51 protein-coding genes (2 of these 51 cut by a window edge) are annotated in these 57038 nt (G+C 56.1%); 23 read left to right on the top strand and 28 right to left on the bottom strand.

What is annotated here, in order from left to right:
• Positions 1-843 carry the 3' portion of a glyoxylate/hydroxypyruvate reductase GhrB gene (ghrB, locus tag ACSVHP_RS12045; protein WP_447552031.1) on the top strand. 132 nt of this gene lie to the left of the window's left edge, so the window shows 843 of its 975 coding nt (coding positions 133-975); its start codon lies off the left edge, out of view; its stop codon occupies positions 841-843.
• A 58-nt stretch (positions 844-901) separates the two neighbouring features.
• Here the strand turns inward: ghrB and cspE are convergent, their stop codons facing one another.
• The gene (gene cspE, locus ACSVHP_RS12040; RefSeq protein WP_032615822.1) at positions 902-1114 is read right to left on the bottom strand and encodes a transcription antiterminator/RNA stability regulator CspE; all 213 of its coding nucleotides are present in this window, start codon (positions 1112-1114) and stop codon (positions 902-904) included.
• 242 nt (positions 1115-1356) lie between these two features.
• Complete coding sequence (locus ACSVHP_RS12035; protein WP_234674023.1) at positions 1357-2067, bottom strand: DUF3053 domain-containing protein; 711 nt, start codon at positions 2065-2067, stop codon at positions 1357-1359.
• A 329-nt stretch (positions 2068-2396) separates the two neighbouring features.
• Between ACSVHP_RS12035 and ACSVHP_RS12030 the strand changes: the two genes are divergently transcribed.
• Positions 2397-2684 carry an HTH-type transcriptional regulator gene (locus ACSVHP_RS12030; RefSeq protein ID WP_234674022.1) on the top strand — a complete coding sequence of 96 codons (288 nt, stop codon included), beginning with the start codon at positions 2397-2399 and terminating at the stop codon, positions 2682-2684.
• 39 nt (positions 2685-2723) lie between these two features.
• On the opposite strand, the gene ACSVHP_RS12025 is transcribed toward ACSVHP_RS12030, so the two are convergent.
• From ACSVHP_RS12025 to ACSVHP_RS12010, 4 genes are all read right to left on the bottom strand, one after another.
• Positions 2724-4343: an ABC-F family ATP-binding cassette domain-containing protein gene (locus tag ACSVHP_RS12025; protein ID WP_447552030.1), complete on the bottom strand. Its 1620-nt coding sequence runs from the start codon at positions 4341-4343 to the stop codon at positions 2724-2726.
• 222 nt (positions 4344-4565) lie between these two features.
• Positions 4566-6635, bottom strand: coding sequence for a glycine--tRNA ligase subunit beta (glyS, locus tag ACSVHP_RS12020; protein ID WP_447552029.1), 2070 nt, complete (start codon positions 6633-6635; stop codon positions 4566-4568).
• A 9-nt stretch (positions 6636-6644) separates the two neighbouring features.
• A complete protein-coding gene (glyQ, locus tag ACSVHP_RS12015) occupies positions 6645-7556 on the bottom strand; it encodes a glycine--tRNA ligase subunit alpha (protein ID WP_003860141.1) in 912 nt (303 codons plus the stop codon).
• A gap of 160 nt (positions 7557-7716) precedes the next feature.
• Complete coding sequence (locus ACSVHP_RS12010; protein ID WP_234674019.1) at positions 7717-8022, bottom strand: YsaB family lipoprotein; 306 nt, start codon at positions 8020-8022, stop codon at positions 7717-7719.
• A 184-nt stretch (positions 8023-8206) separates the two neighbouring features.
• Between ACSVHP_RS12010 and ACSVHP_RS12005 the strand changes: the two genes are divergently transcribed.
• A complete protein-coding gene (locus tag ACSVHP_RS12005) occupies positions 8207-9202 on the top strand; it encodes an acyltransferase (RefSeq protein ID WP_447552028.1) in 996 nt (331 codons plus the stop codon).
• Positions 9203-9274: 72 nt separating this feature from the next.
• Here ACSVHP_RS12005 and xylB read toward each other — a convergent pair whose 3' ends face one another.
• Positions 9275-10729 carry a xylulokinase gene (gene xylB / locus ACSVHP_RS12000; RefSeq protein WP_447552027.1) on the bottom strand — a complete coding sequence of 485 codons (1455 nt, stop codon included), beginning with the start codon at positions 10727-10729 and terminating at the stop codon, positions 9275-9277.
• 60 nt (positions 10730-10789) lie between these two features.
• A complete protein-coding gene (gene xylA / locus ACSVHP_RS11995; RefSeq protein WP_417314508.1) occupies positions 10790-12112 on the bottom strand; it encodes a xylose isomerase in 1323 nt (440 codons plus the stop codon).
• A gap of 371 nt (positions 12113-12483) precedes the next feature.
• Between xylA and xylF the strand changes: the two genes are divergently transcribed.
• From xylF to xylR, 4 genes are all read left to right on the top strand, one after another.
• A complete protein-coding gene (gene xylF / locus ACSVHP_RS11990) occupies positions 12484-13476 on the top strand; it encodes a D-xylose ABC transporter substrate-binding protein (protein WP_447552026.1) in 993 nt (330 codons plus the stop codon).
• 72 nt (positions 13477-13548) lie between these two features.
• A complete protein-coding gene (locus ACSVHP_RS11985) occupies positions 13549-15090 on the top strand; it encodes a xylose ABC transporter ATP-binding protein (RefSeq protein WP_417314511.1) in 1542 nt (513 codons plus the stop codon).
• Complete coding sequence (xylH, locus tag ACSVHP_RS11980) at positions 15068-16249, top strand: xylose ABC transporter permease XylH (protein ID WP_234674013.1); 1182 nt, start codon at positions 15068-15070, stop codon at positions 16247-16249. Before ACSVHP_RS11985 ends, xylH begins: the two co-directional genes overlap by 23 nt.
• 34 nt (positions 16250-16283) lie before the next feature.
• A complete protein-coding gene (xylR, locus tag ACSVHP_RS11975; protein ID WP_417314512.1) occupies positions 16284-17462 on the top strand; it encodes a D-xylose utilization transcriptional activator XylR in 1179 nt (392 codons plus the stop codon).
• A 49-nt stretch (positions 17463-17511) separates the two neighbouring features.
• On the opposite strand, the gene ACSVHP_RS11970 is transcribed toward xylR, so the two are convergent.
• A complete protein-coding gene (locus ACSVHP_RS11970; protein ID WP_417314514.1) occupies positions 17512-18339 on the bottom strand; it encodes a protein bax in 828 nt (275 codons plus the stop codon).
• Between the two features lie 313 nt (positions 18340-18652).
• Here ACSVHP_RS11970 and ACSVHP_RS11965 point away from each other — a divergent pair, with 313 nt between their 5' ends.
• The gene (locus ACSVHP_RS11965) at positions 18653-20683 is read left to right on the top strand and encodes an alpha-amylase (RefSeq protein WP_447552025.1); all 2031 of its coding nucleotides are present in this window, start codon (positions 18653-18655) and stop codon (positions 20681-20683) included.
• Positions 20684-20875: 192 nt separating this feature from the next.
• Complete coding sequence (gene avtA, locus ACSVHP_RS11960) at positions 20876-22129, top strand: valine--pyruvate transaminase (RefSeq protein ID WP_447552024.1); 1254 nt, start codon at positions 20876-20878, stop codon at positions 22127-22129.
• A 7-nt stretch (positions 22130-22136) separates the two neighbouring features.
• Here the strand turns inward: avtA and ACSVHP_RS11955 are convergent, their stop codons facing one another.
• On the bottom strand, positions 22137-22595 hold the full coding sequence (locus ACSVHP_RS11955; RefSeq protein ID WP_447552023.1) for a 4Fe-4S dicluster domain-containing protein: 459 nt from the start codon (positions 22593-22595) through the stop codon (positions 22137-22139).
• Between the two features lie 245 nt (positions 22596-22840).
• Positions 22841-23581 (bottom strand): MipA/OmpV family protein, encoded by a 741-nt coding sequence (locus ACSVHP_RS11950; RefSeq protein WP_447552022.1) that lies wholly within the window; start codon positions 23579-23581, stop codon positions 22841-22843.
• A gap of 117 nt (positions 23582-23698) precedes the next feature.
• Between ACSVHP_RS11950 and ACSVHP_RS11945 the strand changes: the two genes are divergently transcribed.
• The gene (locus tag ACSVHP_RS11945; RefSeq protein WP_447552021.1) at positions 23699-24664 is read left to right on the top strand and encodes a LysR family transcriptional regulator; all 966 of its coding nucleotides are present in this window, start codon (positions 23699-23701) and stop codon (positions 24662-24664) included.
• Here ACSVHP_RS11945 and exaC read toward each other — a convergent pair.
• The gene (gene exaC / locus ACSVHP_RS11940) at positions 24661-26199 is read right to left on the bottom strand and encodes an acetaldehyde dehydrogenase ExaC (protein WP_417316502.1); all 1539 of its coding nucleotides are present in this window, start codon (positions 26197-26199) and stop codon (positions 24661-24663) included. The genes ACSVHP_RS11945 and exaC overlap by 4 nt on opposite strands.
• Positions 26200-26364: 165 nt before the next feature.
• Between exaC and ACSVHP_RS11935 the strand changes: the two genes are divergently transcribed.
• Positions 26365-27249 carry an ROK family protein gene (locus ACSVHP_RS11935; RefSeq protein ID WP_447552020.1) on the top strand — a complete coding sequence of 295 codons (885 nt, stop codon included), beginning with the start codon at positions 26365-26367 and terminating at the stop codon, positions 27247-27249.
• A gap of 3 nt (positions 27250-27252) precedes the next feature.
• On the opposite strand, the gene selB is transcribed toward ACSVHP_RS11935, so the two are convergent.
• From selB to ACSVHP_RS11910, 5 genes are all read right to left on the bottom strand, one after another.
• Positions 27253-29091: a selenocysteine-specific translation elongation factor gene (selB, locus tag ACSVHP_RS11930; protein ID WP_447552019.1), complete on the bottom strand. Its 1839-nt coding sequence runs from the start codon at positions 29089-29091 to the stop codon at positions 27253-27255.
• Complete coding sequence (selA, locus tag ACSVHP_RS11925) at positions 29088-30473, bottom strand: L-seryl-tRNA(Sec) selenium transferase (RefSeq protein ID WP_447552018.1); 1386 nt, start codon at positions 30471-30473, stop codon at positions 29088-29090. Before selA ends, selB begins: the two co-directional genes overlap by 4 nt.
• A 103-nt stretch (positions 30474-30576) precedes the next feature.
• Positions 30577-31185 carry a glutathione S-transferase gene (locus ACSVHP_RS11920; RefSeq protein ID WP_447552017.1) on the bottom strand — a complete coding sequence of 203 codons (609 nt, stop codon included), beginning with the start codon at positions 31183-31185 and terminating at the stop codon, positions 30577-30579.
• Between the two features lie 90 nt (positions 31186-31275).
• On the bottom strand, positions 31276-32412 hold the full coding sequence (locus tag ACSVHP_RS11915) for an HlyD family secretion protein (RefSeq protein ID WP_234674000.1): 1137 nt from the start codon (positions 32410-32412) through the stop codon (positions 31276-31278).
• Positions 32413-32414: 2 nt separating this feature from the next.
• Positions 32415-32771: a DUF3302 domain-containing protein gene (locus ACSVHP_RS11910; RefSeq protein ID WP_447552016.1), complete on the bottom strand. Its 357-nt coding sequence runs from the start codon at positions 32769-32771 to the stop codon at positions 32415-32417.
• Positions 32772-33428: 657 nt separating this feature from the next.
• Between ACSVHP_RS11910 and ACSVHP_RS11905 the strand changes: the two genes are divergently transcribed.
• The 8 genes from ACSVHP_RS11905 to trmL all read left to right on the top strand — a co-directional run bounded on the left by ACSVHP_RS11905 (position 33429) and on the right by trmL (position 42296).
• Entirely contained in the window at positions 33429-35339 is a 1911-nt protein-coding gene (locus ACSVHP_RS11905; RefSeq protein ID WP_234673998.1) for a PTS mannitol transporter subunit IICBA, read from the top strand.
• A gap of 108 nt (positions 35340-35447) precedes the next feature.
• On the top strand, positions 35448-36596 hold the full coding sequence (mtlD, locus tag ACSVHP_RS11900) for a mannitol-1-phosphate 5-dehydrogenase (protein WP_234673997.1): 1149 nt from the start codon (positions 35448-35450) through the stop codon (positions 36594-36596).
• On the top strand, positions 36593-37183 hold the full coding sequence (mtlR, locus tag ACSVHP_RS11895; protein ID WP_234673996.1) for a mannitol operon repressor MtlR: 591 nt from the start codon (positions 36593-36595) through the stop codon (positions 37181-37183). The genes mtlD and mtlR overlap by 4 nt, the downstream gene beginning before the upstream one ends.
• Positions 37184-37241: 58 nt before the next feature.
• Positions 37242-37604 (top strand): YibL family ribosome-associated protein, encoded by a 363-nt coding sequence (locus ACSVHP_RS11890; RefSeq protein WP_417313598.1) that lies wholly within the window; start codon positions 37242-37244, stop codon positions 37602-37604.
• A 379-nt stretch (positions 37605-37983) separates the two neighbouring features.
• Complete coding sequence (gene lldP / locus ACSVHP_RS11885) at positions 37984-39639, top strand: L-lactate permease (RefSeq protein ID WP_417313599.1); 1656 nt, start codon at positions 37984-37986, stop codon at positions 39637-39639.
• Positions 39636-40409: a transcriptional regulator LldR gene (lldR, locus tag ACSVHP_RS11880; RefSeq protein WP_447552015.1), complete on the top strand. Its 774-nt coding sequence runs from the start codon at positions 39636-39638 to the stop codon at positions 40407-40409. The genes lldP and lldR overlap by 4 nt, the downstream gene beginning before the upstream one ends.
• Positions 40406-41593, top strand: coding sequence for an FMN-dependent L-lactate dehydrogenase LldD (lldD, locus tag ACSVHP_RS11875; protein WP_447552014.1), 1188 nt, complete (start codon positions 40406-40408; stop codon positions 41591-41593). The genes lldR and lldD overlap by 4 nt, the downstream gene beginning before the upstream one ends.
• A gap of 229 nt (positions 41594-41822) precedes the next feature.
• Positions 41823-42296: a tRNA (uridine(34)/cytosine(34)/5-carboxymethylaminomethyluridine(34)-2'-O)-methyltransferase TrmL gene (gene trmL, locus ACSVHP_RS11870; protein WP_417313600.1), complete on the top strand. Its 474-nt coding sequence runs from the start codon at positions 41823-41825 to the stop codon at positions 42294-42296.
• On the opposite strand, the gene cysE is transcribed toward trmL, so the two are convergent.
• The 5 genes from cysE to ACSVHP_RS11845 all read right to left on the bottom strand — a co-directional run bounded on the left by cysE (position 42293) and on the right by ACSVHP_RS11845 (position 45404).
• Positions 42293-43114 (bottom strand): serine O-acetyltransferase, encoded by an 822-nt coding sequence (gene cysE, locus ACSVHP_RS11865; protein WP_008502718.1) that lies wholly within the window; start codon positions 43112-43114, stop codon positions 42293-42295. The genes trmL and cysE overlap by 4 nt on opposite strands.
• A gap of 76 nt (positions 43115-43190) precedes the next feature.
• The gene (gpsA, locus tag ACSVHP_RS11860; protein WP_234674172.1) at positions 43191-44210 is read right to left on the bottom strand and encodes an NAD(P)H-dependent glycerol-3-phosphate dehydrogenase; all 1020 of its coding nucleotides are present in this window, start codon (positions 44208-44210) and stop codon (positions 43191-43193) included.
• The gene (gene secB, locus ACSVHP_RS11855) at positions 44210-44677 is read right to left on the bottom strand and encodes a protein-export chaperone SecB (protein WP_003860835.1); all 468 of its coding nucleotides are present in this window, start codon (positions 44675-44677) and stop codon (positions 44210-44212) included. Before secB ends, gpsA begins: the two co-directional genes overlap by 1 nt.
• 32 nt (positions 44678-44709) lie before the next feature.
• Positions 44710-44961 carry a glutaredoxin 3 gene (gene grxC / locus ACSVHP_RS11850; RefSeq protein ID WP_014068373.1) on the bottom strand — a complete coding sequence of 84 codons (252 nt, stop codon included), beginning with the start codon at positions 44959-44961 and terminating at the stop codon, positions 44710-44712.
• 11 nt (positions 44962-44972) lie between these two features.
• Positions 44973-45404: a rhodanese-like domain-containing protein gene (locus tag ACSVHP_RS11845; RefSeq protein WP_112011913.1), complete on the bottom strand. Its 432-nt coding sequence runs from the start codon at positions 45402-45404 to the stop codon at positions 44973-44975.
• Positions 45405-45651: 247 nt separating this feature from the next.
• On the opposite strand from ACSVHP_RS11845, the gene gpmM reads away from it, so the two are divergent.
• Genes gpmM through ACSVHP_RS11830 form a run of 3 tightly spaced genes read left to right on the top strand, consistent with a single transcriptional unit; the run spans position 45652 to position 49425 of the window.
• Positions 45652-47196: a 2,3-bisphosphoglycerate-independent phosphoglycerate mutase gene (gpmM, locus tag ACSVHP_RS11840; protein WP_447552013.1), complete on the top strand. Its 1545-nt coding sequence runs from the start codon at positions 45652-45654 to the stop codon at positions 47194-47196.
• Positions 47197-47229: 33 nt separating this feature from the next.
• Positions 47230-48489, top strand: a complete 1260-nt coding sequence (envC, locus tag ACSVHP_RS11835) for a murein hydrolase activator EnvC (protein ID WP_234674177.1) — start codon at positions 47230-47232, stop codon at positions 48487-48489.
• A 3-nt stretch (positions 48490-48492) separates the two neighbouring features.
• Positions 48493-49425 carry a divergent polysaccharide deacetylase family protein gene (locus ACSVHP_RS11830; protein WP_447552012.1) on the top strand — a complete coding sequence of 311 codons (933 nt, stop codon included), beginning with the start codon at positions 48493-48495 and terminating at the stop codon, positions 49423-49425.
• 34 nt (positions 49426-49459) lie between these two features.
• Here ACSVHP_RS11830 and ACSVHP_RS11825 read toward each other — a convergent pair whose 3' ends face one another.
• From ACSVHP_RS11825 to kbl, 6 genes are all read right to left on the bottom strand, one after another.
• Positions 49460-50374: a capsular polysaccharide synthesis protein gene (locus ACSVHP_RS11825; RefSeq protein WP_447552011.1), complete on the bottom strand. Its 915-nt coding sequence runs from the start codon at positions 50372-50374 to the stop codon at positions 49460-49462.
• 14 nt (positions 50375-50388) lie between these two features.
• Positions 50389-51237 (bottom strand): glycosyltransferase, encoded by an 849-nt coding sequence (locus ACSVHP_RS11820; protein WP_447552010.1) that lies wholly within the window; start codon positions 51235-51237, stop codon positions 50389-50391.
• Positions 51238-51307: 70 nt separating this feature from the next.
• Entirely contained in the window at positions 51308-52567 is a 1260-nt protein-coding gene (locus ACSVHP_RS11815; protein ID WP_234674167.1) for an O-antigen ligase family protein, read from the bottom strand.
• Between the two features lie 68 nt (positions 52568-52635).
• Positions 52636-54216 carry a sulfatase-like hydrolase/transferase gene (locus tag ACSVHP_RS11810; RefSeq protein ID WP_447552009.1) on the bottom strand — a complete coding sequence of 527 codons (1581 nt, stop codon included), beginning with the start codon at positions 54214-54216 and terminating at the stop codon, positions 52636-52638.
• A gap of 176 nt (positions 54217-54392) precedes the next feature.
• Positions 54393-55418, bottom strand: a complete 1026-nt coding sequence (gene tdh / locus ACSVHP_RS11805; RefSeq protein WP_234674165.1) for an L-threonine 3-dehydrogenase — start codon at positions 55416-55418, stop codon at positions 54393-54395.
• A 9-nt stretch (positions 55419-55427) separates the two neighbouring features.
• Positions 55428-56624 carry a glycine C-acetyltransferase gene (gene kbl / locus ACSVHP_RS11800; protein WP_182946169.1) on the bottom strand — a complete coding sequence of 399 codons (1197 nt, stop codon included), beginning with the start codon at positions 56622-56624 and terminating at the stop codon, positions 55428-55430.
• A gap of 215 nt (positions 56625-56839) precedes the next feature.
• Between kbl and rfaD the strand changes: the two genes are divergently transcribed.
• Positions 56840-57038: the start of an ADP-glyceromanno-heptose 6-epimerase gene (gene rfaD / locus ACSVHP_RS11795; protein WP_234674164.1), read on the top strand. Its footprint extends 734 nt past the window's final position; only the first 199 of its 933 coding nucleotides appear in the window; the start codon lies at positions 56840-56842; the stop codon falls past the right edge of the window.

Here is a 57038-nt window from a genome sequence, read left to right as displayed (position 1 = left end):
AGCGCCGAAGGGCTGCTGGGTTCAAGCGAGAAAGTGGATGCCACACTGCTGGAGAAAATGCCGAAGCTTCGCGCGACTTCTACTATCTCCGTGGGTTATGACAACTTCGACGTCGAAGCCCTGAACGCGCGCCACGTTCTGCTGATGCATACGCCGTATGCCCTGACGGAGACCGTGGCCGATACGCTGATGGCGCTGGTGCTCAGCACCGCGCGTCGGGTAGTGGAAGTGGCCGAGCGCGTGAAAGCGGGCGAATGGACGAAGAGCATCGGCCCGGACTGGTTTGGTGTCGACGTTCACGGCAAAACGCTGGGGATTGTCGGGATGGGCCGTATCGGGCTGGCGCTGGCGCAGCGCGCGCACTTCGGCTTCAACATGCCGATCCTCTACAACGCGCGTCGCCATCACACTGAAGCGGAAGAGCGCTTTAACGCGCGCTACTGCGAACTGGATACGCTGCTTCAGGAAGCCGATTACGTCTGTCTGATCCTGCCGTTAACGGATGAAACCCATCACCTGATAGGCAAAGCGGAATTTGCGAAGATGAAGAAATCGGCCATTTTCATCAATGCTGGTCGTGGCCCGGTGGTGGATGAACAGGCGCTGATTGACGCATTGCAAAACGGTGAGATTCACGCCGCCGGTCTGGACGTGTTTGAGCAAGAGCCGCTGCCGACCAGCTCGCCGCTGCTGACAATGCCTAACGTAGTTGCCCTGCCGCACATCGGTTCGGCAACGCATGAAACCCGCTACAACATGGCGGCCACCGCCGTGGATAACCTGATTGCTGCGCTCAGCGGAAAGGTGGAGAAGAACTGCGTGAATCCGCAGATCCAAAAGTAGAAACGAAAAAACCCGCCAGAAGGCGGGTTTTTGAATTTTGTGCTACTGGGTTGGAAGCTTACAGGCTTACAACGTTACCAGCTGCTGGGCCTTTAGCGCCGCTTTCGATGGTGAAGGAAACTTTCTGACCTTCATCCAGAGATTTGTAGCCATCGTTCTGGATAGCAGAGAAGTGTACGAACACGTCTTTTGAGCCATCGTCAGGAGTGATGAAGCCGAAACCTTTATCAGCGTTGAACCATTTTACCAGACCAGTCATTTTACCAGACATAGAAATTACCTTATTAACAAATATAGTGTGCCTTCCGGCGCAGATGGGTTGCGTTACAGAATTAAGCGATGAAGGAAGGGTCACAACGAAGGGTATCTATGGATAACAATCTGGACTGCTTTACTAAACTGCTTTAGGTCTGTGTAACAAACCGACGAGATAGTTATACCTATGTGGTAGATGAATGACAAGCGTTATTTTCATTACTTATAAAAAACCCCGCATCGAGCGGGGCTGTTTTCTTACTCGGTCGCGGCGACTGCCGCACTCCACGCCTGGCTAAACGCCTGGTGCTGCGAAGCGAGCGGACCAATCAACGCGTTATACTGGCTGGCCTGCTGTGACGTCGGGAACTGGATACCGTTAGAGACAAAGCTCACCTGCGTACCCTGCTGCGTAATGTATTCACCCACCTGCACCAGCTGCTGCGTGAAAATCTGCGCTGCCGGGATCAGCGGCTGCAAGGCATCAGCGGGTTTGGTCACCACTTTCTCATACGCCTTGTCGAACACAGGTTTCAGATCGTCGCCCTGCTTCAGCGCGGAGCGAGAAGCATCAGCCTGCATTTTAGCGTTCTGCAACTGCTGGCTCAGCACGCCCAACGCACCGTTAGACTGGCGCAGCGGTTCGCTCTGCGTCATGTAATCCTGAGGTACGCGGATGGCGTTAACGCTATCCAAAACAGGACGCAGACCGGAGTCCATCGCCTGACTTACCTGCTGTGAATAACCATACAGAATGGCGTAATCAGAAACGAAAGGACCAAACTGTTTTTTCTGATCCGCAGTCAGGGTTGGCAAACGTTCGCCACTGCGCATCACCGTATTCTGAAGAAAATCGATAAACGCTTTGCGCTGATCGCCTTCTTTATCGAAACACCCACTCAGGCTAAAAATCACCAATAACGCCGCAATAGGCGCAAACCAGCGAGAGCAGGACTTTCCTGTCGCCATTTTATTACTCCTTTCACCCAAAAAAGCGCACACCGGCACACGCGTGCCCGACGGTGACAAGGATAGTCCAGGTCAGGCTTGCAAGATACTCTTTTCATGCAAAACGGCTATTGCCGTTTTATTTCTGACTTTTTACAAAAAAATACGTAGCGAAGCCGATATATGGTTAATCAGCGCATTAGCATAACTATCCATATTGCTGAAACGCGTAAAGCGATCGTTACCGCACAATTAGTTACATCCGTGACGATCCTGAGTTTGCATTAAAGACTATTCTTAAGTGGCTCTAAGAGGTTCTTGATCCCTGTGTGATTTAAGAGGAGTTCTCAATGGAATATAAAGATCCTGAGTTTGAGCTGCTGAGCAGCCTGGAACAGATTATTTTTAAAGATGTACCCCAGACGGTTATGTTGTCGCAAAAGTCCAATCCCTTTACAGAATTTGAGCAATTGCGCAAAGGGTCGGGATTGAAAAATGATGAATTCGCCAGAGCAATGGGTGTCAGCGTGGCAATGGTGCTGGAGTGGGAATCTAAACGCGAAAAACCCACGCCCGCCGAGCTAAAGCTGATGCGCCTGATTCAGGCCAACCCGGCACTCAGCAAGCAGATTGCCTGATAGTAGTAGACCGCCCCCGCCCTTGCGGGGGCTTGTGTTTTAAAGGGGCTTACAGCACCACCCCGCTTCCTGCCACACCAGCTCATGCGTCAGTTTTAACCCGTCGAGAAATGCCTCATCGTGCGACACCACCAGCAGCGCGCCGGGAAAATCCGCCATCGCCGCTTCAATCGCCTGAACGGATGCCAGATCGAGATGGTTCGTGGGTTCATCCAAAAGCAGCAGCTGCGCCGCCTCTTCGCGCCAAAGCACGCAGGCCAGTGCCGCCTTCAGCCGCTCGCCGCCGCTCAACTCCCCTAACGGCAACGTCACTTTATCCGCGCCCAGCTGGAGCTGCGCCAGCCGGGTACGCAGCACTCCCTCATCCAGCGGCGTGTTGCCGAGGTTAAGGTGCGCCATCACCGATAACGACAGATCGAGCCGGGACACGTGCTGATCGAGATAGGCACATCTCACCGACAGGCGGCAGGTTCCAGAAACGGGCGTAACGACGCCGAGGATCGCTTTTAACAATGTCGATTTCCCGCAGCCGTTTGGCCCGCGCAGCGCCACCCGCATCGGCCCGTCCATTCGCCAGCTCATTGGCGAAATATCCAGATGTGGTAGCCGCAGCGCTTCCAGCACCAGCACCTGTTTGCCTTCGGCGATCTGGCTTCCCGGCAGGGTAAACATCACCGGATTATCCTCTTCAACCCGCTCGCGGGCCCTGCTGACCGCGGCATTCAGGGCATCGTTTTGATCGCTGTGCTGCTTGCGCCAGGAGCCAATGCGCTCTTTGGCCGCACCTTTGTATTTGACGCGCTCAAACGAGGCGATATTAAGACTATCCACGGTGCGCAGCGTTTGTGCCGAACGCCGCTGGCTGTCGTCATGCTCTTTTTTGATGCGCGCGCGGGTGCGTTTCCGCTCGGTGGCGGCGTGCTCAAGCGCGGCGCGGGCGGCTTGCTGCTCGGCATCGCGCTGTCGCTGATAGTCCGCGTAATTGCCGCCGTAAACGCGCAGGCCAGAAGGGTTGAGTTCTAAAATGCGCGGCACCTGCGCCAGTAATTCCCGGTCATGGGAGGCGACCAGCACGCCGCCGCTAAAGCGCGCCAGCTCGGCGTAAAACCACGCCCGCCCCTCCCTGTCGAGGTGGTTAGTCGGCTCGTCCAGCAGCAGGAAGTCCGCGCCTGCGCTAAATGCGCCGCACAGCAGGGCGCGAACGCGCTCGCCGCCGCTGAGCGTCGATGCAGGCCTGTCGGGATCAAACGCCGGGAGATGCGCATGGATAAACGCATCGCCCAGCCGCTCGGCGAGATCCCAGTAACCGTCGAGAAGCTCAATATCCTCAGGCCGGTAATCACCGCTGTCGATGCGCCTGCGCGCGGCAAAGAGGGCGTCATAGCCCAGCAGTTCAGCCAGCGTGGTGTGCGGAGAAATATCCTGCTGCTGCGCGACGTAGACCCGTGTTCCGAAACGTTCAATATGCCCGCTTGCCGGTTCATCCAGCCCTGCCAGCAGGCGCAGCAGACGCGTCTTGCCGCTGCCGTTGCGACCCACAAGGGCGGACAGTGAGGATTCAATCGAGAGATCCAGCGGACCAAAAAGGGTATCGCCCGTCGCAAACTGACAGGTGACCTGATGCAAAATAAAAGAAGGGGGCTGCGCAAAATGAGCCATAAGCACTCCTGAATGAAATCAAAACATCCCCTGCTGACGCGATAGCGTTTAGCAAGGATCGAAATTCATCAGTCGTGTTTGTTCATTTCGGGTATGCGCTCCAGAGAGGAAGATTTAACGGGGGTCAGGATAACGGTAATTTATTGACCATTTCAAGGTTAATTTTTCGGCTCACGGCTATAAAAAAACCCGCCGAAGCGGGTTTTTAACGCAAAACAGTCGTTACTGAAGCAGCGAAATATCCGCCACGCGCAGGAACAGCTCGCGCAGTTTTTCGAGCATAGACAGACGGTTAACACGCAGCTCTTTGTCTTCCACGTTGACCATCACTTTCTCGAAGAAGGCGTCGATCACGTCGCGCAGTTCAGCCAGCTCCACCAGCGCTTCCTGGTAGCGGCCTTCCGCGAAATATGGCTCCAGCTTGTCGCGCAGCACCACAACCTGCATCGCCAGCGCAATCTCTTCTGGCTCTTTCAGGGTCGCAGCGTTTACGCGCTCGTTCAGGTTTTCGTCGGACTTCGCCAGGATGTTGGAAACACGCTTGTTGGCCGCAGCCAGGGCAGATGCCGCTTCCAGCGTACGGAAGTGGGACACGGCCTTCATGCGCGCATCAAAATCAGCCGGACGGGTCGGACGACGCGCCAGTACCGCCTGGATGGTGTCGACGGTGTAACCTTCGTCCTGATACCAGGCGCGGAAGCGGCCAAGCATGAAGTCGATAACGTCGTCTACGACTTTCGCGTTGGTCAGCTTGTCGCCGTACAGACGCACCGCTTCTTCGGTCAGGGTTTGCAGATCGAGGTTCAGGTTCTTCTCAACGATGATACGCAACACGCCGAGCGCGGCACGACGCAGCGCAAACGGGTCTTTGTCGCCTTTCGGATGCTGACCGATGCCGAAGATACCCGCCAGGGTGTCCATTTTGTCCGCAATCGCAACTGCACAAGCAACCGGGTTAGACGGCAGATCGTCACCGGCAAAGCGTGGCTGATACTGCTCGTTCAGGGCAACGGCTACATCTTCCGCTTCGCCATCGTGACGCGCGTAGTGCATGCCCATGACGCCCTGGGTGTCGGTAAATTCAAACACCATGTTGGTCATCAGGTCGCATTTTGACAGCAGGCCCGCGCGGGTCGCGTGGTTCACGTCTGCACCGATTTCGCGGGCGATCCATCCGGACAGCTCAGCGATACGGTCGGTTTTGTCGCGCAGCGTACCCAGCTGCTGCTGGAACAGCACGGTTTGCAGGCGCGGCAGGTTATCTTCCAGACGCTTTTTACGGTCGGTATTAAAGAAGAACTCAGCATCCGCCAGACGTGGACGAACCACTTTCTCGTTACCGGAGATAATCTGGATCGGATCTTTGGATTCAATGTTCGCCACGAAGATGAAGTTTGGCAGCAGTTTGCCGTCGTTAGCGTAGACCGGGAAGTACTTCTGGTCACCCTTCATGGTGTGAACCAGCGCTTCAGCCGGAACAGCCAGGAACTTCTCTTCGAACTTCGCGGTCAGCACAACCGGCCATTCCACCAGCGACGTAACCTCTTCCAGCAGGCTTTCGCTCAGGTCAGCGTTACCGCCAATCTGACGCGCGGCTTCTTCGGCATCGGCTTTGATTTTCGCTTTACGCTGTTCGTAATCGGCAATGACTTTACCGCGCTCCAGCAGGATCTGCGGATACTGATCGGCATTGTCGATGGTGAACTCTGGCTCGCCCATAAAGCGGTGGCCGCGGATCACGCGATCGGACGCTACGCCCAGAATGGTGGCAGGAATAACGGTATCGCCCAACAGCAGGGTCACGGTATGAACCGGACGCACGAAGTGAACGTCAGACGCGCCCCAGCGCATCAGTTTTGGAATTGGCAGCTTAGCCAGCGAGGTCGCAATCATGTTTGGCAGCAGCGCTTCTGCGCTTTCGCCTTTCACATGGGCGCGATACAGCAGCCACTCGCCTTTATCGGTGGTCAGACGCTCGGCCTGGTCAACGGTGATACCGCAGCCACGCGCCCAGCCTTCTGCCGCTTTGCTTGGTTTGCCTTCGGCGTCGAACGCCTGGGCAATAGCAGGACCACGCTTTTCAACTTCGCGATCCGGCTGAGCGGACGCCAGGCTTGCCACTTTCAGCGCCAGACGACGCGGAGCCGCAAACCATTCAATTTTACCATGCGCCAGGCCAGCGTTATCCAGCTCGGCGGTCACGTTCGCAGCAAAAGATTCAGCCAGGCTGCGCAGGGCTTTTGGTGGCAGCTCTTCGGTGCCAATTTCCACCAGGAAAGTTTTCTCAGACATGGCCGCCTCTTATTTGTTTCGGTTGCACATCGGGAAGCCAAGGGCTTCACGGGACGCGTAGTATGCTTCTGCAACGGCTTTGGTCAGGGTGCGAATACGCAGGATGTAGCGCTGACGTTCAGTCACGGAGATAGCTTTGCGGGCGTCCAGCAGGTTGAAGCTGTGGGCGGCCTTCAGAATACGCTCATAGGCAGGCAGCGGCAGCGGAGTTTCCAGCGCCAGCAGCTGCTGCGCTTCTTTCTCGTACTGCTCGAAGCAGGTGAACAGGAAGTCCACGTCCGCGTATTCGAAGTTATAGGTGGATTGCTCCACTTCGTTCTGATGGAACACGTCGCCGTAGGTGGTTTTACCCAGCGGGCCGTCGCTCCAGACCAGGTCGTAAACGCTGTCTACGCCCTGAATGTACATAGCCAGACGTTCCAGACCGTAGGTGATTTCACCCGTGATCGGCTTACATTCCAGACCGCCAACCTGCTGGAAGTAGGTGAACTGCGTCACTTCCATGCCGTTCAGCCACACTTCCCAGCCCAGACCCCAGGCACCCAGCGTTGGGTTTTCCCAGTTATCTTCCACGAAACGAATGTCGTGAATGGTCGGATCCATACCCAGCTCTTTCAGTGACCCGAGGTACAGCTCCTGAATGTTGTCCGGGGAAGGCTTAATGACCACCTGGAACTGATAGTAGTGCTGCAAACGGTTCGGGTTTTCGCCGTAACGGCCATCGGTAGGACGGCGGGAAGGCTGCACATATGCGGTTGCCATTGGCTCTGGGCCTAATGCGCGCAGGCTGGTCATCGGGTGTGAGGTGCCTGCGCCAACTTCCATGTCCAAAGGTTGAACAATGGTGCAGCCCTGGCGAGCCCAGTAATCCTGTAAGGTCAGGATCAGGCCCTGGAAGGTCTTGGTATCAAACTTTTGCATAGTATTTCGTGCTGGATACGTGTGGTTTTAATGGAAGCGATCAGTATACCCGCTGGCTGCAAGATATACAGTACGAAACGGGGTTGTTTAGGGAAAATTGGGGAAATAAGCCGTTAAGCCAGAACGCGTTGGCGCTATGGCTGATGAATATCCGCGCAGATCAGCGCATGGAGAGGTGTAAAAACTGGCCGTCCGCATCAAAAGAGCAGACAAAGCCCTCTTTACGCGACGTATGCCCCCGCAGCTCGTAGCTTCCCTGGAAGCGCTCGAAGTCGGTGACGTCGATTTTTTTCGCGCCCGTGTTATAGCGGTAGGCCGCTTTATCCTTGCACTGCTGCTCCATATTCAGGGAGCGTTCCGGGCTCACTTTCCCGGTCTGCGCTTTCTGCACAGGGACATCTTGTGATTGACTGCATCCTGCAAGCACCATCAGCAGAAACAGTGACGCCACGCGCTTCATCATCATTTTTATTACCGGCCTGGTCTGTGGCTGTTATTTTTAGTATCAACACTTTTATAGATTAAGGTTAAGCATTCTGCGAATCTCGCGCCCCGCGTACAAGCCTGGGGTATAAAAGTCAGAATTTTCCAAGGGAAGGCTTAGGCATTCTGAAAGTCACACTCTTTTTGCAAGGAATAAAGAGGAACTGATGCAGTCAAAAATTAGCTGGATTGATAATCTGCGAGGCATAGCGTGTCTGATGGTGGTGATGATCCACACGACCACCTGGTATGTCACCAATGCCCACAGCATCAGCCAGGTTAACTGGGATATCGCCAATATTTTGAATTCCGCGTCGCGGGTGAGCGTGCCGTTATTCTTTATGATTTCCGGCTTTCTCTTTTTTGGCGAACGCAGCGCCCAGCCCAGACATTTCGCTCGTATTGCATCATGCCTGCTTTTTTATAGCGCCGTGGCGCTGCTCTATATCACGCTGTTCACCTCTATTAACGCCGGGCTTTCGCTGAAAAACGTGCTGCAAAAGCCGGTCTTTTATCATCTGTGGTTCTTCTTCGCCATTATCGTTATCTATCTGGTTTCACCGCTGATCCAGGTAAAACAGGTCGGCTGGAAAATGCTGCTGGCGCTGATGGTGGTGATTGGCATCGTGGCAAACCCCAATACCCTGTCGCAGAAAATTGACGGAGTTGAGTGGCTGCCCGTCAACCTCTACATCAACGGCGATACCTTTTACTACGTGCTGTACGGCATGTTGGGACGTGCGCTGGGGATGATGGACACGCAAAAGCGCGGGCTGAGCTGGCTGTGCGGGGGGATCTTCATTCTGAGCGTGGTGATTATTTCGCGCGGCACGCTGTATGAGCTGCAATGGCGCGGCAACTTTGCCGATACCTGGTATCTCTACTGCGGCCCGATGGTCTTTATCTGCGCGGTTTCCCTGCTGACGCTCGCGAAAAACACGCTTAATGCGCGCCCTCTCCCGGTTCTGGGTTTAATCTCACGGCATTCGCTCGGGATCTACGGCTTTCACGCGCTGATTATCCACGCCCTTCGCACGCGCGGCGTGGAGCTAAGAAGCTGGCCGCTGCTGGATATCATCTGGATCTTTTCCGCGACCCTGCTGGCGAGTTTGCTGTTATCCATGCTGCTGCAAAAAATCGATACGCGCAGATTCGTCAGTTAAGTGCTTGCCGGTGTGCAAATAAAGCCATCAGTCCGTAGGCCGGGTAAGGCGAAGCCGCCACCCGGCGCAGTTTCAGGACATCAAAGGTAAAAGCTGCTGATAAATTTTACGGAACACATCACGACGTTCGGCATAACGCGCGTGTTTTTTCGCATCCGGAATGTGCTGCTGTTCAAGCGGCAGCTGGGGCAAAAGTTGCGCCAGCGGTTTACCCGGATTCATTGCAATCTGCGCCAGACGCGCCGCACCCAGCGCTGGCCCGACGTCTCCGCCCGTGCGGTAATCAAGCTGTAGCCCGCTGATATCCGCAAGCATCTGCCGCCAGTAGCCGCTGCGCGCCCCGCCGCCGATCAGGGTTATGCTGGTCGGCTTCAGGCCGCAGTCGTGAACCACGTCCATGCCGTCCGCCAGCGCATAACCGACGCCCTCCAGCACCGCGCGAGCCAGCTCCGCCGGGCCATGCTGATGCGTTAAGCCAAAAAAGACGCCTTTGGCTTCGGGGTTGTTATGCGGCGTACGTTCACCGGACAGATAGGGCAAGAACCAGACTGCCCCGGCGTTGTCATCCGCCTGCTGCGCGGCGGCGATCAGCGCCGGAACATCGCTCATACCCGTCAGTTTTGCCGCCCAGTCCAGACACGATGCGGCACTGAGCATCACGGACATCAGGTGCCATTTCCCCGGCAACGCGTGACAGAAGCTGTGAACCGCATTTTCCGGGTTGCTGCGATAACCATCGCTAACGGCAAAATAGACGCCAGAGGTGCCCAGCGAGAGCATCGCCTGCCCTGCATCCACCATGCCCACGCCGACCGCGCCAGCCGCGTTATCGCCACCGCCCGCCACCACCGGTACGGCAGGCATATTCCAGCTTTCCGCTACCGACGCCTTAAGCGAGCCGGTGATGTCACTGCCTTCAAACAGGTCAGGCATATGACCGCGCGTCAGCTGACAGGCATCGAGCATCGCCTCGCTCCAGTCACGCTTCGCCACGTCGAGCCACATGGTCCCCGCGGCGTCTGACATATCGCTGGCAAACTCGCCCGTCATGCGAAAACGCAGGTAATCTTTCGGCAGCAGCACCTTCGCCACCTGGCGGAACACCTCGGGTTCGTGGCGCTGTACCCATAACAGTTTGGGCGCGGTAAACCCGGGCATCATCAGGTTGCCGGTGATTTCGCGGGAGGTGGGTACGCGTTCTTCAAGGATGGCGCACTCTTCACCGCAGCGGCCGTCGTTCCAGAGGATAGCCGGACGCAAAACGCGATGCTCGCTGTCGAGCAGCGTTGCGCCGTGCATTTGCCCGGCAATGCCGAGCGCTTTGACGTCCCGCAGGCTGTGCTGTTGCCCGAGGGCTTTGATTGCGCGGTCCGTCGCCTGCCACCACTGCTCCGGGTCCTGTTCTGACCACAGGGGATGCGGGCGTGAAACCTGCAACTTTTCAGTCTGTGTCGCCAGCACCTCGCCCTGCTCGCTCAGCAGAATGGCTTTCACACCCGATGTGCCAAGATCGATCCCGATATACATATAGTGGATTCCTTAACTGAACATGCCCGGTCGCGCGCAGCGAGCCGGGCCTACAGGCTGTTATTTATCGAACAGATAGTGATTCACGAGGTTTTCCAGCAGCTCCTGATGACCGCTCTGATGCTGCGGTGCCAGACTGTGTTGTTCAGCGTACTTCGCGATGTCGGCGAGCGACAGCTGCCCTTTCAAAATCTGCTGACCCAGCTCGCTGTTCCAGCCGCCGTAACGCTTCGCCACGCGCTTATCCAGCTCACCGTCTTCAATCATACGAGCCGCCACCTTCAGCGCCAGCGCCATGGTGTCCATCGCGCCGATATGGCCGTAGAACAGGTCATATTTATCGGTGCTCTGACGGCGTACTTTGGCGTCAAAGTTCAGGCCACCGGTAGTAAAGCCGCCCGCTTTGATGATTTCGTACATCACCAGCGCATTCTCTTCAACGCTGATTGGGAACTGGTCGGTATCCCATCCCAGCTGCGGATCGCCACGGTTGGCATCCACAGAGCCGAAGATGCCGAGCGCAATCGCTGAGGCAATTTCGTGGTGGAACGAGTGTCCCGCCAGGGTCGCGTGGTTCGCTTCGATGTTCACTTTGATCTCTTTTTCCAGACCAAACTGCTTCAGGAAGCCGTAAACGGTCGCGACGTCATAATCGTACTGATGTTTGGTTGGCTCCTGCGGTTTTGGCTCAATCAGCAGCGTGCCACGGAAACCGATTTTGTGCTTATGGTCGACGACCATCTGCATGAAGCGGCCAATCTGTTCACGCTCCTGGCGCAGATCGGTATTCAGCAGGGTTTCGTAACCTTCACGACCGCCCCACAGCACGTAGTTTTCGCCCCCAAGCTGGTGCGTGGCGTTCATGGCGGTAACCACCTGCGTGGCGGCCCAGCTAAAGACTTCCGGATCCGGGTTGGTTGCCGCCCCTGCGCCGTAGCGCGGGTTGGTAAAGCAGTTCGCGGTGCCCCACAGCAGCTTCACGCCGCTCTGCTGCTGTTTTTCTGCCAGCACGTCGACCATTTGCGCGAAGTTGTTCAGATACTCTTTCAGCGACGCGCCTTCCGGAGACACGTCAACGTCATGGAAGCAGTAATACGGCACATTCAGCTTGTGGAAGAATTCAAACGCCACATCGGCTTTGCGCTTCGCCAGCTCAAGGGCCTCGCCAGGCTGCTGCCACGGGCGATCGAACGAGCCAACGCCGAACATATCGGCACCATTCCAGCAGAAGGTGTGCCAGTAACAGGCAGCGAAGCGCAGATGATCTTCCATGCGCTTACCCAGCACCAGCTCATCCGGGTTGTAGTGACGAAATGCTAAAGGATTGGTGGATTTCGGGCCTTCGTAACGAACACGATCGAGTTGGTCGAAATAAGCTTGCATATTGAGCTCCATAATCAAGGGATGCGGCGAGTAGTCGATACTGGAGTAATAGTGAATACACATTCGCAGTTGCTCAATTACGTTATTTCACACTGCTATTGAGAGAATGCACAACTGTGCGCTGGCTCGCAAAATAATGCGCACGCAAACTATTTTTCGGCGTGCATTCCAGATTTCCGTGTAATTAATAAGTTACGCATTTTAAAATCCGATCGCGGTCATAAATTCAGAAATAAACCAAATATCGTAATGAGAAGATAAAAATCTGTAATTGCCAGCCAGCCATTCCACGTTAAAAATTTGCTACGTCTACAGCAGTGAATGTTTCTTTTATCTCGGCAACACATCACCTACAACAAGGCCTCATCATTATGAAGATAAAGAATCTGTCCCTTACTCTCTGCACTACTCTCCTGCTTGCCAGCTTTGCCGGACACGCGAAAGAGGTCAAAATCGGCATGGCCATTGACGATTTGCGTCTGGAGCGCTGGCAAAAAGATCGCGATATTTTTGTGAAAAAAGCGGAATCACTCGGCGCTCAGGTGTTTGTTCAGTCGGCTAACGGCAACGAAGAAACGCAAATGTCGCAAATCGAGAATATGATCAACCGTGGCGTTGATGTGCTGGTCATTATCCCTTACAACGGGCAGGTGTTAAGTAACGTTGTTAAAGAAGCGAAACAAGAGGGAATAAAAGTATTAGCCTATGACCGCATGATAAATAATGCGGATATCGATTTTTATATTTCTTTCGATAATGAAAAAGTAGGCGAATTACAGGCTAAAAGCCTGGTCGACAAAGTGCCTCAGGGGAATTATTTCCTGATGGGCGGTTCGCCGGTGGATAACAACGCCAAACTGTTCCGCGAAGGACAAATGAAAGTCCTTAAGCCGTATATTGATAGCGGCAAAATTAAAGTCGTTGGCGATCAGTGGGCCGATGGCTGGCTTCCTGAAAATGCGCTGAAAATTATGGAAAACGCCTTAACCGCCAATAACAACAAAATTGACGCCGTTGTGGCTTCCAACGATGCCACCGCAGGCGGCGCGATTCAGGCACTCAGCGCACAGGGTTTGGCCGGGAAAGTGGCGATTTCTGGTCAGGACGCCGATCTCGCGGGCGTGAAACGCATTATTGCGGGCACCCAAACCATGACCGTTTATAAACCGATTACCGAGCTGGCCAATACGGCGGCGGAAATTGCCGTTGAGCTGGGTAATGGTCAGCAACCTAAAGCCGACACTAGCCTGAATAACGGGCTGAAAGATGTGCCGTCCCGCCTGCTTACGCCTATCGAAGTCAATAAAGAGAATATTGACGCCACCGTAGTTAAAGACGGTTTCCACAAAAAGAGCGAACTGTAATCCCGCGCTGCCCCTGCTTAGCGGGGGCGCATCGATTTGTACTGTTCTGACTTCGGGTTACGTGGAGCAGTTATGCCTTATTTACTAGAAATGAAAAGCATCACCAAAGCCTTTGGCGCGGTGAAAGCCGTCGATAACGTCAGCCTGCGCCTGAACGCGGGGGAAGTTGTCTCGCTGTGCGGCGAGAACGGCTCGGGGAAATCAACGCTGATGAAAGTGCTGTGCGGGATCTACCCTCACGGCAGCTACGACGGCGAAATTGTCTTTGCCGGAGAGGTGATTGAGGCCACGCATATTCGCGATACCGAACGCAAAGGCATCGCCATTATCCACCAGGAGCTGGCGCTGGTTAAGCATCTTACCGTGCTGGAAAACATCTTTCTCGGGGCGGAAATCTCACGCCACGGCGTGCTGGACTACGACACCATGACCCTGCGCTGTGAAAAGCTGCTGGCGCAGGTGAGCCTCGCCATTTCACCGGATACGCGCGTCGGGGACTTAGGGCTGGGCCAGCAGCAGCTGGTGGAGATTGCCAAAGCGCTGAACAAACAGGTGCGGCTGTTGATCCTCGATGAACCGACGGCGTCGCTCACCGAGCAGGAAACTGCGGTACTGCTCAATATCATCCGCGACCTGCAAAACCACGGCATTGCCTGCATCTATATCTCGCACAAGCTCAACGAGGTGAAGGCCATTTCAGACACCATCTGCGTGATCCGCGACGGGCAACACATCGGCACCCGCGACGCGCAGGGAATGAGCGAAGACGACATCATCACCATGATGGTCGGTCGCGAGCTGACGGCGCTCTACCCGAACGAGCCCCACGCGATTGGCGATGAGGTGCTGCGCGTTGAAAACCTTACCGCCTGGCACCCTGTTAACCGCCACATCAAGCGGGTGAATAACGTTTCCTTCTCGCTGCATCGCGGGGAGATCCTCGGTATTGCGGGGCTGGTCGGTGCCGGGCGTACCGAGGCCGTACAGTGCCTGTTTGGCGTCTGGCCCGGACGCTGGGAAGGGAAGATTTATATCGACGGGCAGCAGGTACAGATCGATAACTGTCAGCAGGCCATTGCGCAGGGTATTGCGATGGTCCCCGAAGATCGTAAAAAAGACGGCATCGTGCCGGTGATGGCGGTGGGTAAAAACATTACGCTCGCCGCGCTTAACCAGTTTTCAGGCCCGCTTAGCAGCCTGGACGATGCCGCCGAGCAGCAGTGCATCCTCCAGTCGCTTGCCCGCCTGAAGGTCAAAACGTCCTCCCCGGAGCTGGCGATTGGGCGTCTGAGCGGCGGGAATCAGCAAAAGGCGATTCTGGCACGCTGCCTGCTGCTTAATCCACGCATCCTGATCCTGGACGAACCCACGCGCGGGATCGATATCGGCGCGAAATACGAAATCTACAAGCTGATTAATCAGCTTGTGCAGCAGGGGATTGCCGTCATTGTCATCTCATCTGAATTACCCGAAGTGCTGGGGCTGAGCGACCGCGTGCTGGTTATGCATGAAGGAAAACTGAAAGCCAATCTGATGAACCAGAGCCTGACGCAGGAGCAGGTGATGGAAGCCGCATTAAGGAGCGAACGCCATGTCGAAAACCAATCCGTCTGATCTCAAAGTCGCCGTTCCGACGCCAGGCGCGTTCGCGGGGCTGAAAGCGTTAAATCTGCAAGTGTTTGTCATGATCGCCGCCATCATCGTCATCATGCTCTTTTTCACCTGGATGACCGACGGCTCCTATCTGAGCGCGCGAAACGTTTCCAACCTGCTGCGTCAGACGGCGATCACCGGCATCCTGGCCGTGGGCATGGTGTTTGTCATTATCTCTGCGGAAATCGACCTGTCCGTTGGCTCGATGATGGGCCTGCTTGGCGGCGTGGCGGCCATTTTCGACGTCTGGCTTGGCTGGCCGCTGCCGCTCACCGTGGCGGTTACATTGGTGCTGGGGCTGGTGCTGGGTGCCTGGAACGGATGGTGGGTCGCCTATCGCAAGGTGCCGTCGTTTATCGTGACGCTCGCCGGGATGCTGGCCTTCCGCGGCATTTTGATTGGCATCACCAACGGTACTACCGTGTCGCCCACCAGCGCGTCCATGTCGCAGATTGGGCAAAGCTACCTCTCAGATGGCTTAGGCTTTACGTTTGGCGTTATCGGCCTGATGGCGTTTATTGGCTGGCAGTGGCGCGGGCGGATGCGTCGTCAGGCGCTGGGGCTGGCCTCTGCGCCGTCGACCTCGGTGGTGGGGCGTCAGTCCCTGACGGCGGTGATCGTGCTGGGGGCCATCTGGCTGCTGAACGATTACCGTGGCGTTCCGACTCCCGTCCTGCTGTTAGCGCTTCTGCTACTGGCAGGGATGTTTATGGCCACGCGCACCGCGTTTGGTCGTCGCATTTATGCGATCGGCGGCAATCTGGAGGCGGCGCGCTTATCCGGGATCAACGTGGAGCGCACCAAGCTCGCCGTGTTCGCCATCAACGGCCTGATGGTCGCTATTGCCGGGCTTATCCTCAGCTCGCGCTTAGGAGCGGGTTCACCGTCTGCCGGTAACATCGCCGAGCTGGACGCTATCGCGGCCTGTGTAATCGGTGGAACCAGCCTCGCCGGCGGCGTGGGCAGCGTCGCGGGCGCAGTAATGGGCGCATTTATTATGGCTTCGCTGGATAACGGGATGAGTATGATGGACGTCCCGACCTTTTGGCAGTATATCGTCAAGGGGGCCATTCTGCTGCTGGCAGTCTGGATGGACTCCGCAACCAAGCGACGAGCCTGATAACTGCACTGTGACTGATTTGGGAAAGTAAGCCATGTTTGAGAAGCGTCACCGCATTACGTTGTTATTCAATGCCAATAAAGCCTATGACCGCCAGGTGGTCGAAGGCGTGGGTGAATATTTGCAGGCGTCGCAATCGGAGTGGGACATCTTCATCGAAGAGGATTTTCGCGCCCGGATTGAAAATATCAAAGACTGGCTGGGCGATGGGGTGATCGCTGACTACGATGACCCCATCATCGAGAAATTGCTGACCGACGTCGACGTCCCGATTGTGGGCGTCGGCGGCTCTTACCATGCACCGGAGAACTATCCGCCGGTTCACTACATCGCGACCGATAACCACGCGCTGGTTGAAAGCGCCTTTTTGCATTTAAAAGAGAAAGGCGTGCACCGCTTCGCCTATTACGGCCTGCCCGCCAGCAGCGGTAAACGCTGGGCGGTGGAGCGTGAATACGCGTTTTGCCAGCTGGTCGCGCAGGAGAAGTATCGCGGCGTGGTGTATCAGGGGCTGGAAACCGCGCCGGAGAACTGGCAACACGCGCAAAACCGCCTGGCGGACTGGCTGCAAACGCTGCCGCCCCAGACCGGGATTATCGCCGTCACGGACGCGCGTGCCCGCCACGTCTTGCAGGTTTGCGAGCATTTGCATATTCCCGTTCCGGAGAAGCTGTGCGTCATCGGCATTGATAACGAAGAGCTGACTCGCTACCTCTCCCGCGTGGCGCTGTCATCCGTGGCTCAGGGAACGCGTCAGATGGGCTATCAGGCCGCGAAGCTTCTGCATCGACTGCTGGATAACGAAGCCCTGCCGCTCCAGCGTCTGCTGGTCCCTCCGGTTCGCGTGGTGGAGCGTCGCTCTACCGACTACCGCTCGCTTAACGACCCGGCGGTGATCCAGGCGATGCACTACATCCGCAATCACGCCTGCAAGGGGATTAAGGTCGATCAGGTGCTGGATTCGGTGGGGATTTCTCGCTCCAATCTGGAGAAACGCTTCAAGGAAGAGGTGGGCGAGACTATTCATGCGGTCATTCACGCAGAAAAGCTGGAGAAGGCGCGAAGCCTGCTGGTTTCGACGTCGCTGTCGATCAATGAAATTTCACAGATGTGCGGCTACCCGTCACTGCAATATTTCTATTCGGTATTCAAGAAAGAGTATGACACCACGCCGAAAGAGTATCGGGAGCGTCACAGCGAAGTGCTGATGTAACCGGCGTCAGAAAAGAAAACGCCTTCCAGTGGAAGGCGTTTTTTGAAGATTACATATGGGCGGCGATTAAGCGCTGGTTATCCTGATACATCGCGAACAGATAGTTGTTATAGCTCTGTCCCAGCGTGGAATACCCTTTCAGCTTGTGGATCATCGTACTTGCCGTCACTTCCTGATCCGCTTTACGCAGCTGCGCGCGTGATTTACGGAACGATTTGTAAGCCGGGTGCGTATTCAGATTCACCACGTAGGCGTTCACGGAATCTTTAACAGATTCAAACTGCGAGTAGCCTTTCACCTTGCCAGGCGCGTTGGTGCAACGACCTTTGGCACACTTCATACCAAAAAGATTGTTATTGTTGCGCGCCAGTTTCGACGTGCCCCAGCCGCTTTCGGCTGCGGCCATGGTCGCTACCATGCTGCCCGGAATAATATCCACGCGTTCAAGCAGCGAATTCCACGGCACACGACGGGTGTTGCCGTTCCAGCTGACTTTGTAGCGTTTTGCGATATCTTTCAGGCGCGTACGTTCAGATGGCGACCAGCGGCTGTCGTACTGCTTTGAAATAAGCCAGTTACGATCCGCAGTAATCGCTGAATTTTGACTTGTAATATAAGGCATTACCGTCCGGAGAAACGCTTTTTTCCTTGGTGTCCCGGAAGGGTATTTTCGCAAATCAGGAAGTGAACTGCTCTTTGCACTATTGCGAGAATACTCTTGTTTACTGCTAACCTTACTTTTACTTGCCGTCTTTATAACGTGGGCTTTGTGACTCGATGTATCTGTGTGCGTTTTTGCAAGCAGCTCACCTGAAAACGACACGGTGAGTAACATGAGTATCGTAGCCCCAACTCGTCGTATGGGAGTCGATATCATTAGGTCTCCTGGTCGGATTTAAACATTCCAACACCTTATTTTTTGAAAAATTTGAGAGCGGAATCTCAAATCATATCAAAAATAGACTTTCTGAGCACGTAAAGAAATAGTCCATTTCCGAAACTATGTCACCTGAAAGTTGCTCACTAAAGCATCATTTCTGAAAATTTGTGTGCGTTCTCGCAGATAACTCCTTAATTTTGAGCGGGATCACTCATCCTTTCGCATCAGCCCTGAAGAACGCGTCGGAGGAGGAGTTTCTTGTCTCCACCCGGTGGCAAACTGGTTAAAAATGCCGCGACAGGAAGATGGAATGAAACGTACCGCATTAGCTTTACTGGCGTTGCCTGCACTGGCGCACGCAGGCTGGTCATCACCGGGTTTTAACGCGTTTACCGCCGAAGGCACCGGGGTCTTCATCAGCCAGGCAAAGCTTGCGAAGGGTACTCGTCCCCTCACGTTAAGTTTTGACAACGCGTGCTGGCAGCCGACGGGCGCGATCAAACTTAACGAAATGCTGTCGCTGAAGCCTTGCGAAGGCACGCCGCCGCAGTGGCGTCTGTTCCGCGAGGGCGATTACCAGATGCGTATCGATACGCGCTCCGGCACGCCCACCCTGATGCTGTCGGTGCAAAGCGCGGCAGACAAACCGGTCGCGAACGTTGTTCGTCAGTGCCCGACATGGGACGGAAAACCGCTCACCCTTGATGTCAGCAGTACCTTCCCGGAAGGCAGCGTGGTGCGCGATTTCTACAGCAAACAGACCGCCACCGTGCAGCAGGGCAAAATCACCCTTCAGCCTGCCGCCAACAGCAACGGCCTGCTGCTGCTGGAACGCGCCGAAACCGACAAACCCGCCCCGTTCAGCTGGCAAAACGCCACGGTCTACTTCGTATTAACCGATCGCTACGTGAATGGCGATCCGACCAACGACAACAGCTATGGCCGTCATAAAGACGGGATGCAGGAGATTGGCACCTTCCACGGCGGCGATCTCAAAGGGCTGACCGGCAAGCTCGATTATCTTCAGCAGCTGGGCGTTAACGCGCTGTGGATAAGCTCGCCGCTGGAGCAGATCCACGGCTGGGTAGGCGGTGGGACGAAGGGGGATTTCCCTCACTACGCCTATCACGGCTATTACACGCAGGACTGGACAACGCTTGATGCCAACATGGGCACCGAGGACGATTTACGCCAGCTGGTTGATGAGGCCCACAAGCGCGGCATTCGCATCCTGTTTGACGTGGTCATGAATCACGTGGGTTACGCCACGCTCGCGGATATGCAGGAATTCCAGTTCGGCGCCTTATACCTTAAGGGCGACGAGCTGAAAAAGACGCTCGGCGAGCGCTGGACCGACTGGAAGCCGGGCGCGGGCCAGAGCTGGCATAGCTTTAACGACTACATTAACTTCAGCGATAAAGCGGCCTGGGACAAATGGTGGGGCAAGAACTGGATCCGCACCGACATCGGTGATTACGACAATCCCGGCTTTGACGATTTGACCATGTCGCTGGCGTTTTTACCGGATCTGAAAACGGAGTCCACCGTGGCGTCTGGCCTGCCCAATTTTTACCAGCACAAGCCGGACACCCGCGCCAAAGCGACGTCAGGCTATACGCCTCGCGACTATCTGACGCACTGGCTGAGCCAGTGGGTGCGTGATTACGGCATCGACGGTTTTCGGGTTGATACCGCTAAACACGTCGAACTTCCCGCGTGGCAGCAGTTAAAAGAGCAGGCGACCGCGGCGCTCAGCGCGTGGAAAGCGGCAAACCCCGATAAAAAGCTCGATGACGCGCCGTTCTGGATGACCGGCGAATCCTGGGGTCACGGCGTGATGCAAAGCGATTATTATCGCCACGGCTTTGATGCGATGATCAACTTTGACTATCAGGAACAGGCGGCAAAAGCGATAGATTGTCTGGCGGATATGGATTTGACCTGGCAGCAGATGGCGGAAAAACTGCAAAGCTTCAACGTCCTGAGCTATCTCTCGTCGCACGATACGCGCCTGTTCCGTGAAGGCGGGCAGCGCGCCGCCGAGTTGCTGCTGCTGGCTCCGGGCAGCGTGCAGATCTATTACGGCGATGAATCAGCGCGCCCGTTTGGCCCGACCGGCTCAGACCCGCTTCAGGGGACGCGCTCGGACATGAACTGGCAGGACGTGACGGGCAAACAGGCAATGACCGTCGCCCACTGGCAGGTCCTCGGGCAGTTCCGCGCCCGACACCCTGCAATTGGCGAAGGCAAGCAAACCACGCTCTCGCTGAAAGAGGGATACGGGTTTGTGCGCGAGCATAAGGGCGATAAGGCAATGGTGGTGTGGGCGGGGAATCAATAGCCCCCCTCACCCTACCCCTCTCCCCAGGGGAGAGGGGATTGCACGGCGCGGTCTTTCACCAGAATAATCCACTACCTAATCAAAATCCCACCGCATAAAACAACAAACCCATCCGCATCTCTCGATTTGCACCAGCACGATGCTAGCGTTATGGTTAGCCACTTTCAAAATAAGCTCAATAGATCACCTGCTATGACGTTTTCACTTTTCGGCGACAAATTTACCCGCCATTCAGGCATCACACGCCTGATGGAAGATCTTAACGACGGGCTGCGCACACCGGGCGCTATCATGCTTGGCGGCGGAAATCCGGCGCAAATTCCTCAGATGAATACGTATTTCCAGACGCTGCTGGCGGACATGCTGGAAAACGGTAAAGCCACCGATGCGCTTTGCAACTACGATGGCCCTCAGGGGAAAACCGAGCTGCTGTCGCTGCTGGCAAACATGCTGCGTGATGAGCTGGGTTGGGATATCGAACCACAGAATATTGCGCTGACAAACGGCAGCCAGAGCGCATTTTTCTACTTGTTTAACCTCTTTGCAGGACGCCGTGCCGACGGCAGCACCAAAAAAGTGCTGTTCCCGCTGGCGCCGGAGTACATTGGCTATGCCGATTCCGGCCTCGAAGAAGACCTGTTTGTCTCGGCGCGCCCGAACATCGAGCTGCTGCCGGAAGGCCAGTTCAAGTATCACGTCGATTTTGAACATCTGCACATTGGCGAAGAGACCGGCATGATCTGCGTGTCGCGCCCGACCAACCCGACCGGAAACGTTATCACCGACGATGAGCTGATGAAGCTGGATGCGCTGGCAAACCAGCATGATATCCCGCTGGTGATCGATAATGCCTACGGCGTGCCCTTCCCGGGCATTATCTTCAGCGAGGCCCGCCCGCTGTGGAACCCGAACATCGTGCTGTGCATGAGCCTTTCCAAGCTGGGCCTGCCGGGTAGCCGCTGCGGCATTATCGTCGCAAATGAAAAAATCATCCGCGCCATCACCAATATGAACGGTATTATCAGCCTCTCCCCTGGCGGGATCGGCCCGGCGATGATGTGCGAAATGATTAAACGCAACGACCTGCTGCGTCTGTCTAATAATGTGATCAAGCCGTTCTACTACCAGCGCGTTCAGGACACGATTGCGATCATTCGCCGCTATTTACCGGAAGAACGCTGCCTGATCCACAAACCCGAAGGGGCGATTTTCCTCTGGCTGTGGTTTAAAGATCTGCCGATTACCACCGAACTGCTCTACCAGCGCCTGAAAAAACGCGGCGTCCTGATGGTGCCGGGGGATTACTTCTTCCCGGGCCTCGACAAGCCGTGGCCGCACACGCACCAGTGTATGCGCATGAACTACGTGCCCGATCCGGAAAAAATCGAAGCCGGTGTGAAAATTCTGGCCGAGGAGATTGAACTGGCCTGGCGCGAAGAGGGTTAAGCGGGCACTACGCCAGATTTCGCAGACGTTCGCTGCGTAATCTGGCGGGATCGACACAGCTCAGCGCATGAGTCGGGCAGGCGGCAACGCAGGCCGGCCCCTCATCGCGGTGCGAGCATAAATCACATTTCAGCGCCTGCGCGCGCTGCGCAACCATCGTCACCTGCATCGCCCCAAACGGGCACGCCACCATACAGCTTTTACAGCCGATACAGCGCGCCTGCTCCACCCGCCAGACGCCAGACTGCTGACGAATGGCCTGCGTGGGACAGATATTCGCGCAGGGCGCATCTTCACACTGGTGGCAGGCTACCGCCGTAGTATATGCCCCGCCTTTCATCACCTTGATGCGCGATGAAAACCCGCCGGTACGGTCCTGAGTTTCCTGATGCGACACCGCGCAGGCCACTTCGCAGGTACGACAGCCAATACACTTCGCCGAATCAGCAATAATAAATCGGTTCATCCCTTCACCCCGCCCGCGTGTTGAAAAAGGCAGAGTGCCAGATAGATGCGCGCCAGCGCTTTGATCGGACACGGGAAACCCGCATGATTTGTGTGAATTGCCGCCCTGTCTGGCGGTTTGCCTGAAGCGTAACGCGAAGATGGGTTTTACCGGGGATATGCACTAGCAGATAACCAGGCCGGGTAAGGCAGCGCCGCCACCCGGCAAAGAAGGCTGCCCCCTTCCTTGGGGACAGTTTTTATCCATCAGAAACGCCAGCTGACGCCCGTCATCAGCGCGAAGCTGTCGTCGCGGTCGATCATCGGGCTGTTCTTCACGTCGTCCGGCAGAACGGTGTAAACCGCGCTGGCGTTGAGGAACAGGTTTTGCGTCAGCAGATATTTCGCCGCAAGGCCGACGTACGGCGTCCAGCTGTCGCCCGCGGAGTATTTATCCAGACCGGTGCGGCGAGACTCGCTGCCGGAAATGCCGTAGTAGTAGTCGTTGTAGCTTTCGTCGCTGTACACCACGCCCAGGGTCGGCGTCAGGGTCAGGCGCTCCATGCGGATCGGGCGGAACCAGGCGATTTCGCCGAGCATACCGCCGCTTTCGTCCATCGCGTCGCCGGAAAGCGCAAACTTCAGGCTACCCCAGCTTTCGTGGCGATAGTACGCACCGCCCAGGAAGGCAGACGCTTTACGCTCGTCGAGGTGCTTCATCTGACGATCTTCGTTATCATCCGGGTCAAAATGCAGCGGCATCCAGGAGGTGGTCAGGCTCAGTTCATTTTTAGCATCTTTCCACAGGATCCATCCTCCCGTGGTCTGACGAACGTAAAAATTATCGCCTTCGTAGCTGACCAACGGCACGGCAGTAGTATTTTCGTTATACCCTTTGTATGGCGATTCATTAAATACTGCACCCGCCCCCAGTGAGAAACTCCCGGCCATTGCGGATGATGATGCAAATAATGTGACAGCGATAAGTAAATTCTTATTAATAGTCATTCCATGCAATCCATTTATACGCCAAACAAGCGAGGCGCATAATAATGGTTACAAATTTACCCATGCAACGAAGCAGTTTATATAATATTATATATAAAATCATATAGATGGGCGCGAATGATGAATAACCTGCATTTAAAACCACGCGAGTTGAAGATTATTTCCGTCATCGCCGCCACGCGAAGTATTGGCGACGCTGCTGCGCTATTAGGCATGGCGCAGGCCAACGTCAGTAAATATTTATCTGATTTTGAAACGCGGGTTGGGCTGAAAGTGTTTGAGCGAACCACGCGTCAGCTCGCCCTCACCCAATTCGGTGAGGCATTACTTCCCTACGTTAATGCTTCGCTGGATAAGAATAGCCAGCTGATTAATTTCATTGCTGACTATAAGCATGAAAAGCGAGGAAAAGTCACGATCTACGCCCCAACGGGTATTGTCACCTACCTGGCGCGCCACGTTATTCATAAAATTGAAGAGCCTGGCGATATTCGCCTGTTGCTTAAAACCTATAATCTCGACAGTAACGAATTTGCCGAAGGCGTTACTTTTCCTGACGACTGCGATATTTTATTAACTTATGCGCAGCCTAAAGATGAAAATTTAGTCGCCAGCGTATTAACAAAATATTCAGTAACGGCATTTGCGACGAAAGAATATTTAGAAAAACACCCCCTCAGCAGCCCTGACGAGTTAATCCATCACTCCTGTATTTTAATAGACTCAATGCTGGTAGACGACGCCAACATCTGGCGTTTCCGGGTGCATGGCACGGAGGAAATTCGCGATTATAAAGTTACGGGAAATTATATTTGCGATAACACCCAGACCGCGCTGGAGCTGGCGAGAAATAACCTCGGTATTGTGTTTGCGCCAAAAGAGAGCCTGCAAAAAGAGTTAATTCAGGGAATGCTGGTGCCCTGTTTTACGCATCAGGAAGAGTGGTGGCTCGATCTCACCGCCATATTCCGCAAGCGCGACTATCAGCCCTGGCGGGTGCAGTACGTCCTGGACAGCGTGCTCAACTGCCTGCGGCAGAATATTGCTCAGGCCGCCAAAAGACGGCCCGGGCAGGGCCGTTAAAACAGCCCTAACGGCTTATCGGAGTAGCTCACCAGCAGGCACTTGGTCTGCTGGTAATGTTCCAGCATCATCTTATGGGTTTCGCGCCCAATCCCTGACTGTTTGTAACCGCCAAACGCGGCGTGGGCCGGATAGGCGTGATAGCAGTTCGTCCACACGCGCCCGGCCTGAATGCCGCGTCCCATCTTATAGGCCAGGTTCCCGTTACGGCTCCAGACGCCCGCCCCCAGGCCATACTGGGTATCGTTCGCCAGCGCCAGCGCCTCGTCCATCGTTTTGAAGGTCGTCACCGCCAGCACCGGGCCAAAAATTTCCTCCTGGAAGACGCGCATGCTGTTCTTGCCGGACAGGATGGTGGGCTCCAGATAATAGCCCTCGTTCAGATCGCCGCCCAGCGATCTGCGGCGCCCGCCGGTGAGGATTTCTGCCCCCTCTTTCTTGCCGATGTCGATGTAGTTGAGGATAGTTTCAAGCTGCCCGTGCGACACCTGCGCGCCCATCTGCGTCACGCTGTCCAGCGGGTTGCCGCTGCGGATCGACTCCACCCGGCGGATCGCCCGCTCCATAAAGCGCTCATAAATAGACTCCTGCACCAGCGCCCGGCTCGGGCAGGTGCAGACTTCGCCCTGGTTGAAGGCAAACAGCGCAAACCCTTCCAGCGCCTTGTCGAAGAAGGCATCTTCTTCATCCATCACGTCGGCAAAGAAAATGTTCGGCGATTTACCGCCCAGCTCCAGCGTGACCGGAATAATGTTCTGGGTCGCGTACTGCATGATTTGCTGGCCCACTTCGGTTGAGCCGGTAAAGGCCACTTTGGCGATGCGTTTTGAGGTCGCCAGATATTCCCCAATTTCGCCCCCGGCCCCGTTCACCACGTTGATCACGCCCGGTGGCAGCAGGTCGCCAATCACCTCCATCAGCAGCAGCACCGACAGCGGCGTTAAGCGCGCGGGCTTGAGCACCACGCAGTTGCCCGCCGCCAGCGCGGGGGCCATTTTCCAGCTCGCCATCAGCAGCGGGAAGTTCCACGGGATAATTTGCCCGACCACGCCCAGCGGCTCGTGGAAATGGTAGGCGACCGTATCTTTATCCACTTCGCTGATCCCGCCCTCCTGCGCACGAATACAGGAGGCAAAATAGCGGAAATGGTCGATCGCCAGCGGCACGTCCGCCGCCATCGTTTCGCGGATCGGCTTGCCGTTATCCCAGGTCTCCGCCGTCGCCAGCAGCTCCAGATTCTGCTCCATGCGGTCGGCGATTTTGAACAACATAGCGGCACGATCCTGCACGGAGGTCTGCCCCCATGTGTCCTTAATCTTGTGCGCCGCATCCAGCGCCAGGTCGATATCCCGCTTGCCGGAACTGGCGATGTCGCACAGCGGCTGGCCGGTGACCGGCGTCAGGTTCGTATAGTATTCGCCGTCGGCCGGGGCAACCCAGTCGCCGCCGATAAAGTTGTCGTAGCGGGGTTTTAGCTTGAGAGGAAAACCATACTCGCCCGGCTGAACGCGCGATGACGGAGGATTGTTTGTCATGACCTTCTCCTTGCTGTTGGTGTACATCAAGGGTAGTTGCGACGGGTGTTTTTCTCGCCAGACGGTGACGGGTTTACGAGCCGTATCACGGATTACCGTACTTTACGTTTCGTTTCTGCCGCTGAGCCATACTTAACAGCGACAGATCTCATGAGGAACGATGCGATGCAGCTATTTATCGGCTTTGATGTGGGGGGAACGCACATCAAACACGGCGTAATTGATGAAAACGGCAACGAAATAGCGTCGGACGAATACGACACGCCCGACAACGAAGAGGCGTTCAAAGCCCGATGGAAAAAGGTCGTCGAGGCGTACCGGAAAGCGCATGAGATCGTCGCCATCGGCGTCAGTTTTCCCGGCCACATCAATCACCACACCGGCCAAGCCGCCAAAGCGGGCGCGCTCGACTATCTGGACGGCGAAAACCTGTGCGCCCTTTTTGGTGAATTAACCGACCTGCCCGTCACGGCGGAAAACGACGCGAACTGCGCGGCGCTTGGCGAGCGCTGGCAGGGCGCAGGCAAGGACTATGAAAATTTCGTCTGCATGACGATCGGCACGGGCATTGGCGGCGGGATCGTGATGGAAGGGGATCTCTATCGCGGTTCGCACTACCGGGCGGGCGAGTTTGGCGTGCTCCCGGTGGGAAGCAACGGCGAGCCGATGCACGAGGTCGCCTCTGCCAGCGGCCTGATGAAGGCCTGTAGCCGGGCGTTGCAGCTATCTGAAGACGAGATGCCCCACGGCGAGGAGCTGTTCAAACGCATGGAAAGCGACGTACACCTGCGCGAAGCCATTGAAGAGTGGGCGCATTTTCTGGCGCGCGGCGTTTACAGCGTTATCTCAATGTTCGACCCTCAGGCGGTGCTGATTGGCGGCGGCATTAGCGAGCAGGAGAAAATTTATCGCCTGCTCGATAAGTACCTTGAGCGGTTCGAGGAGTGGGACGCGCTGAAAGTGCCGATCCGCCCCTGCGAGCTGGGAAACCAGGCGGGCAGGCTGGGCGCGGTCTGGCTGGCTAAACAGAAGCTCGCGCGCAGCCGTTAACGCTTACGGGAACAGATGCCCGTCGCGCAGCACGTGGTCATTGCCCCGGCGGCGCGTAAACCCGATACGGTTGAAATACTCCAGGATCTGGATCGCCAGCTTGCGCCCGACGTTCAGCCGGTCGCGGAAATCGGCGGCGCAGGTGGAGCCTCGCTCACGATCCAGCTCGCGGATCATATTCGCAAAGGCCACGATGCGATCGTTACGGTAATAACGATCTTTGACGATCGCCACAATCAGCCCCTGCTGTGCCGCATGGCGCAGCACCTGCCGCATGGTCTGTTCATCCGTGCCCGTTTCCCGCGCCAGATCGCGTACCCACCAGGGTTCATCCCCGAACAGCGGCTCGGCTTTTTGCCATATCGCCTCCTGTTCGGCACTAAAGCCCGCTTTGTGATCCGGCAGATGCAGCCAGCCGTGGTGGCTTTTGATCGCGCCGCTGTCGCGCATGTTCTCAATCAACAGCAGCACCAGCGCCTCGTCCTCCATCGGCAGCGCCATGCGCCGCAGGCGCTCGCGCCCCGGCCCCGGTTCGTCCTGATGCTGCTCGTGATAGGTTGCCAGCGTGCTCAACACCTTGCGCTGCCAGCCTGCGGCAACCGTCGCGTTCAGCAGGCTGTCACCGGCCTGGATGAATCCCGGCTCCTGCGTTAACTGCCGCAGCCCTTCTCCGCTCAGCTGGCGCGCCCACGCGAAGTCGGTCAGATCCACCGCGCCGCGATTGAGATGCACCGCCAGCGCCGCAGCGTCATCGCCCGCGTCGGCCAGCGCCGCCAGCCATTGCAGGTATTCCGGTTTACGTTTGCCGCGACGCGGCGGATTAAGGGTGACCACCCGCGCCCCGGCAAGGGTCGTTCTGGCGGAGATATCCCGCAGCACCAGCCGATCGTTGTCAGCAAGCCACAGCGGGGCGTCCAGCACCAGCTCCGCGAGGGAGCCTTCCAGCAGCGACACGCGCCCGGTGACGTGGCTCGCGGCGTGGTGAATGTGCAGCGGCTGCCACTGGGTCAGCGGCGTATGCGTGTGCAGAGAAACAATGACGCGCTCCGACGGCTCGGGCGGCGCGTCAGAGAGCAGCCAGTCGCCGCGCTTGAGCTGCTCTTTTTCAGCATCACCGACAATGTTCAGCGCAATACGCTGCCCGGCGTGCGCCTGCTCAACCGGCTGATTTTGCGCGTGAAGCGCACGCACGCGCATCGGCTTGTTCACGCCCGTCAGCCACAGCGTATCGCCCACGCTGACTTCGCCGCTGAGCGCCGTCCCGGTGACCACCAGCCCCGCCCCTTTCACGGTGAAGGCGCGGTCGAGCGCCAGACGAAAACGGTGATGGCTGGCCTGCTCGCGGGAACCGAGCGTTTGCAGGTGCTCACGCAGGGCGTCAATGCCCGTCCCCTGCGTCGCCACCGTCACAAACAGCGGCGCATCCGCAAATCCATACTCCCGAAGGGTAGCCTGAACCTCTTCGCGCACGGCCTCAACGCGCGACTCATCCACGCGATCGGCCTTGGTCAGCGCCACCGTCAGCTGCGGGTTGCCCGTCAGTTGCAGGATCGCCAGATGCTCGCGGGTCTGCGCCATCACGCCGTCATCGCAGGCTACCACCAGCAGCGCATGGTCGATACCGCCCACGCCCGCCAGCATGTTAGAAAGAAACTTCTCGTGGCCGGGCACGTCGATAAAGCCCAGCACGCGGCCATCGGGCTGCGGCCAGTAGGCGTAACCCAGATCGATGGTCATGCCGCGTTTTTTCTCTTCCGGCAGGCGGTCGGCGTTTACGCCGGTAATGGCCTGCAACAGCGTGGTTTTACCGTGGTCAACGTGACCGGCGGTGGCAATAATCATTTCGACATCATCTCCAGAAACTGCGCTTCATCTTCAAGGCAGCGTAGATCCAGCCACATACGGCCGTCGTAAATTCGTCCGATTACCGGCACGGGTAAGGCGCGTAGCCGTGAGGAGAGCGCCTCAAGCTGGCTGCCGCGCCCGTCGCGCGGGGTAAAGGTCAGCGCTTCGCTGGGCAGCCTGTCGACCGGCAAAGAGCCGCTGCCGATCTGCGACTGGCACGCCTCTACGCGCACGTCAAAATCGGGGAAGTGCGGGGCCACCTGCGGCAGCAGCAGTTCGCCCTGAGCGCGGATCGACGCGGCATCGCGCGCCAGCATACGCAGCGTCGGCAGGCGCTCGGCCAGCTTCTCCGGGTGCAGGTAGAGCCGAAGCGTGGCCTCCAGCGCCGAGAGCGTCATTTTGTCCGCGCGCAGCGCGCGCTTGAGCGGATGCTGCTGAAGCATGGCGATCAGCTCGCGCTTGCCGACGATAATCCCCGCCTGCGGCCCGCCCAGCAGCTTGTCGCCGGAAAAACTCACCAGGCTGACGCCCGCCGCAATCATCTCCTGCGGCATCGGCTCTTTCGGCAGACCGTACTGGCTCAGGTCCACCAGCGAACCGCTGCCCAGATCGGCAATCACCGGGACGTTCAGCTCGCGGCCTATCTCCGCCAGCTCGGCCTCTTCCACCGTTTTGGTGAAGCCCTCAATCTGATAGTTGCTGGTATGGACCTTCATCAGCAGCGCGGTGTTTTCATTCACCGCTGCGCGGTAGTCTTTCGCGTGGGTGCGGTTGGTGGTGCCGACTTCGTGCAGCTCACAGCCCGCCTGGCGCATCACGTCAGGAATGCGAAACGCACCGCCAATCTCCACCAGCTCGCCGCGCGATACCACCACCTCTTTACTGCTCGCCGTGGCGGCCAGCATCAGCAGCACCGCCGCCGCGTTGTTATTCACGATGCAGGCATCTTCCGCGCCGGTCAGCCGGCAAAGGATGTCCGCCAGCGCCCGATCCCGGTGTCCGCGCCCGGCACCGTCGAGATCGTACTCCAGCGTGACCGGGGAGCGCATGGCCTGCACCACGGCGGTCACCGCCTCTTCAGCCTGCTGCGCGCGGCCCAGGTTGGTGTGCAGAACCGTGCCCGTCAGGTTCAGCACCGGACGCAGCGCGCTTTGCGCATTATCGTTCAGCCGACGCTCAACCTCCTGCCCCCACGCCGCGCACCAGTCAGGTAAGGCATTTTCAGCCTGAATATGGCGTCGGGCTTCGTGCTGAAGCTGGCGCAGCACCTCGACCGTCGCGGTATGACCATAGTGCGAAAGCGCGGCCTGAACCTGAGGCTCACGCAGCAGACGGTCGGTCGCGGGGATGTGGGTATAAAGAGAAGGATGAGTAGTCATGAAAGCGCCTGGCGAGTAAATATCTTCCCCCCTCCCGACGGGAGAGGGAGTTAACATGTGGAGGGATTGTACCCCCTCCCGCCGCGAAGTGTTATATCCCGTATCAAGCCTTAGGCGGTTCCGTCCGGGCAAAGCTTTCGCGCTGGAAAAGGGTTTCGGCGAGCTTCACCAGCAGCGGGCGCTCTACGCACCAGCCGGGAGAAACGCGGCGGAAGTTGAGATAGCCGATCGCGCAGGCGATGGCAATCGTCGCCAGATTCACCGCATCGCTCTGAATTTTACCGTCTTTAATCAGCTGCTCGCACATGTCCAGGCTGCGGCTGATTTTCTCACGCTGGCGCAGCAGCTCGGTTTCCGACTGCTGCGCTGCCGATCTGGCCTGTTCACGCACCGAGACCAGCGCGGCGTCCATAATCCCGTCGGCCAGGGCTTCGATTTGCTTGATCGCCAGCGCCGCTTTCGGGTCGGCAGGCAGCATGGCGGGCGCCACGCCCAGCAGCTCGATGTACTCAGCAATGATCGGGGAGTCGAACCAGCATTCGCCGTCATCGGTGACCAGCGCCGGGACTTTCCCCAGCGGGTTGTACTGCGCCACGCCGTTTTCCGCGTTGTAGGGTTGTTCATTCACAAAATCAAAGGCAATACCCTTCTCCAGCAGGAGAATCGAAATTTTTCGTACAAAGGGACTGGTGAAGCTGCCAACAAGTTTCATTACCGGATCCTTAATGCCCACAAAGAGGTGAGTATGGATCACCCGGAAAAAAAAGGCAGGTATGCGTATCGCATTCCTGCCATGAATGAATTAGTGATCGAGATAGAGGTAGTGCATCCAGCTGGTCATCCGCAGCAGCACCTTACGCATCACCGATACGTGGGCGAAGTGGTCGGAATAGACCGCCACCTGGGCATAAATCCCGTCCGGCAGCGCGTCGACGTCGGCATTCGGATCCAGCTCGATAGTGCCCAGCACCCCGTCGGTACCCGGCACCACCGTCAGGGACTGCAACGCCCCCTGCGCCTGATACGAACCGCCCGGCACTACCGGCAGAATGCTGGTGAGCTTGCCGGAGAAGACCTGCCCCGGCAGCGCGTTAAACACCACTTCGGCCTCGTCGCCCGGCTTCAGGCGCAGCAATGAGTTCTGGCGGAACTGGGCGACAATCTGGCGTTTCTGCTCGGGAATAAACACCATCACCGGGCGCAGCGGCAGCGCGGCGGCGTAGGTTCCCGGGCGGATCAAAACCTGGGTGATGTAGCCATTGCTTGGGGCGCGCACCACGGTCTGATCCAGATTGTATTTGGCTTCGGCAAGCTGGGCGCGCAGCGAGGCAATCTGGGACTGCTCGCCGTTTATCATGCTGTCCAGCTGGCTCTGGATCTGCGTCTGTTCCGCAACCGAGCCTTTCACCATCGCGTCCTGCGCAAGATAGTTCTGCCGCGCGTTGTCGATATCGCTTTCCGAGAACGGATTCACCTTCGCCTGGCTGCCTTTCAGGTAGCGCTGATAATCCTTATATAAACGGTCGCGTTCCGCGGAGACCCGCGTGGTATTGGCGACCGCTTCAGAGAGCTGCGCTTTCAGATTGTCGATATTATGCGTAGCGGTAACGAGGTCAGCCTGGAGGCGATCGACGCGCGCCTGATAACGACCCGGATCCAGTTTAAATAACACGTCGCCTTTTTTAATGAGCTGGTTATTTTTATCAGTAACTTCTGTTACCACCCCGGTTACCTGTGGGGTAATGGGAATAGAAATAACGGCTTTCTGCGCGGTGAACGTATAAGGGTGGTTATAGTTCATCAATAAGATAAGTCCGGCGACAATAAATACGCCGCCTAAGGTTGCGGTAGCTAGCGTCCACTGGTTTACCGGAATACGGAATATTTTAAAGATGGCCCAGGCAAAGGCCACGTAGGTCAAAATAATCAGCAAATCCATGATTAACGCTCCGACGTATTCTTATCGGCGGTGGGGGTTACCGCAGCCAGTTTTTGTTCGAGTTCAGCCACGCGCCGGGACAGCGCGTCCATACCGGGAACCTCGCCCGGCGTGGTGATATGATTTTGCATTCCCCAGCCGCGATCTTCCCGGTACAGGGTGGCCCATATCCACAAAAACGGCCAAATAGCGTGGAGCGTAAACAGGCTGATCCACCCTGCCGTATGAATTGCATGGGCATGGGGATGATTACGCTTTTTCGCCATATTATAAGGAATATCATGAATAGCGATGATTCCGTAAAACAGAACCAGAAACACGAAGACTAATACGCCCAGCGCGAAGTAGTTGAGAAACATAATTGCCTCACTTACACAACGTCAACTTATTAAATTAATAAAACGGTACGCAACCTAATTAATTTATTTTTAAATAACGAAGATGCATTTATTTAAGAGCGAGGGAGTATCAGGTTTTAGAATATCTCCGTGCAAGTTTATAAACGTGTCAAAATATAACCTCAATAATAATAGACTTAACCTTACAATATGAGCGTAATCCAGGTTTCTGGTTTTTGCCATACCACACTAAGAGGGTGCTTTTTAAGCTTTGGGTGTGGCTTACACATCATCCTGGTCGCGAATGGTTAAGCAGAAGTTGCGAACGATCACATCAAGAGAAATCTGCATAAAAATATTTTGTGAATTCACTCACATTCCAGAAACAAAATGACGACAAGCAAATGTGACAGACATCACAAAACACCCCACTTTTTGCCGCTTTTCTGGCCGCCGTATTTTTTTTGTACATGCTTTTTGTGACGAAGATCACTTCATTAAATGCTGCACCCCCTACATTTACGTGACTGAGATCACACAAATTTCCGCTATCTGGACACGTGAACGATTCAGTGCCAGATTTCACAGCATGAACAGGGCCGGGCTACCTCTGCCGTCGCACATTAACGAAAAACCTCGGGCCGTAAGCCTAAGCGTAAACATAAGAAGGGGTGTTTTATGTCATCCGATTTTAAGATCAAAGTACAAAGCTTTGGTCGCTTCCTCAGCAACATGGTGATGCCAAATATCGGCGCGTTTATCGCGTGGGGTATCATCACCGCGTTATTTATTCCAACAGGGTGGTTACCGAACGAAACGCTGGCGAAGCTCGTTGGCCCAATGATTACTTACCTCCTGCCGCTGCTCATCGGTTATACCGGTGGTCGTCTGGTGGGCGGTGACCGTGGTGGCGTTGTGGGTGCCATCACCACGATGGGGGTTATCGTCGGTGCGGATATGCCGATGTTCCTCGGTGCCATGATCGCCGGTCCTCTGGGCGGTTGGGCAATTAAGAAATTCGACGTCTGGGTTGATGGCAAAATCAAATCCGGCTTCGAAATGCTGGTGAACAACTTCTCCGCTGGCATCATCGGGATGATCCTGGCGATTCTGGCCTTCCTCGGCATTGGCCCGGCGGTTGAAGTGCTGTCCAAAATTCTGGCAGCCGGCGTTAACTTCATGGTTGCGCACGACATGCTGCCGCTGGCGTCTATCTTTGTTGAACCGGCGAAAATCCTGTTCCTCAACAACGCCATTAACCACGGTATCTTCTCGCCGCTGGGTATTCAGCAGTCGCATGACCTCGGCAAGTCTATCTTCTTCCTGATTGAAGCGAACCCAGGTCCGGGTATGGGCGTTCTGCTGGCGTACATGTTCTTCGGTCGCGGCAGCGCGAAGCAGTCTGCGGGCGGTGCGGCTATCATCCACTTCCTGGGCGGTATCCACGAAATTTACTTCCCGTACGTGCTGATGAACCCACGTCTGATCCTGGCCGTTATCCTCGGCGGTATGACCGGCGTGTTCACCCTGAGCGTGCTGGGCGGCGGTCTGGTGTCTCCAGCTTCTCCGGGTTCTATCCTGGCGGTACTGGCGATGACCCCGAAAGGTGCCTACTTCGCTAACATCGCGGCTATCGCTGCGGCGCTGGTGGTCTCCTTCGTTGTCTCCGCTATCCTGCTGAAAACCAGCAAAGTGAAAGAAGAAGACGATATCGAAGCAGCGACCCGTCGCATGCAGGATATGAAAGCTGAATCCAAAGGCGCAGCGACCCCGCTGGCGGCTGGCGATGTCTCTAACGACCTGAGCCACGTACGTAAAATCATCGTTGCCTGCGACGCCGGTATGGGTTCAAGCGCAATGGGTGCTGGCGTGCTGCGTAAGAAGGTACAGGACGCGGGTCTGAGCAACATCTCCGTGACCAACAGCGCCATCAACAGCCTGCCACCGGATGTTGACCTGGTCATCACCCACCGCGATCTGACCGAACGTGCGATGCGTCAGGTGCCACAGGCACAGCACATCTCGCTGACCAACTTCCTGGACAGCGGCCTGTACTCCAGCCTGACCGAGCGTCTGGTTGCCGCGCAGCGTCACGAAGATAACGAAGTGAAAGTGCGTACCAGCCTGCAAGACAGCTTTGACGAGAGCAACGCGCACCTGTTCAAACTGGGCGCCGAGAACATCTTCCTGGGCCGTACCGCGACCCACAAAGAAGAGGCGATTCGCTTTGCCGGTGAGCAGCTGGTGAAAGGCGGTTACGTTCAGCCTGAATACGTTGACGCGATGCTGGAACGTGAAAAACTGACCCCAACCTACTTGGGCGAATCCATCGCGGTTCCGCACGGTACGGTTGAAGCGAAAGACCGCGTGCTGAAGACCGGCGTGGTGTTCTGTCAGTACCCGCAGGGCGTACGCTTCGGTGAAGAAGAAGACGATATCGCCCGTCTGGTGATTGGTATCGCCGCTCGCAACAACGAGCACATTCAGGTGATTACCAGCCTGACCAACGCCCTGGATGACGAAACCGTTATCGAGCGCCTGGCCAACACCACCAGCGTGGAAGAAGTTCTGGCACTGCTGAATAAGTAATTTATCCTCTTCCCTCTCCCCACTGGGGAGAGGGCTAGGGTGAGGGGAAATGTATGCGGTTCCTCACCCCAGCCCTCTCGGGTAAAAACATTAACGAAGGTTAACACTATGAAAGCATTACATTTTGGCGCAGGTAATATCGGTCGTGGCTTTATCGGCAAACTGCTGGCAGACGCGGGCATTACGCTGACATTCGCCGATGTGAACCAGGTGGTGCTCGACGCCCTGAATGCCCGTCATAGCTATCAGGTGCATGTGGTCGGTGAAAATGAGCAGGTCGAAACCGTATCGGGCGTGAACGCGGTCAGCAGCATTGGCGACGACGTTGTTGACCTGATCGCCAGCGTCGATCTGGTGACGACCGCCGTAGGTCCGGTAGTGCTTGAGCGTATCGCCCCTGCGGTGGCAAAAGGCCTGGCGAAACGTAAAGCGCAGGGCATTGAAACCCCGCTGAACATCATCGCCTGTGAGAACATGGTGCGCGGCACCACCCAGCTGAAAGGTCACGTAATGGCCGTCGTCGCTGACGAAGATAAAGCCTGGGTAGAAGCGCACGTTGGCTTTGTCGATTCCGCCGTGGACCGTATCGTTCCGCCGTCAGAATCCGCCACCAACGACCCGCTGGAAGTGACCGTTGAAACCTTCAGCGAGTGGATCGTTGATAAAACTCAGTTCAAAGGCGCGCTGCCGACCATCCCGGGTATGGAATTAACCGATAACCTGATGGCATTTGTCGAACGTAAACTCTTCACGCTGAACACCGGTCATGCTATAACCGCGTACCTCGGAAAATTGGCTGGTCATCAGACCATTCGCGACGCGATCCTCGATGAGAAAATCCGCGCGGTGGTGAAAGGCGCCATGGAAGAGAGCGGCGCGGTGCTGATCAAACGCTACGGTTTTGATGCTGAGAAACACGCGGCATACATTCAGAAAATCCTCGGTCGTTTTGAAAACCCGTATCTGAAAGATGACGTTGAGCGCGTTGGCCGTCAGCCGCTGCGTAAGCTGAGCGCGGGCGATCGCCTGATCAAGCCGCTGCTGGGCACGCTGGAATACGGCCTGCCGCACGCTAACCTGGTGAAAGGGATTGCGGCTGCCATGCACTATCGCAGCGAGCAGGATCCGCAGGCGATTGAGCTGGCTGAGCTGATTGACAGCAAAGGCCCGCAGGCCGCGCTGGCGCAGATCTCCGGTCTGGATGCCAACAGCGACGTGGTTGTGGAGGCGGTTAACGCATACAACGCAACCAAATGATGCAGAATGCGGCGCAGGTCAGCCTGCGCCCGATTTACCCATTGTCAGATATGCAGGCAATAATGGAACAAACCCAGGCCTTTGAAAATCGTGTGCTTGAGCGTCTGAATGCTGGCAAAACCGTTAGAAGCTTCCTGATTGCCGCCGTTGAGTTACTGACCGAGGCGGTGAATATCCTGGTGCTTCAGGTGTTTCGCAAAGACGACTACGCTGTTAAGTATGCTGTAGAACCGTTACTGGACGGCGACGGGCCGCTGGGCGATCTCTCGGTGCGTCTGAAGCTGATTTACGGTCTTGGCGTGTTGAGCAGGCCCGAGTACGAAGACGCCGAGCTGCTGATGGCGCTGCGCGAAGAGCTGAATCATGACGGTAACGAATACGCGTTTACCGATGATGAAATTCTGGGCCCCTTCGGCGAACTGCACTGCGTCACCGCCCTGCCCCCGGCTCCCCATTTTGATAACAGCGATCCTGAGCTGTACGCGATGCAAAAGCTTCGTTATCAGCAGGTTGTTCGTTCAACGATGGTGCTTTCCCTGACTGAGCTGATTTCCCGAATCAGCTTAAAAAAAGCGTTTCAGAAGTAAGCCTGCGCACATTGGTGTATCCTTCCCTGTAAATCCCCCGTTTTTAGAGTCATTTGTCATGAAAGAAGTCGAAAAGAACGAAATTAAACGTCTGAGCGATCGCCTCGATCTGATCCGCCACCAGATGGCTGGCCTTTCCCTAGTTGAGTCCGCCGAGAAGTATGCGGAGCTGGAAAAAGAAGCCGCCACGCTGGAAACCGAAATCGAACGCCTGCGCGAAGTAAAAGGCCAGAAGCTGAGCAAAGAAGCGCAGAAGCTGATGAATATGCCGCACCGCCGCGCGATCACCAAAAAAGAACAGGCCGACATGGGCAAGCTGAAGAAAAGCGTCCGTGGGCTGGTCGTGGTTCACCCGATGACCGAGCTGGGCCGCGAAATGGGCCTGAAAGAGATGACGGGTTTTAGTAAGACCGCTTTTTAATCATTCTTCCCCTCACCCTAACCCTCTCCCCAAAGGGGCGCGGGGACTGTACGGTGCGGTTTTCTCCCTCTCCCCAAAGAGCGAGGGGACTGTACTGTGTGGTTTTCTCCCTCTCCCTGTGGGAGAGGGCCGGGGTGAGGGCATCAGGCCCCACCCCGCCGCAAATTGGCCCAACCAATCCCCAACTCCCCGCCTGCCTGGTTCACATTTCTATCAATTACGCTCACAAAATCATTGCCCGCCCATAACATCTGGTTAACCATTCATTGTCATTCACCCTACATCACAATATTGGCAGGACCACTTTTACGCAGTCCTTGACGCTGAGATGAGCGCAGACTCACCGCGACGCTGACTGTGCGGTCCCCTGGAGACCTGCATGAGCCTCTGGCAACAAAACTACGATCCGGCCGGAAATATCTGGCTGTCGAGCCTGATCGCATCGCTCCCGATCCTGTTCTTCTTCTTTGCGCTGATTAAGCTCAAGCTGAAGGGCTACCTTGCCGCGACCTATACCGTTGCCATCGCCCTGATGGTGGCGCTGTTCTTCTACAAAATGCCGGTCGATCGCGCGCTGGCCTCGGTGGTATACGGCTTCTTCTACGGGCTGTGGCCGATTGCGTGGATCATCATCGCCGCCGTCTTCGTCTATAAAATCTCGGTGAAGACCGGGCAGTTCGACATTATTCGCTCGTCGATCCTCTCCATCACCCCGGACCAGCGCCTGCAAATGCTGATTGTCGGCTTCTCCTTCGGTGCGTTTCTGGAAGGGGCAGCAGGATTCGGCGCACCCGTGGCGATCACCGCCGCGCTGCTGGTGGGGCTGGGCTTTAACCCGCTGTACGCCGCCGGGCTGTGCCTGATCGTTAACACCGCGCCGGTGGCGTTCGGTGCGATGGGCATTCCGATTCTGGTCGCCGGACAGGTCACAGGGCTGGACAGCTTTGAGATTGGCCAGATGGTGGGCCGCCAGCTGCCGTTCCTGACCATTATCGTGCTGTTCTGGATCATGGCGATTATGGACGGCTGGCGCGGGGTGAAAGAGACCTGGCCTGCGGTCGTGGTCGCGGGCGGTTCCTTCGCCATTGCCCAGTACCTCAGCTCCAACTTCCTCGGCCCGGAACTGCCGGACATTATCTCGTCGCTGGTGTCACTGGTCTGCCTGACGCTGTTCCTGAAGCGCTGGAAGCCGGTACGCATTTTCCGCTTCGCCGATATGGGCGCATCGCAGGTCGATCGGACGCTGGCGCGCACCGGATATACCCCCGGGCAGGTTATTCGCGCGTGGTCGCCGTTCCTGTTCCTGACCGCCACCGTCACGCTGTGGAGCGTCCCGCCGTTTAAGGCGCTGTTTGCCCCGGGCGGCGCGCTGTACGACATGGTGATTAACATTTCCGTGCCGTTCCTCGACAAGATGGTTGCCCGTATGCCGCCGGTGGTGCATGACGCCACGCCGTACGCGGCCGTCTTTAAGTTCGACTGGTTCTCCGCAACCGGCACCGCCATTCTGTTTGCGGCTATCCTTTCCGTGGTGTGGCTGCGCATGAAGCCTGCCGCTGCGGTGCAGACCTTTGCGAGCACGATTAAAGAGCTGATGCTGCCGATCTACTCCATCGGGATGGTGCTGGCGTTCGCGTTTATCTCGAACTATTCCGGCCTGTCGTCGACGCTCGCTCTGGCGCTGGCGCATACCGGCCACGCCTTCACCTTCTTCTCGCCGTTCCTCGGCTGGCTGGGGGTATTCCTGACCGGGTCGGACACCTCGTCTAACGCCCTGTTCGCCGCGCTTCAGGCCACGGCCGCGCAGCAAATCGGCGTGTCGGACGTGCTGCTGGTGGCGGCCAACACCACCGGCGGCGTGACCGGGAAGATGATCTCTCCGCAGTCCATCGCCATTGCCTGTGCGGCGGTGGGGCTGGTCGGCAAAGAGTCCGATCTGTTCCGCTTTACCGTCAAGCACAGCCTGATATTTACCTGCATGGTCGGGGTGATCACCACCCTTCAGGCCTATGTCTTAACCTGGATGATTCCATGATAGTGATGCCCAGACGCCTGTCCGACGAGATCGCTTCTCGCGTGCGGGCGCTGATTGAAGAACAACAGCTCGAAGCGGGCATGAAACTGCCCGCCGAGCGCCAGCTTGCCGTCCAGCTCGGCGTGTCGCGAAACTCGCTGCGGGAAGCGCTGGCGACGCTGGTGAACGAAGGGGTGCTGCTCAGCCGTCGCGGCGGCGGCACTTTTGTGCGCTGGCAGCATGATGACTGGTCTGAGCAAAATATCGTTCAGCCGCTCAAAACGCTGATGGAGAACGACCCGGACTACAGCTTCGATATCCTCGAAGCCCGTCACGCCATCGAAGCCAGCACCGCCTGGCACGCGGCGATGCGCGCCACCGAGGCCGATAAAGAGAAGCTCAAAGCCTGCTTTGAAGCCACCCAGAGCAGCGACCCGGATATCGCCTCCCAGGCCGACGTGCGTTTCCATCTGGCCATCGCCGAGGCGTCGCACAACGTGGTGCTGCTCCAGACCATGCGCGGCTTCTTCGACCTGCTGCAATCCTCCGTGAAGCAGAGCCGCCAGCGCATGTATCTGGTGCCGCCGGTCTTTGCACAGCTAACCGAACAGCACGACGCGGTGCTCAACGCCATTTTGAACGGCGACGCCGATGCCGCGCGCAAAGCGATGATGGCGCATCTGGGCTTCGTCCATACCACCATCAAACGATTCGATGAAGATCAGGCCCGACAGGCGCGTATTACCCGTCTGCCTGGCGATCACGATATGACCAGGGAGAACAAAGCATGATTATTTCAGCCGCCAGTGACTACCGCGCCGCCGCCCAGCGCATTTTGCCGCCCTTTTTGTTCCACTACATCGACGGCGGGGCCTATGCCGAATACACCCTGCGCCGCAACGTGGAAGATTTGTCGGAAGTGGCGCTGCGCCAGCGCGTGCTGAAAAATATGTCCGATCTGAGCCTTGAGACAAAGCTGTTCAACGAAACGCTCTCTATGCCGGTAGCGCTGGCGCCCGTGGGGCTATGCGGTATGTACGCCCGACGCGGCGAAGTACAGGCCGCCGCCGCCGCGGATGCGAAAGGCATTCCGTTTACCCTTTCCACCGTGTCGGTCTGCCCTATCGAAGAGGTCGCCCCGACCCTTAATCGCCCGATGTGGTTCCAGCTGTACGTGCTGCGCGACCGGGGCTTTATGCGCAACGCGCTGGAGCGTGCAAAGGCGGCGGGTTGTTCCACGCTGGTGTTTACCGTCGATATGCCGACGCCCGGCGCGCGCTACCGCGATGCGCACTCCGGGATGAGCGGCTCGAACGCTGCCCTGCGCCGCTACTGGCAGGCGGTGACGCACCCGCAGTGGGCGTGGGATGTCGGCGTAAACGGTCGTCCTCACGATCTGGGTAATATCTCCGCCTATCTGGGCAAACCGACGGGACTTGAGGATTACATCGGCTGGCTGGCGAATAACTTCGATCCGTCGATATCCTGGAAAGATCTGGAGTGGATCCGTGAATTCTGGGATGGCCCGATGGTCATCAAAGGGATCCTCGACCCGGAAGATGCCCGCGACGCGGTGCGCTTTGGCGCAGACGGGATTGTGGTCTCTAACCACGGCGGACGTCAGCTGGATGGCGTGCTCTCCTCCGCCCGCGCGCTGCCCGCCATCGCCGATGCGGTGAAAGGCGATATCGCTATTCTGGCCGACAGCGGCATTCGCAGCGGGCTGGACGTGGTGCGCATGATTGCGCTCGGTGCCGACAGCGTACTGCTCGGACGCGCCTATCTGTACGCGCTGGCCACGCACGGCCAGGCGGGGGTGGCGAATCTGTTGAACCTAATCGAGAAAGAGATGAAGGTGGCAATGACCCTGACCGGCGCGAAATCTATCGGCGAAATCAGCAAGGATTCGCTGGTGCAGGAGCTGAGTAAGCTCCCGGCGGCGCTGGCACCGATGGCGCACGGGGATGCGGCTTAGGAAAAGAAAGTCCCCTCACCCTGACCCTCTCCCCAAAGGGGAGAGGGGATGCTATTCTGCCCGCCGTAATAAAGGAGCCTGTCCAGTAGGCGTATATTGTTGCAGCCAGTCTGAACACGGACAGCGCGGAACAACCGGAGCGTACACGTAGTACGTGAGGATTGTGAGCACTGCCCAGGTTTAGAATGGCAAATAAAATAGCCTAATGGGCAAGGCGCAAGGGGGCATCATGCTTAACATCGTACTATTCGAACCAGAAATTCCACCCAACACCGGCAACATCATCCGCCTGTGCGCCAACACCGGGTTTCGCCTGCATATCATTGAGCCAATGGGCTTTACGTGGGACGACAAGCGCCTGCGCCGGGCGGGGCTGGATTATCACGAGTTTACCGCCGTGGTTCGCCATCATGACTACGCCGCGTTTCTGGACGCCGAAAAACCGCAGCGCATGTTTGCCCTGACGACCAAAGGTACGCCAGCGCACAGCGCCGTGAGCTATCAGGAAGGGGATTATCTGATGTTTGGCCCGGAAACCCGCGGCCTGCCGGCCACCATTCTCGATGCCCTGCCTGCCGAACAAAAAATTCGCATTCCGATGATGCCGGACAGCCGCAGCATGAACCTGTCTAACGCGGTGTCGGTGGTGGTGTATGAAGCGTGGCGCCAGCTGGGATACGCTGGCGCGCTCGTCAAACGTTAAATGCCGTCACCATACTCAAACGTATGGTGAATGCCGTTGAAGTGCTGATCCATGTCCATCGACGGCTTGTCGCTGTCTGGCTTACCGACGATACGCGCCGGTACGCCGGCGGCGGTGGTGTGTGGCGGAACGGGTTGCAGCACCACGGAGCCTGCGCCAATCTTCGCGCCGCGACCCACTTCGATATTGCCGAGGATCTTCGCGCCCGCGCCAATCATCACCCCTTCACGGATCTTCGGATGGCGATCGCCGCTGGTTTTGCCCGTACCGCCCAGCGTTACGGATTGCAGGATCGACACGTCATCTTCAATTACCGCCGTTTCACCCACCACGATGCCGGTCGCGTGGTCGAGCATAATGCCACGCCCAATTTTCGCCGCCGGATGGATATCCACCTGGAAGGTTACGGAAACCTGGTTTTGCAGGAAGATCGCCAGCGCGCGGCGGCCCTCGTTCCACAGCCAGTGGCCGATGCGGTAAGCCTGAAGCGCGTGAAAGCCTTTCAGGTACAGCAGCGGCGTAGAGTATTTATCAACAGCCGGGTCGCGCGTGCGCACGGCCTGAATATCACAGGCGGCAGAGGCGATCATCTCCGGGTCTGCGGCGTAGGCCTCTTCCACCACTTCGCGAATGGCGATAGCCGGCATGATTGAGGACGCCAGCTTGTTGGCGAGCATATAGCTCAGGGCGCTACCGAGATTTTCGTGCTTGAGAAGCGTCGCGTGATAGAAGCTGGCAAGCATAGGCTCGCAGTCGGCCAAAGCCCGGGCTTCAGCTTTAATATTGTTCCAGACGATATCCAGTTCTTCACACGGCATTGCTAACTCCAGACGATATGATAATGACCAGCCAGTTCTGCGCTGGCTGGGTCATTCAGGTGATAAGGGTTCCGGCTCAGTTGCTGCTGCGCTCGTCCTTGCGCGCACGACCTAATAGGGTCAATGCTGCCTCGCGCGCATTTTTTCCGCAATACAATACCTGATAAATTTCCTCGGTTATTGGCATTTCGACACCAAAACGGTGTGCCAATTCGCGAACCTCTTTGGTATTGCGGTAGCCTTCAACCACCTGTCCAATCTTCTCCTGCGCGCTTTGCACATCGCTGCCCTGTCCGAGCATCATGCCAAAGCGGCGGTTACGCGACTGGTTATCGGTGCAGGTCAGCACCAGATCGCCCAGACCCGCCATCCCCATAAAGGTGGCCGGATCCGCACCCAGCGCTTCGCCCAGGCGGGACATCTCGGTCAGGCCACGGGTGATGAGCGCCGTACGGGCGTTCGCGCCGAAGCCAATACCGTCAGACATCCCGGCTCCGATAGCAATCACGTTCTTCACCGCCCCGCCCAGCTGTACACCGATAAAATCGGGGTTGCTGTAGACGCGGAAGCTTTTGCCGCAGTGCAGCAGTTGCTGAAGATCGTCGGAGAAGTCCTGATCCGTCGACGCCAGAGAGATGGCCGTCGGCAGGCCCGCCGCCAGCTCTTTTGCAAAGGTTGGCCCGGAGATCACCGCCAGCGGAATCGCATCGCCCAGCGCTTCGCGGGCAACGTCCTGGAGTAAACGTCCAGTTTCGGCTTCAAGCCCCTTCGTCGCCCAGACAATGCGCGCATCGTCACGCATCAGCGGCTTAATCTGGCGCAGCACTTCGCCAAACACATGGCTTGGCACCACAATCAGAATATTGCGGCTGGCCGCCAGCGCGGTGGCGAGATCGCTTTCCAGATGGAGTGAGTCAGGGAACGGAACGTCCGGGAGAAACGCCACATTGCAGCGGTCGTGTTGCAACGTCGCGATATGTTTAGGATCGTGGCCCCACAGGACCACTTCGTGACCATTTCTCGCCAGCGTGATAGCAAGAGCGGTGCCGTAAGAGCCGGCACCGATCACAGTCATTGACGCGTTAACAGTGCTCATCAGGCATCCTGATGTTGTTCAGCACCTTCGCCAGCCTGCTGTTGCAGATAGTTCATGAACAGCGCATCGAAGTTAACTGGCGCAAGGTTCAGCTGCGGGAATGTACCGCGGGATACCAGGCTGGTGATGCATTCGCGAGCATACGGGAACAGGATGTTCGGGCAGTATGCACCCAGGCAATGTGCCATCTGGTTGCCTTCGATACCGCCGATAGAGAAGATGCCGCCCTGCTGTACTTCGCACAGGAAGGCAGTTTCTTCGCCCAGAGAAGCGGTAACGGTGACGCGCAGTACGACTTCATACACATCATCCGCCAGCTGGGTGGATGCGGTATCAAGATCAAGTTTAACCTCTGGCTGCCAGTCTTTCTGGAAAACGTGTGGCGCATTTGGCGCTTCGAAAGAGACATCTTTGGTGTAGATGCGCTGGATCTGGAAAGTCATTTCGGTGTTGTTTTGTTCTGACATGGAAAAACCCTTTTTAATTGTCCTAAAGTCTCTTAGCGCAGCAGGGGATCGAGTCCACCACGCGCGTCGAGCGCATACAAGTCATCACAGCCGCCAATGTGCTGCGCATCAATAAAAATCTGCGGAACCGTCGTGCGGCCACTACGTTGAATCATCTCTTCGCGTTTTGTCGCGTCACCATCAATTGGCAGCTCCTGGAAGGTGACGCCTTTGCTGTTCAGCAGCGCTTTCGCACGATGGCAGAACGGGCATGTTGCTTTGGTGTAGATCTCGATATTGGCCATGACTTAATTCCTTATTTACCGCGCACTAAAGGAAGATTTTCCCCGCTCCAGCCGGAAATGCCTTCTTTCAGTACCGTTACATTTTCGAAGCCTGCTTTATGCAGAGCGTTGGCAGATTCCTGCGCCTGCATACCTGTACCGTCTACAACGATAATAGGCTGGGCTTTGTGCTTATCCAGTTCGCCAAGGTTATTCGCTTTAATTTCAGCGGGCAGCAGGTTGATAGAGCCTGCAATGTGACCTTTACGGAAATCATCACGCTGACGCAGATCGACTACGACGGCGTCTTCTTTGTTAATCAGGCGCGTCGCTTCACCACGGGTAATCACCTTAATTTTAGACGTCAGGCCTTTAAAGGTGGTGAATAAAACTGCGGCCAGCAGGCCAATCCACGCGATGCTCAGGACCGGGTGGCGGCTAACAAATTGCATAATTTCTTGCATGGGGGGTAACGACTCCCGTCTTAGTGATTAAAAAAACCAGGTCAGGAGTATACCTGTGCGCTGTGGCAAATACAGCCAGCGACAATAAGCTAATCCATTTTCTGCGGGATGCCACGAAAAAAAAGGCCGAAAATGGCCGGAGAAGCGCCTTGCCCCTACGCATTCTTTGATCTTCCCGGGCTGTTTGAACGATTCAGCTGTAGTAAAATTACGCAAATTTTTGACTCTTGAGCATGAGGTTGTCGCAATGTCGGTTTCTAAAAAACCTATGGTACTGGTGATTCTGGATGGCTATGGCTACCGTGAAGACAGCCAGGATAACGCTATTTTCAACGCCAAAACCCCGGTTATGGATGCACTGTGGGCTAAACGTCCGCATACCTTAATCGACGCATCGGGCCTGGAAGTGGGTCTGCCGGATCGCCAGATGGGCAACTCCGAAGTTGGACACGTGAACCTGGGCGCGGGCCGTATCGTCTACCAGGATCTGACCCGTCTGGACGTTGAAATTAAAGAACGTACCTTCTTCTCCAACCCGACGCTGACCGGTGCGGTAGATAAAGCCGTTGCCGCAGGCAAAGCCGTACACATCATGGGTCTGCTCTCTGCCGGCGGCGTTCACAGCCACGAAGATCACATCATGGCGATGGTTGAGCTGGCAGCAGAACGCGGTGCAGAGAAAATCTATCTGCACGCCTTCCTCGATGGTCGCGATACCCCACCACGCAGCGCTGAAGGCTCACTGAAAGCCTTCGAAGACAAATTTGCCGCGCTGGGCAAAGGCCGCGTAGCCTCTATCATCGGTCGTTACTACGCCATGGACCGCGACAACCGCTGGGATCGCGTAGAACAAGCCTATGACCTGATGACGCTGGCGAAAGGCGAATTCCAGTTCGCAACCGCCGTTGAAGGTCTGGAAGCCGCCTACGCGCGTGATGAAAACGACGAATTCGTGAAAGCGACCGTGATCCGTGCCGAAGGCCAGGCCGATGCGGCAATGGAAGACGGCGACGCGCTGATCTTCATGAACTTCCGCGCTGACCGTGCCCGTGAAATCACCCGTGCGTTCGTGAACAGCGATTTCGACGGTTTTGCCCGTAAGAAAGTGGTGAAACTCGACTTCATTCAGTTGACCGAATACGCCGCAGACATCAAAGCACCGTGCGCTTACCCACCTGCTTCACTGGAAAATACCTTCGGTGAGTGGATGGCGAAGAACAACAAAACCCAGCTGCGTATCTCCGAAACGGAAAAATATGCCCACGTCACCTTCTTCTTTAACGGCGGCGTAGAAGAGCCGTTCAAAGGCGAAGACCGCATTCTGATCAACTCGCCGAAAGTCGCGACCTACGATCTGCAACCTGAAATGAGCTCCGCAGAGCTGACGGAAAAACTGGTTGCGGCGATCGAAAGCGGCAAGTACGACACCATCATCTGTAACTATCCGAACGGCGACATGGTCGGCCATACCGGCGTGATGGAAGCGGCGGTGAAAGCGGTTGAAGCGCTGGACCACTGCGTTGAGCAGGTCGCGAAAGCGGTTGAATCCGTAGGCGGCCAGCTGCTGATCACCGCAGACCACGGTAACGCAGAACAGATGCGCGATCCAGCGACCGGTCAGGCGCACACGGCCCACACCAACCTGCCGGTACCGCTGATCTATGTCGGTGATAAATCACTGAAAGCGGTTGAAGGCGGCAAGCTTTCCGACATCGCGCCAACCATGCTGACGCTGATGGGTATGGAAATCCCTAAAGAGATGACTGGCAAGCCGCTGTTCATCGTGGAATAATCGCTCCCCATGAGGGGAAAGGCGATTTATTCAATCACATGGGTCGTGAAGCCGCTTCGGTTATCCGTCAGGGCCCTGGTTTACGCCAGCGCATTTAGCGCTGGCGTATTGCTGTGCGCGTCGTCCGCCCATGCGGACGATCGCGATCAGCTAAAATCCATTCAGGCCGATATCGCCGCCAAAGAGCGCGCGGTACGCCAGCAACAGCAGCAGCGCTCCTCACTTCTTGCGCAGCTTAAACAGCAGGAAGAGGCCATCTCTGCCGCCGCCCGCAAGCTGCGTGAAACGCAGAACACCCTCGCGCAGCTAAACAAGCAGATCGACGACATGAACGCCTCGATTGCGAAACTCGAGCGTCAGCGCGATGCCCAGGAGCGCAATCTGGCCGCCCAGCTTGATGCTGCGTTTCGTCAGGGCGAGCACACCGGCATTCAGCTGATTTTAAGCGGCGAAGAGTCTCAGCGCGGCCAGCGTTTACAGGCCTACTTTGGCTACCTGAACCAGGCGCGTCAGGAAACCATCGCCCAGCTCAAGCAAACGCGCGAAGAAGTTGCCTCGCAAAAAGCCGAGCTGGAAGAGAAGCAGAGCCAGCAGCAAACGCTGCTTTACGATCAGCAGGCCCAGCAGGCGAAGCTCGAACAGGCGCGTAATGAGCGTAAGAAAACGCTCGCCGGGCTGGAGTCCTCCATTCAGGCAGGACAAAGCCAGCTGAGCGAAATGCGCGCTAACGAATCAAAACTCCGCAACAGCATTGCGCGCGCAGAAGCGGCAGCTCGCGCACGCGCCGAGAAAGAAGCGCGCGACGCGCAGGCCGTGCGCAACAAGCAGCAGGAAGCCTCCCGCAAAGGCACCACCTACAAACCTTCCGAAAGCGAGCGCTCGCTCATGTCGCGTACCGGCGGCCTGGGGTCGCCACGCGGTCAGGCCTACTGGCCGGTTCGCGGTACAATTCTGCATCGCTATGGCGAACAGTTGCAGGGTGAGCTACGTTGGAAGGGGATAGTTATCGGTGCGTCTGAAGGTAGCGAAGTGAAAGCCATCGCCGATGGCCGCGTGATCCTGGCCGACTGGCTCCAGGGTTACGGGCTGGTGGTCGTGGTGGAACACGGTAAAGGCGACATGAGTCTTTATGGCTACAACCAGAGCGCGCTGGTCAGCGTGGGCACGCAGGTGCGCGCAGGCCAACCCATCGCCCTCGTGGGCAGCAGTGGCGGTCAGGGCCGCCCGTCACTCTATTTCGAAATTCGTCGCCAGGGTCAGGCGGTCAATCCACAGCCGTGGTTGGGAAGATAAGTTTTGCTTCAATTTCGTCGAATGGTTTTCTCCGTCGTCAGCGCACTGGCGCTGGCTGCACCGGTATACGCAGGCAAACTCGCGATTGTGATTGATGACTTCGGTTATCGTCCACACTATGAAAATCAGGTGCTGGCGATGCCGTCAGCCATCTCCGTTGCCGTCCTGCCGAATGCGCCACACGCGCACGAGATGGCGACCAAAGCCCACAACGGCGGACATCAGGTGCTGATCCACCTGCCCATGGCCCCCATCAGCAAGCAGCCGCTGGAAAAAGATACCCTCCGTCCGGACATGAGCAGCGATGAGATCGACCGCATCATCCGCGAGGCTTACAACAAGGTGCCGTACGCCGTGGGGCTGAACAACCATATGGGCAGCGCCATGACGTCGAGCCTGTACGGAATGCTGAAAGTGATGCAGTCCCTTGAGCGCTATAACCTCTACTTTCTCGACAGCATGACCATTGGCAACAGCCAGGCCATGCGGGCCGCTCAGGGAACGGGCGTGAAGGTCATCAAGCGTAAGGTGTTCCTCGACGATACGCAGAACGAGGCGGATATCCGCGTTCAGTTCAATCGCGCGGTGCAGCTGGCGCGTCGTAACGGCTCGGCGATAGCTATCGGCCACCCGCATCCGTCCACCGTGCGCGTGTTGCAGCAAATGCTGCCGACGCTGCCTTCCGATATCACGCTGGTGCGTCCGAGCGATCTGCTCAACGAGCCTCAGGTTGATACCTCAAGACCGAATAATGCGCAGCCCGCTAAGCCCGAGCCGCGTAATCCGTTCCGTGGCGTCATGAACTGCACGCCAAAACAGCCGCTGGAGCCGGTCTACGCGACGCGGTTCTTCACGGTGCTGGGCGAAAGCATTGGTGAAAGCACGCTGGTGAAATACGTGCAGCAGCAGTGGCAGGGATGGGGCAGAAAAGCCTGATAACAAAAAGCCACCTGTGAAGGTGGCTTTTTTGTCATTCCAGGCGGAAGGTACCGTCGAGGATCTTGCTGTAGACCGTGGGTTGTCCGTGAGCTTCTGACCGGTACTGCTCTTTGTGGGACAGCTTATAGATCCCCACCGGGTCGCGGCTCAGGGTTTCCATCGCTCTGGCGTCCGGCGTAGAAGAGATAAACTGGCGGATCAAAAAACGGTTATTTCCGGTCACCGGCTGTGCGTCCATCATTTCCCGGAACGGCAGGTATTTCTCACGAGCATACAAAAAGCTGTAATCAATCAGGAAATACTCAATCAGCTTATCGTGCTGCTCCCAGTAGCGGTAAAGAATATCCCGGACCAGCTTCACCAGCGTATTGCCTTTTTGCGCCGCCAGAAAATAGGCCGTCCAGTATCCCTGGCTCAGCGCATTCTCGTTTGAATCAAAACGCAGCGACGAGAAGGTGTTTTCATAAAACGACTCCGGCACCGCTTTCGTCATAAACACCGTGGCATCCATCCAGATCCCGCCGTATTGATACAGCAGAGAGCAGCGAACAATATCGGAATATTGCGCCTTACTGATAAGCCCCGCTTTGTATTTGCTTGTGATGTGTTCGGGTAAGGTCAGATAGTCAGGAATATTATCATCCGTCAGGATCACAACCTGCGCATCTGGCGTATTACGCTGGACCGATTCGATACAACGCTTAACCAGCGCGGGCGCGCTTTCCACCCCCTGGAACCAGCAGATCCAGATGATGCGTGACGGGGTATTTAACGTGGTATTGATAGGTTCTGGCTGTATATTGAGCGCATCGATAACGCCAAAAATGGTCTCTTTTTTCTTCTGCTCAAAGTGTCCGGCCGCACGCTGAAAAAGAGAAAAACCGGTTTTCTTATGCCAGCGCCGCGTCTTCTTGATGAGTTTATTAATCAGGTTGAGATTCATCATACCGCCCTTTTAATTTAGAACATCTCTTTTAACGTACGGCGCAGCAGCTTCATTCTGAGCTTGGCATCTTTTTTACGCCCACGTAATAGAGCATTCATGCGCGATGATTTAAAGCCGCGAAACGACATCAGCTGGAACAGGTTATTGCTTTTTGTCGTTTCAGACATGTGCTGGCGATATTTAAAATAGAGCTTCCGATATGCGTTATATTTTTTTATTTGCGAAGTAATTCGATTGCTGCCGTGCTCGGCATCCACCATCGCAGTGCTAAAACTGTATTTAATACCGGGACCGTATTTTAGAATTAATTTGATCCAGACATCGCGATCCTGCTGCTGCTTAATCTCAGGAGAAAAACCGCCGACCCCCAATAATTTCTCTTTAGTTGTCAGCACCTGGTTACCCACCACGTTTTCACACAGGATATCCTGTAAGCCAATGATTCTTTTATCATTGCTATCGGGGAAGGTACGGTGGGATTTATCAAGACGTGCAGGCGTGTCGGTCACAAAGGCGTAGTTTTCATCATAACGCGCAACGAGCTTTTCCAGGCGTTCCGGCAGGAAGTAATCATCATCATCCAGCCCGGTAACAAATACCCCGTGCGAGAGCGCGTAACCCCGGTTGCGGCTGTAGTTAGAGCCGCTGTTTTTCTCATTTCGCTCGTAGGTGAAATGGGCAAAACGCGCTTCACACTCCGCCCGCAGGCGTTCGATAAGCTGCGACGTTTTTTCGTTCGAACAATCATCAACAACAATCAATTCTACAGCAGGGTATGTCTGAGCAATCACTGAGCGAATGGCGCGTTCCAGTAAATCTTCTCTGTTGTAGGTGGTGATAATTACTGAAATCAGTTCGTTCATAGCCAGCTCGTCTGTTAAATGACATTATCCACCAGGAGAATACCTTTTTCCTGGTGGATAATCAAAACGATTACTTTATGACTTCCCGATCTCTGTTTTGTTGCAGGAATACTACCGACATAATAAGCGTCAGCATCCAGGCAACCGGCGTGGTTTTAGAATAGAACATTACGCCGCTGAGACCGAACATAATTAATGAGGCTAAAAATGCGCACAGAATAACGCTGTTCAATTTACGGAGTGCGTACCACGCAAGAGAAATAACAAAAAGAATATAAAGCAGTAATCCAGATGGACCTTTTAGTGAGAGCGTTTCAACCACTTCGTTATGCAAATGACCACGCATATGGTCTAACGCACCCGCCAGGCTTGGGTCTTTTTTGACCTCTTCCCGAATTTTTTCATTACGGGTATCTGTCGACTGCCAAAAATAGTTGTCTTTGGCTGCTGCCAGGCCGGTTTCCCACATTGCAAAACGCGCACCAACGGAGGTGGTACTGTTGTCTTTATCATACGCAACGATATCGTTGTTCAGGTCGTTGTAACGCTGAATCAAACTGTTTTTCATCATATACATTCCCGCCATCAACGCGAGGACAAGCACGCCAATACCGCGCCAGGGAATGTGCTTTTCTTTATAGAACTTCACTACCAACAGGCCAAAGAAAATCACCGGGTAGGCGACGATAGCCGCGCGGGTTTCCGTCGCCACTAATATCAGGAAGGTAATGAAGAAGTGCGCCATGATGCCCAGCGTCTTCCATTTTGAGGTGCTGTGCTGCAAGACGAGGATGGTATAGAAAGAGATAAACGCGATGGTGTAAGCCGCCCCGGTAGCGTTGGTACCGCCTTTCAGAGCCAGGTTGACTCGCTGACTTTCCTCAATAAAATGCTGATAGCCTGCATAAACAATAATCATTATTTGAAGCAGTACGGCCAGCAGCACATGGATCTTATTGTTTCCGATTTTAATCTGGCTCCTGTTAGCAAAAACGAACAGCGAGAAGGCGCCAAATAAACAGATTTTTCCCACTTCCAGATAGGAACGGTAAGAGTTAATCGCCTGACTGTCCTCAACTTTAAACATTCTGTACCAGGCAAGATCGCTCAGCCCAATAAGCAGAAGAACCAGGCAAAGCCAAAAGGCGTCATTTTTTCTGAAGTTCTTAATATCCAGTAAAAAAGCCACCAGCGCCACAAATCCGGCGATGCTGAAAACTTTAATGGATGTATTAGGCGAAATAATGACACACCCAAATGCAATAGCGCACAACCCGAACAATATCTGAATTAAATAATTCTGGGTCTTATCTAAAGTTAAATTACTCATCATCATTCCATTTACTGAAAGTAAAAACAGGCTAGCATATCCCGTTACGTTTGTTGATCGCACCAGTGTTAACGAATATTGCGCCATTCATACGACTTACCGATGGTATCCAGCACGGTCACATTTTTATCGTAACCCGCCAGCCATGACTGAACGGTATTCACCGGTTCACCCTGGCGATGAATACCCAACCACAGTTCCGCAAGCGTATTCACATCGTCAGCGGACCATGGCTTGTCGTAATCGCCAGTCATTTTGTTTTTAGAATCAACCTGCTGACCATACCAGATAAACATCGGGATATGCAGCGCTTCTCTCGGCGGATTAACGTTACCGTGAGAGTAGACCACCGACCGCTGCGGGTCGCGCACCAGCCCGTGATCGGAGAAATACATCACCGACGAGCGGGAGTTTTCCAGAGTGCGGAAGATATTCCCCATCAGGGTATCCGTATAGCGCACGGAATTGTCGTAACAGTCGTCGGCTTCGTTATCCCCATGCAGAACCGCCTGGTTGGCCGGGAAACGACGACAGGCTGGCTCGTGGCTGCCGTACAAATGCAACACGATCACCTTCTTGCCCGGCTTTTTCAGCGCCGCATCCAGCAACGGCAGCAGATCTTCGTCGTAACCCCCGTCCAGCCACTGATGTTCTTTTGTATTCATGGCGATACCGGTAATGACGTTGTTATGCGCCCCGCCTTTCCCCTGGCGGCTGAACCAGTAGGTGTCATATCCCGCTTTATTGGCGATATTAATTACGTTATCGCTGTACTTGTGCGGATCGCGACCGCTCACAGTATCCGCCGTCAGGGCAAGCGGCACGGCCATAATGGTCACGGGGGCTGGCGTTACGGCATTGCGGAACAGTAAAAGCTGCGGTTTCTGCTTGATAAGCTCCGGCGTGGTATCGCGTGGATAACCGTAAATGCTCATGTTCGCCGTGCGTTCAGACTCCCCCACAATCAGCACGTAGTTATCAATACCGGTGTCCGTGAGGGTAATTTTGTAATCAGGGATGTTATTGCCGATATTGGCAACCACCGCGTTATCTTCTATCGCCTGCATAAACACTTTCGCGGTGCTGACGGGCGTTGCCTGCACTACGCGCTGGGTCAGACTTTCAACGCTGCTTTTGCGCAGCTGGTGCTGCAAGGCCTGGCCGAAAAAGGCGAGCAGCGTCAGGACCAGGGCAATGCCCGGCCAGCGGCGAAAACGCGGCGCTATGGGCCACCAGCCGGTGTTGGCGGTTAAGATGAACAGCGCGGAGATTGCCATGAAGGTCAGGCAGTCTCGCCAGTACAGTCCCAGCATCGAGCTTGCTTCACCGGGCGTGGTATTTAACACGCTGAGAGCAAATCCATAGCTGAATGAGGAATTAAAATTGTTCCACGCATATAACTGAAGCGTAACATCTGCCGCCACCGGAATTAATAAAACGGCCGCCAGAACGTTTCTAATAAATTTATTATTGATGCACTTGAGCGTCAGCACGATTAATAAGAACACCAGGGTTCTGTTAATCACGGCATTATATTTAGCATTGAGAATATTAACGCCAATAACTATTAGCAGCGAAATGAAGACAGACACAAGGGTCGTGAAACGGGCAGGTGTAGAAACCAGTTTTTGAGAAAACAGTGTGGACATAATGACCTGATAAGCCTGGACAATGCTTTCCTGACGAAATCGATTCGACTGCAAAAGATGTCCGCGCGGAGAAGACAGAATGGAGAAAAATTCGCCAGAAGTTAACAAGTAACCCGGGCAAAGTCAAACCACTAAAACCGTTATGGCACCCGGCAATTCGGGTGCCAGAAATACCATTAATCCCAGCTCAAAATCACTTTACCGGACTGCCCTGAACGCATTGCGTCAAAGCCCTGCTGGAACTCATCGATGGAGAAACGATGGGTGATGATAGGAGACAGATCCAGACCAGACTGGATCAGCGCCGCCATCTTGTACCAGGTTTCGAACATCTCGCGGCCATAGATGCCTTTGATGAACAGACCTTTAAAGATGACCTTGTTCCAGTCGATAGACATATCTGACGGTGGAATACCCAGCATCGCGATACGGCCACCGTGGTTCATGGTGTCGAGCATGGTACGGAACGCCGGTGGCGCACCCGACATCTCCAGACCCACGTCAAAGCCTTCGGTCATGCCCAGCTCTTCCATCACGTCGGACAGGCTCTCTTTAGACACGTCCACCGCGCGGGTAACGCCCATTTTGCGCGCCAGCGACAGGCGGTACTCGTTCACGTCGGTGATCACAACGTTGCGCGCGCCGACATGTTTCGCCACCGCTGCGGCCATAATGCCGATCGGGCCCGCGCCGGAAACCAGCACGTCTTCACCCACCAGGTCGAAGGAGAGCGCCGTGTGTACCGCGTTGCCGAACGGGTCAAAGATAGAGGCCAGATCGTCAGAGATGTTGTCCGGGATTTTGAACGCGTTAAACGCCGGGATCACCAGGTATTCTGCGAAACAGCCCGGACGGTTAACGCCCACGCCCACGGTGTTGCGGCACAGGTGCGTGCGACCGCCGCGACAGTTACGGCAGTGGCCGCAGGTGATGTGGCCTTCGCCAGACACGCGATCGCCAATCTTAAAGCCCTTCACTTCCTGACCAATGCCGACCACTTCGCCGACGTATTCATGACCGACAACCATCGGCACCGGAATGGTCTTCTGCGACCACTGGTCCCAGTTGTAGATATGCACGTCAGTCCCGCAAATCGCGGTTTTACGAATTTTGATCAGCAGATCGTTATGACCGACTTCCGGCTCCGGCACGTCGGTCATCCAAATCCCTTCTTCCGCTTTCAGTTTGGATAACGCTTTCATCATACGTCCTCAGGCAATGACGCCCAGCTGTTTGCCGATGCGGGTGAAGGCTTCCACCGCACGTTCAATTTGTTCAGGCGAATGCGCCGCAGACATCTGGGTGCGGATACGCGCCTGACCTTTTGGCACCACCGGGAAGAAGAATCCGGTGACGTAAATCCCCTCTTTTTGCAGCTCGCGGGCAAACTGCTGCGCCACGACCGCATCGCCCAGCATCACCGGGATGATCGCGTGATCGGCACCGGCGAGGGTGAACCCTGCGGCGCTCATTTTTTCGCGGAACAGACGGGCGTTCGACCACAGACGATCGCGCAGCTCAGCGCCTGACTCCACCATCTCCAGCACTTTGATAGAGGCAGAAACGATAGCCGGCGCCAGGGAGTTGGAGAACAGATACGGACGGGAGCGCTGGCGCAGCCACTCAACCACCTCTTTACGCGCGGCGGTATAGCCGCCGGACGCGCCGCCGAGGGCTTTGCCCAGCGTACCGGTGATGATGTCCACGCGGCCCATCACGTCGCAGTATTCGTGGGAGCCACGGCCGTTTTCACCGACAAAACCGACCGCGTGAGAGTCATCGACCATCACCAGCGCATCGTATTTGTCCGCCAGGTCGCACACGCCCTTCAGGTTGGCGATCACGCCGTCCATCGAGAACACGCCGTCGGTGGCGATCAGCACGTGGCGAGCACCCGCTTCACGGGCCTCTTTCAGGCGCGCTTCCAGCTCGACCATATCGTTGTTGGCGTAGCGGAAACGCTTCGCTTTGCACAGACGCACGCCGTCGATGATGGAGGCGTGGTTCAGGGCGTCGGAGATAATCGCGTCTTCTGCGCCCAGCAGGGTCTCAAACAGACCGCCGTTGGCGTCGAAGCAGGAGGAGTACAGGATCGCATCTTCCATGCCTAAGAAGCTCGCCAGCTTTTGCTCCAGCTGCTTGTGGCTGTCCTGGGTACCGCAGATAAAGCGCACGGAGGCCATCCCAAAACCGTGGGTGTCCATGCCGTTTTTCGCCGCGGCAATCAGCTCAGGGTGATTCGCAAGACCTAAATAGTTGTTCGCGCAAAAGTTGATCACGTGGCTGCCGTCGGCAACGGTGATATCCGCCTGCTGCGCAGACGTGATAATGCGCTCTTCTTTGAACAACCCTTCCGCACGTGCGGTGTCCAGGTCGCTGTTTAACTGTTTGTAAAAATCACCACGCATTGCAATTCTCCAGACTCGGCAAATTTCGGCACATATTACCCAAACCTATACTTCCTGACGAGATGACACATTATCTCTTGTCGTTTTTGCAGCATAAATCACGTGTACCCCTGCTGCATATCGGTGAATGGCTGAAGGCCAGCCATACTAATGATATGATAGAAACATTAGCGTCCGGGATTGTCCCCGGGCTCCACACTTCAAAGGTTACAGTTATGATCATCGTTACCGGCGGCGCGGGCTTTATCGGCAGCAACATTGTTAAAGCGCTCAATGACAAAGGCATCACCGACATCCTGGTGGTGGACAACCTGAAAGACGGCACCAAATTTGTAAACCTGGTCGATCTGAACATCGCTGATTACATGGATAAAGAAGACTTCCTTATCCAGATTATGGCAGGTGAAGAGTTCG

It is taken from the genome of Enterobacter sp. 186315 (genome assembly GCF_053290175.1).
Note: the sequence above shows the minus strand (reverse complement) of the source record. Positions and strands in the feature narration are given on the sequence as shown.

What these genes read in the sequence shown, in the direction of transcription:
- cspE (WP_032615822.1), bottom strand. Translation starts at nt 1,114, where the DNA reads ATGTCTGGTAAAATGACTGGTCTGGTAAAATGGTTCAACGCTGATAAA.
- ACSVHP_RS12035 (WP_234674023.1), bottom strand. Translation starts at nt 2,067, where the DNA reads ATGGCGACAGGAAAGTCCTGCTCTCGCTGGTTTGCGCCTATTGCGGCG.
- ACSVHP_RS12030 (WP_234674022.1), top strand. Translation starts at nt 2,397, where the DNA reads ATGGAATATAAAGATCCTGAGTTTGAGCTGCTGAGCAGCCTGGAACAG.
- ACSVHP_RS12025 (WP_447552030.1), bottom strand. Translation starts at nt 4,343, where the DNA reads ATGGCTCATTTTGCGCAGCCCCCTTCTTTTATTTTGCATCAGGTCACC.
- glyS (WP_447552029.1), bottom strand. Translation starts at nt 6,635, where the DNA reads ATGTCTGAGAAAACTTTCCTGGTGGAAATTGGCACCGAAGAGCTGCCA.
- glyQ (WP_003860141.1), bottom strand. Translation starts at nt 7,556, where the DNA reads ATGCAAAAGTTTGATACCAAGACCTTCCAGGGCCTGATCCTGACCTTA.
- ACSVHP_RS12010 (WP_234674019.1), bottom strand. Translation starts at nt 8,022, where the DNA reads ATGATGATGAAGCGCGTGGCGTCACTGTTTCTGCTGATGGTGCTTGCA.
- ACSVHP_RS12005 (WP_447552028.1), top strand. Translation starts at nt 8,207, where the DNA reads ATGCAGTCAAAAATTAGCTGGATTGATAATCTGCGAGGCATAGCGTGT.
- xylB (WP_447552027.1), bottom strand. Translation starts at nt 10,729, where the DNA reads ATGTATATCGGGATCGATCTTGGCACATCGGGTGTGAAAGCCATTCTG.
- xylA (WP_417314508.1), bottom strand. Translation starts at nt 12,112, where the DNA reads ATGCAAGCTTATTTCGACCAACTCGATCGTGTTCGTTACGAAGGCCCG.
- xylF (WP_447552026.1), top strand. Translation starts at nt 12,484, where the DNA reads ATGAAGATAAAGAATCTGTCCCTTACTCTCTGCACTACTCTCCTGCTT.
- ACSVHP_RS11985 (WP_417314511.1), top strand. Translation starts at nt 13,549, where the DNA reads ATGCCTTATTTACTAGAAATGAAAAGCATCACCAAAGCCTTTGGCGCG.
- xylH (WP_234674013.1), top strand. Translation starts at nt 15,068, where the DNA reads ATGTCGAAAACCAATCCGTCTGATCTCAAAGTCGCCGTTCCGACGCCA.
- xylR (WP_417314512.1), top strand. Translation starts at nt 16,284, where the DNA reads ATGTTTGAGAAGCGTCACCGCATTACGTTGTTATTCAATGCCAATAAA.
- ACSVHP_RS11970 (WP_417314514.1), bottom strand. Translation starts at nt 18,339, where the DNA reads ATGATATCGACTCCCATACGACGAGTTGGGGCTACGATACTCATGTTA.
- ACSVHP_RS11965 (WP_447552025.1), top strand. Translation starts at nt 18,653, where the DNA reads ATGAAACGTACCGCATTAGCTTTACTGGCGTTGCCTGCACTGGCGCAC.
- avtA (WP_447552024.1), top strand. Translation starts at nt 20,876, where the DNA reads ATGACGTTTTCACTTTTCGGCGACAAATTTACCCGCCATTCAGGCATC.
- ACSVHP_RS11955 (WP_447552023.1), bottom strand. Translation starts at nt 22,595, where the DNA reads ATGAACCGATTTATTATTGCTGATTCGGCGAAGTGTATTGGCTGTCGT.
- ACSVHP_RS11950 (WP_447552022.1), bottom strand. Translation starts at nt 23,581, where the DNA reads ATGACTATTAATAAGAATTTACTTATCGCTGTCACATTATTTGCATCA.
- ACSVHP_RS11945 (WP_447552021.1), top strand. Translation starts at nt 23,699, where the DNA reads ATGATGAATAACCTGCATTTAAAACCACGCGAGTTGAAGATTATTTCC.
- exaC (WP_417316502.1), bottom strand. Translation starts at nt 26,199, where the DNA reads ATGACAAACAATCCTCCGTCATCGCGCGTTCAGCCGGGCGAGTATGGT.
- ACSVHP_RS11935 (WP_447552020.1), top strand. Translation starts at nt 26,365, where the DNA reads ATGCAGCTATTTATCGGCTTTGATGTGGGGGGAACGCACATCAAACAC.
- selB (WP_447552019.1), bottom strand. Translation starts at nt 29,091, where the DNA reads ATGATTATTGCCACCGCCGGTCACGTTGACCACGGTAAAACCACGCTG.
- selA (WP_447552018.1), bottom strand. Translation starts at nt 30,473, where the DNA reads ATGACTACTCATCCTTCTCTTTATACCCACATCCCCGCGACCGACCGT.
- ACSVHP_RS11920 (WP_447552017.1), bottom strand. Translation starts at nt 31,185, where the DNA reads ATGAAACTTGTTGGCAGCTTCACCAGTCCCTTTGTACGAAAAATTTCG.
- ACSVHP_RS11915 (WP_234674000.1), bottom strand. Translation starts at nt 32,412, where the DNA reads ATGGATTTGCTGATTATTTTGACCTACGTGGCCTTTGCCTGGGCCATC.
- ACSVHP_RS11910 (WP_447552016.1), bottom strand. Translation starts at nt 32,771, where the DNA reads ATGTTTCTCAACTACTTCGCGCTGGGCGTATTAGTCTTCGTGTTTCTG.
- ACSVHP_RS11905 (WP_234673998.1), top strand. Translation starts at nt 33,429, where the DNA reads ATGTCATCCGATTTTAAGATCAAAGTACAAAGCTTTGGTCGCTTCCTC.
- mtlD (WP_234673997.1), top strand. Translation starts at nt 35,448, where the DNA reads ATGAAAGCATTACATTTTGGCGCAGGTAATATCGGTCGTGGCTTTATC.
- mtlR (WP_234673996.1), top strand. Translation starts at nt 36,593, where the DNA reads ATGATGCAGAATGCGGCGCAGGTCAGCCTGCGCCCGATTTACCCATTG.
- ACSVHP_RS11890 (WP_417313598.1), top strand. Translation starts at nt 37,242, where the DNA reads ATGAAAGAAGTCGAAAAGAACGAAATTAAACGTCTGAGCGATCGCCTC.
- lldP (WP_417313599.1), top strand. Translation starts at nt 37,984, where the DNA reads ATGAGCCTCTGGCAACAAAACTACGATCCGGCCGGAAATATCTGGCTG.
- lldR (WP_447552015.1), top strand. Translation starts at nt 39,636, where the DNA reads ATGATAGTGATGCCCAGACGCCTGTCCGACGAGATCGCTTCTCGCGTG.
- lldD (WP_447552014.1), top strand. Translation starts at nt 40,406, where the DNA reads ATGATTATTTCAGCCGCCAGTGACTACCGCGCCGCCGCCCAGCGCATT.
- trmL (WP_417313600.1), top strand. Translation starts at nt 41,823, where the DNA reads ATGCTTAACATCGTACTATTCGAACCAGAAATTCCACCCAACACCGGC.
- cysE (WP_008502718.1), bottom strand. Translation starts at nt 43,114, where the DNA reads ATGCCGTGTGAAGAACTGGATATCGTCTGGAACAATATTAAAGCTGAA.
- gpsA (WP_234674172.1), bottom strand. Translation starts at nt 44,210, where the DNA reads ATGAGCACTGTTAACGCGTCAATGACTGTGATCGGTGCCGGCTCTTAC.
- secB (WP_003860835.1), bottom strand. Translation starts at nt 44,677, where the DNA reads ATGTCAGAACAAAACAACACCGAAATGACTTTCCAGATCCAGCGCATC.
- grxC (WP_014068373.1), bottom strand. Translation starts at nt 44,961, where the DNA reads ATGGCCAATATCGAGATCTACACCAAAGCAACATGCCCGTTCTGCCAT.
- ACSVHP_RS11845 (WP_112011913.1), bottom strand. Translation starts at nt 45,404, where the DNA reads ATGCAAGAAATTATGCAATTTGTTAGCCGCCACCCGGTCCTGAGCATC.
- gpmM (WP_447552013.1), top strand. Translation starts at nt 45,652, where the DNA reads ATGTCGGTTTCTAAAAAACCTATGGTACTGGTGATTCTGGATGGCTAT.
- ACSVHP_RS11825 (WP_447552011.1), bottom strand. Translation starts at nt 50,374, where the DNA reads ATGATGAATCTCAACCTGATTAATAAACTCATCAAGAAGACGCGGCGC.
- ACSVHP_RS11820 (WP_447552010.1), bottom strand. Translation starts at nt 51,237, where the DNA reads ATGAACGAACTGATTTCAGTAATTATCACCACCTACAACAGAGAAGAT.
- ACSVHP_RS11815 (WP_234674167.1), bottom strand. Translation starts at nt 52,567, where the DNA reads ATGAGTAATTTAACTTTAGATAAGACCCAGAATTATTTAATTCAGATA.
- ACSVHP_RS11810 (WP_447552009.1), bottom strand. Translation starts at nt 54,216, where the DNA reads ATGTCCACACTGTTTTCTCAAAAACTGGTTTCTACACCTGCCCGTTTC.
- tdh (WP_234674165.1), bottom strand. Translation starts at nt 55,418, where the DNA reads ATGAAAGCGTTATCCAAACTGAAAGCGGAAGAAGGGATTTGGATGACC.
- kbl (WP_182946169.1), bottom strand. Translation starts at nt 56,624, where the DNA reads ATGCGTGGTGATTTTTACAAACAGTTAAACAGCGACCTGGACACCGCA.